We start from the raw sequence: 55,830 nt of genomic DNA on the forward strand, positions 1-55,830 counted from the left end.
TTTCAGTCGCACACGATCTAATCGTTCAGCCGATTTTCTCAGCCGCCGGCGCAGCCGGCCCGGAACAAGGACCACAGCCATGACCACCAGCGTTCTCTACTCCACCGCAGCCCGCGCCACCGGCGGCCGCGACGGCCATTCCGCCACGCTCGACGGCGCTGTCGACGTGAAGCTCAGCACCCCCAGGGAGCTCGGCGGCGCCGGCGGCGAGGGCGTGAACCCCGAGCAGCTCTTCGCCACCGGCTACGCGGCCTGCTTCATCGGCGCGATGAAATTCGCCGGCGCGCAGAGCGGCACGAAGGTGCCGGCCGACACCTCCGTGACCGCCACCGTGGGCATCGGCCCGCGCTCCGAGGGCGGGTTCGGGCTCGAGATCGCGCTCGAGATCTCGCTGCCGGGCCTTGAGGCGGGCGCCGCCCGCGCGCTGGTCGACGCCGCCCACCAGGTGTGCCCCTACTCCAACGCCACCCGCGGCAACATCGACGTGCAGCTCACCATCGCCTGAGCCCCGGCCGCCGCGCAGGCCCGCCCCGGCGGGCCTGCCGGTACCCTTCATGTGCCTCCTTGCGTGCAGTGCAGCGGGCTCCGTATGTTCGGGCGAACCCGACCCCGACCAGACTGACAAGGAACCGGACCCGTGACCTCACGCCTGAACATCATCATCGCCAGCACCCGCCCCGGCCGCGTGGGCCCCGCAGTGGGAAAATGGATCGCGGAGGTCGCCGCGGCGCACCCCGGGTTCGAAACCAGCCTCGTCGATCTCGCCGATTTCGACCTGCCGGTCTACGACGAGCCGAAGCACCCGCGTCTGCAATCCTACGAGCACGAGCACACGAAGAAATGGTCGGCCAGCGTGGCCTCGGCCGATGCCTTCGTCTTCGTGACGCCGGAGTACAATTTCGGACCGACCCCGGCGCTGCTGAACGCGCTGAACTACGTCTACTCCGAGTGGAACTACAAGCCCGCGGCCTTCGTGAGCTACGGCGGCATCTCGGGCGGCATGCGCGGCGTCGAGGCCACCAAGCCGACGCTGAACGTGCTGAAGATGGTGCCGCTCATCGAGGGCGTGCTCGTGCCGATGGTGAGCGAGATGGTGAAGGACGGCGCGTTCACCCCCGGCGACATCCAGGTGCAGAGCGCGGGCGTGATGCTCGACGAGCTCTCCCGCTGGGCCGAGGCGCTGAAACCGCTGCGGGCCTGACACCGCCCCGGGCGGCGGGCGTCCGCGCCCCCGCCCCGTCACCGCCGGGCGAGGCGCGCCGGGGCTCCGCCGCGGACCCGCCCCGCCGGCGGCACCTTTGCCGCTGCCGGCCCGCCCCGAGGGCGCCCATGCCGGCGCGGCAGCCTCACCCCGCCGGCGCCGGGCGCGGGCTCACCATCCGGCGGAGAAGTCGAGGGGCAGGTAGTCTCCCAGCCCGACGAAGAACAGGTCGATCTCCAGCGCCAGGCTCACCTCGAAATCGTTGAGCTCCGGCACGCTCCAGCGCTGCTGCTCGAGCCGGTCGAGGAACGCCCGGCGGGTCTGCTCGTCCTGCGGCCTGAGCGGCAGGGCTTCGGCCGCGCGCAGCAGCTCGATGCGCCGGTGCACCTCGCGCATGCCCGAGAAGGCTTCCATCATCAGCCGCGCGAGGCGCGGCTCCTGCCGCCAGGAGCGCCCGCCGAACACCTCCTGCACCACGCGGTTTCCCGCGCCGAGGCAATCGTAGGCCACGCAGCCGCGAAACCCCTCCTGCGCCAGCCTGTCATGGATCGTGCAGCTGTGCCCCGAGAGGTTGCGGCAGGGCTCGCCGGGGTTCTTGTCGAACGCGAAGTCCTCGCCCTTGTCGAAGGCCAGCACGAGACAGCACAGGGCCGCGCACTTGGAACAATCGGTCTGGAGATGATCGGTCTGGGGCATTCTGGCTGTGGTCTCAACGGCTCGCGGGGGGGGAAGCAGCCGGGCTGCGCTGTCGGCCGCCTTATCCCGCGGATGACCGGCCGAATGCAAGATCCGCCCGGGCCGGCGGAGGCCGCGGCCTTCTGCCGGGCCGCGGTGGCGCGCCTGCGCAGCCGCACCGCCGGGCGGGCGCGGGCCCCGCGCTCAGGCGCGGGGCGGGGCGGGAGCGGGCCCCGCGCTGAGGGGCGGGGCGGGGCGGCCGGGGGCGCGCTCCTGCGCCTCCATCGCGCGGCGGAAGGCGGCGAGGGTCTCTTCGCTCACGTGGTGCTCGAGCCCCTCGGCGTCGATGCGCGCGGTCTCCTCGCTCACGCCAAGCCAGTGCAGGAAGGCCTCCACGGTCTCGTGGCGCAGGCGGATGGCCTCGGCCAGCCGCTCCCCCGCCTCGGTGAGGAACACCCCGCGGTAGGGCCGGCGCGAGACCAGGCCCTCCTCGTCGAGCCGGGCCAGCATCTTCGCCACCGTGGGCTGCGAGACGCCCAGCCGGGCGGCGATGTCGACCTGCCGCGCCTCCTGCCGCTCGCGGATCAGCCCGGCGATCAGCTCGACGTAATCCTCCGCCAGCGCGTTGCGCCTTGCCTCGCGGGTCTGGCGGAAGCCCTCGCACTGGGCCTCGGCATCGGGAAGCGGAGCCTCCGGCAACATGTCCTGCGGACGGGCCTGTCGCATGCGCGCACCTCTCTTTCGCGTCCTTCGCGGGTCCCGGGCGGGCAATGCCATGCCCCGGCCCGCCTTCCCGCCCGGATCGGCGGGGATGTCACGTCGTGGCGCTGCAATATATAGCCTGTTGCATACCTTATATACCAGTCGTAATCCTGTGCGTAAGCCATCCCCCGGAGCCAGCATGTCCCGCACCGACCAGCCCGCCGCGCCGCACCGTTCCTGGCACCTCGCCCGGGCCACGGAGGAGGGCGCGCCCAGCCTGGCGGAGGCGAACGCCTCCGTGCGGGTGCCCGTGGGCGGCTCCTGGCTGCGCCGGCTGCTCGCCTTCATCGGGCCGGGCTACATGATTTCGGTGGGCTACATGGACCCCGGGAACTGGGCGACCGACCTCGCGGGCGGGGCACAGTTCGGCTACACGCTGCTCTCGGTGATCATGCTCTCGAACCTGATGGCGATCCTGCTGCAGGCGCTCGCCGCCCGGCTGGGCATCGCCACCGGGCGCGACCTCGCGCAGGCCTGCCGCGACACCTACCCGCCGATCATCAACATCCCGCTGTGGCTGGCCTGCGAGCTCGCCATCATCGCCTGCGACCTCGCGGAGGTGATCGGCACCGCGGTGGCGCTGCAGCTGCTCTTCAGCATCCCGCTGGTGGCCGGAGCGCTGATCACCGGGCTCGACGCCTTCCTGGTGCTCCTGCTGATGAACCGCGGCTTCCGGCGGCTCGAGGCCTTCGTGATCGCGCTGCTGGGCATCATCGCGGCCTGTTTCGCGGTGCAGCTGGTGGCGGCGGCACCGCCGGTGGCGAGCATCCTCGACGGCTTCGTGCCCTCGGCCGAGATCGTGCACAACCCGCAGATGCTCTACATCGCCATCGGCATCATCGGCGCCACGGTGATGCCGCACAATCTCTACCTGCATTCCTCCATCGTGCAGACCCGCGCCTACGAGCGCACCGAGGCGGGCAAGCGCGAGGCCATCCGCTGGGCGGTCACCGACAGCACCATCGCGCTGATGCTGGCGCTGTTCGTGAACGCCGCCATCCTCATCGTCGCCGCCGCGGCCTTCCACGGCACCGGGTACGAGTATGTCGCCGACATCGAGGACGCCCACCGGCTGCTCTCGCCGCTGCTGGGGCTGGGGATCGCCTCCACGCTGTTCGCGGTGGCGCTGCTGGCCTCGGGGGTGAACTCCACCGTCACCGCCACGCTGGCGGGGCAGATCGTGATGGAGGGCTTCCTGCGCATCCGCCTGCCGAACTGGGCGCGCAGGCTGCTCACCCGGGCGCTGGCCATCGTGCCGGTGGTGGTGGTGACCTGGATCTACGGCGACAGGGGCACGGGCGAGCTGCTGATCCTCAGCCAGGTGGTGCTGTCGATGCAGCTTCCCTTCGCCGTCATCCCGCTGGTGCGCTTCGTGACCGACCGGGAGCGCATGGGCGCCTTCGCGGTGGCCCGCTGGGTGGCGCTGCTCGCCTGGGCGGTGGCGGGCCTCATCGTGGTGCTGAACGTGAAACTGCTGTGGGACACGCTGGCGGGCTGAGCCGCCGGCGTGCCCCCGAAGTGACCCCGCGGGGGGCTGCTCCGCGCCGGCGTGCGCCTCAGAAGGTGAGGTCGGTGACCACGCCCACGTCCGGGGTGGTGCCGGTCTCGTTCGCCTTCGCGATCTCGCGGCCGAAGCGCGCGCCGCTCGCGGTGCTGGCCCAGGCGCGGCCGTGCTCGGGGCGCAGGCGCAGCAGGGTGAGGTCGGGGTCGGATTTGCCCTCCGGGTACCAGGCCTCAACCGCCGGCGACCAGAAGCGCTCCACGTGCTCGGGGGAGGAGGCCTCCTCCAGCTTGCCGTCGACACAGGCGTAATAGTCCGCGCCCTCGCCCATCAGGCACATGTGCACCCGGCCGCCGTCCTGCGACTGGCGGACGATGTCGGAGTCGCGGCTGGCGAAGAACCAGATCGCGCCCTCCTCGGGTGCGGGCATCGGGGTCATCGGCTGCATGTGATGCGTGGCGTCCGGCGTGCCGAGCATCACGGCACGGCTCTCGCCGAGCTGGCTCCAGAATCCGGCCTGCGGGTCTGCCTTGATGCGTTCGAGATCTGCCATCGGTCTTCCTCCTTTGCTCTGGCACACCAACACGGGCCGGGGGCGGCGCGTTCCCCGCCGCGGGGCGGACGCCCGATCACGGATGCGTGCGCGGCGGCGGAAAAGCCCGTCCGCACAAGCTCTTGCCGCAGTGCAGGATAAGCCTTGAACCTCGGTGGAATGCGCTGCATCTTCCCCGTGCCCACCCGCTGTTCCCCGCGCGCGTGACGACCCCGACAGAGCCACGCCCCGCCGCCCGCCCCCGGGCCCGGGGGCGTTTGCAGGCACGAAAGGCGGCCGCCGGCCCGGGCGCGCACCCATGGCCCACGGATACCGAAGCATGACCGACACCAGCCCCGCCGCCGCTGCGGCACACCCTCTCCTGCTCACCCTCGCGCTCGCGGTGGGAGGCTTCGCCATCGGCACCACCGAGTTCGCCGCCATGAGCCTGCTGCCCTTCTATGCCCGCGACTTCGGCATCGACGAGCCCGCCGCCGGCACCGCCATCAGCGCCTATGCGCTCGGCGTCTGCGTGGGGGCGCCGGTCATCGCGGTGCTGGCGGCGAAGCTCTCGCGCCGGGTGCTGCTGATCGGGCTCATGGTGCTCTTCGCGCTGGCCAACGGGCTGAGCGCGCTGGCGCCGAGCTACCCGATGCTGGTGGCGTTCCGCTTCCTCTCCGGCCTGCCGCACGGGGCGTATTTCGGCGTGGCGGCGCTGCTCGCGGCATCGCTGGTGCCACCGGGCAAGCGAGCGCAGGCGGTGGGGCGGGTGATCCTCGGGCTCACCATCGCCACCACGGTGGGGGTGCCGCTGGCCAATGCCATCGGGCAGGTGCTGGGCTGGCGCTCGGGCTTCCTGATCGTCGCGGTGCTGGCGGCGCTCACCGCCACGCTGATCGCCATCTTCGCGCCGCACGACCGGCCGCAGCAGGGGGCGAGCCCGCTGCGCGAGCTTGGCGCCCTCGGCCGCCGGCAGGTCTGGCTCACGCTCGGCATCGGGGCGGTGGGCTTCGGCGGCATGTTCACCGTCTACACCTATCTCGGCTCCACCCTCATCGAGTACACCCATGCCGCGCCGCTGGCGCTGCCGGTGATGCTGTCGCTCTTCGGGCTGGGGATGACCGTGGGCACGGTGATCTGCGCCCGCGCCGCCGACCGGGCGATGATGCCCTCCATCGCCATCACCCTCGTGGTGAACGCCGCCGCCCTGCTCACCTTCTCGGCCGTGGCCGGCTCGGTCTGGGCCATGGCGCCGGTGATCTTCGTGATCGGCTGCGGCGGCGGGCTGTCGACCATGCTGCAGGCGCGGCTGATGAGCGTGGCGGCCGACGCCCAGACCCTCGCCGCCGCCCTCAACCACTCCGCCTTCAACATCGCCAACGCGCTCGGCCCCTGGCTGGGCGGGCTCGCCATCGCCGGCGGGCTCGGCTGGCCCTCGATCGGCTGGGTGGGAGCCTGCCTCGCGCTCGGCGGGCTGGGCGTGTGGGCGGTGACGCTGGCGGACGCCCGCCGCCACCCGGCCCCGGCCTGAGGGCGCGCGCCCCCGGCCGGGCGGCGGCGGCCTGCGCGGAAATCCGCCGATGTGCTGGACATGCCGGCCCCTTGCCACACCTGAACTGGCAGAGGGCCGCGCGCCAGGCCGCGCGCCGCGCCCTCACCACTGCCAGGGGATCGCATCATGTACCGCTTCATCGTCGCCCTCCTTGTCCTGCTGCTGGGCATAGCCCTCGCGCTCGGCGGAGCCTGGCTCGCCTGGCTCGGCGGGTCGTGGTTCTACATTCCGCTGGGCGTGGTGCTGGCGCTTTCGGGCGGGCTGTTCATGGCGCGCGAGCCCTCGGCCCTCGCGCTCTACGCGCTGGCGCTGCTCGGCACGCTGGCCTGGTCGGTCGCGGAGGCGGGGTTCGACTGGTGGGCGCTGGCGCCGCGCGGCGCGCTGCTGGTGGTCTTCGGCATCCTGATGCTGGCGCCCGCGATCGCGCTGCGCCTCGCCGGGCGGGGCAGGGAGGCGCGCTCGGGCCAGGGTGCCGCGGGCGGGCTGCTCGGGCTCGCGCTGCTGATCTGCGCCGGCGTGGCCGGCTACGCCGTGAGCCGCAACCCGCATGACACCCCCGGCGCCTTCCCCGACGAGCGGATGGCCGCCGGCGCCGCCCTGCAGACCGCCGGCGTGCCGGACGGCGAATGGCACTCCTACGGGCGCACCCCCTACGGCCGGCGCTACTCGCCGCTCGACCAGATCACCCCGGCGAACGTGGCCGACCTGGAGGAGGCCTGGACCTACAACACCGGCGAGCAGCGCGACGCCGACGACCCGGTGGAGACCACCTACGAGGTCACCCCGCTGGTGGTGGGCGGCACCATGTACATCTGCACGCCCTTCGCCACCGTGATCGCGCTCGACCCCGAGACGGGCGAGGAGAAATGGCGCTTCGACCCCGAGCTGCAGCAGCCGCCGCGCCAGACCACGCAGCACATGACCTGCCGCGGCGTGTCCTATTTCGACGGCAGCCGAAACCCCGCCCCCGCCCCCGCCGCCGCTGCCGCTGCCGCTGACGGCACGGGCGAGGCCGCGGGCGAGACCGCCGGGGAAACCTCGGGCGACGCCGCCGGAGAAGCCGCCGCCGGGACCGATACCGCGCAGGACACCACCGCCCCGCTGGAGCAGAGCGGCACCGCGGTGACCACCGAGGCCGCCGGCGTGCCGCAGAACGTGGTGACCGGGAACGCCCGGCCCGGCGACCCCAACCCGCAGGTGACGCGTGACCGCCCGGGCACCCCGGGCAGCGACGCCGCCTGCGTGCGGCGGCTCTTCGTGCCCACCCCCGACGGCCGGCTGATCTCGATCAGCGCGCAGACCGGGCAGGTCTGCCCCGGCTTCGGCGGGGCGGACGGCACGGTGAACCTCTGGGCCAACATGCCCAACGTCACCCCCGGCTCGGCCTATTCCACCTCGCCCCCGGTGGTGACCGACCGCCTGGTGGTGGTGGGCGGCACGGTGAACGACAACGCCTCGGCCACCTCGCCTTCCGGCGTGATCCGCGCCTTCGACGTGCATACGGGCGAGCTGGTGTGGAACTTCGATTCGAAGAACCCCGACGCGACCGCCCCCATCGCAGACGGCGAGACCTACTCCCCGAACGCGCCGAACTCCTGGAGCGTGTCCGCCTACGACCCCGAGCTGGGGCTGATCTACGTGCCGATGGGCAACGAGAGCCCCGACCAGTTCGGCGGCAACCGCTCGGAGGAGGTGGAGCGCTTCTCCGCCTCCGTCACGGCGCTCGACGCCCGGACCGGGGAGGTGCGCTGGGTCTACCAGACCGTGCACCACGACATCTGGGACATGGACGTGCCGGCCCAGCCCGGCCTCATCGACCTCACCATCGACGGCGAGACCGTGCCGGCGCTGGTGCAGGCCACCAAGCACGGCGAGATCTTCGTGCTCAACCGCGAGACCGGCGAGCCGGTGCTGCCGGTGGAGGAGGTGCCCGCCCCGCAGGGCGCGGTGGAGGGCGATTTCACCGCCCCCACCCAGCCCGTCTCGGCCGTGAGCTTCAACCCGCCGGCGCTCACCGAGGCCGACATGTGGGGCGCCACGCCCGTCGACCAGCTCTGGTGCCGCATCCGCTTCCGCCAGCTGCGCTACGAGGGCCGCTTCACGCCGCCGAGCCGCGAGGGCTCCATCGTCTACCCCGGCAATTTCGGCACCTTCAACTGGGGCGGCGTGGCGGTGGACCCCGAGCGCCAGGTGATGTTCGCCATGCCGGTCTACCTCGCCTTCACCTCGCAGCTCATCGAGCGGCCCGACGACACCACCCGGGTGGTGACCGAGGACGGCGACCCGGTGTTCAACGAGAATTTCGGTGCCCGCTACGCCTCGCGGATGGGCGCCTTCACCTCGCCCCTCGGCCTGCCCTGCCAGCAGCCGCCCTGGGGCTACGTGGCCGGGGTCGACCTCACCACCGGCGAGACGGTCTGGCAGCATCGCAACGGCACGGTGCGCGATCTCTCGCCCCTGCCCCTGCCCTTCGAGATGGGCGTGCCCGGCATCGGCGGCCCGATCGTGACCCGGGGCGGGGTCGCCTTCCTCTCCGGCACGATGGACTATTACGTGCGCGGCTACGACCTGCAGACCGGGGAGGAACTGTGGCGCGCCCGCCTGCCGGCCGGCGGCCAGGCGACGCCCTCCACCTATCTCGGCAGCGACGGGCGGCAGTATCTCGTCGTCGTCGCCGGTGGGCACGGCTCCACCGGCACGAAGGCGGGCGACGCGATCATCGCCTACCGGCTGCCCCGCGGCAGCTGACCGCCGGCCCGCGGCCCCCTTCCCCCCGGGGGGCCGCGCGCGGCCCGAACCCCTCCCCCACCCCCGCTCTTGGAACCGCGGCCCGTTCCGGGCATGATGGCGCCGCCGCGCGCCCGGGCGTGACGGCCCGCCGCCGCGCACCCCGCGGGGGCAGCCGCCCGGCCGGCGGTGCGGGCGGGCACCGCGGCACCAGGGCGCGCATGGCGCGCCGCCGCCGCTCGCAGTTGGGCCGCAATCGGAACGGAGCCCCGGTATGATGATCTCGCGCGAGAAGAAGTTCGTGTTCGTCCACATCTACAAGACCGGGGGCACCTCGCTCACCCGCGCGCTGCTGCCCTTCGTCTCGGCCGACCTGCACCCCGGGAACCCGCGGCACGAGGGGCTGGGCTGGCAGGGCAGCTGGCATTTCCGCAACGGCCAGCACGCCAAGCTCGCCCCCGCCCTGCCGGCGCTGCGGCGCCACGGGCTGGGCGACCTCTCCGGCTACCGCATCGTGACCTTCGTGCGCGACCCCTATTCCTGGGTGCACAGCATCTGGAGGAGCTTCTACACCAGCGGGGGCAGCGAGGGCCGGGCCGCCTTCACCGCCCGCTTCCCCGGCGGCGGGCTCGACGATTTCTGCCGCTTCATCGCCGAGGAACAGGCCCGGCCGCAGACCCGGCACTGGGGCATGAAACCGCAGGTCTCCTTCTTCGAGATCCCCGGCCGCGCGCCGGATTTCATCGGCCGCTTCGAGGAATACGAGGCCGAGGTGGCCCGCCTGATGCAGTTCCTCGGCCTGCCCCCGCTCGAGGCGGTGCCGCACGAGCTCAGGCGCAGGCGCCGGACCTTCGACCTCGGCGTCTACGCCCCGGAGAGCCTCGAGATCATCAACCACGTGATGGCGCCGGACTTCCGCAGCCTCGGCTACCCGGTGACGACCGCGGCCTGACCGCGGCGCGGGCCCCGGCGGGTTGACACCACTTGTCTATACATCCAATCCTTGAGCCGCTCCGCGGGCCCCCGCGGGGGCCTGTCGCGCGCCCGGAGGATGTCCCGTTGCCCCGCCCTACCCGCTGCCTGCTTCCCGGCCGCCGCGCATGAGCGGCACCGCTGCCATCCGCGCCGCCATCGCCGCGGGCGACCAGCCGCGCGCGCTCGCCCTGCTCGGCGGCCTCATCGCGGAGGTGACCGGCATCGCCCCGCAGGCGCTCGCCATCAACGCCGACCGCTACAGCCTGAACTCGGTGAACGGCTTCTTCACCGACGGCGGCGCCCGCGCCTTCTTCTTCAAGTTCCACCAGGAAGAGGGCGAGGAGGAGGGCGTCTCCGAGTATTACAACGCGAAGGTGCTGGCCGAGGCGGGCTACCCGGTCACCCGGCCGGTGTTTGCCGAGACCCGGCCGGGCCGGCAGATCCTGGTCTACGAGCGCATGGAGGTCCCCCGCCTCTCCGACCTCTGCTCGGCCATCGAGAAGGGCGAGGCCGAGAGCGCGGAGGCCGATGTCATCGCCGCCCAGCAGGCCGCCGACAGCGCCTTCGCCGAAATCGCCCTGCGCCACCTGCATGACGACGCCCGGGCCGAGACCGCCGCCCAGCCCCTGCACCAGCTCTTCTACAACCGCCTGGTGGACCGGCCGGGAGACGTCACGCCCGGCGGCCGGGTGGCGCGGTTCTACCTCGGCGCCCAGGTGCGCTGGCACGGGCTCGAGGCGCCGTTCGACACGCTCGCCACCCTGCCCTGGCGCATCGACGGGGTGGACTACGACACGCCGCTGGCGGAGCTGTTCGCCACCGCCATCGCCCGGCTGGCGCCGGCGCGCTTCACCCCCGGCCCGGTGTTTCCCGCCCATGGCGACGCGCATAACGCGAATGTCTGGTTCCACCCCGCGGCCCCGGGGGCGCCGGCGCACCTGAGCCTGTTCGACCCCGCCTTCGCCAATGCCGCGGTCCCCGCCCTGCTGGCCGAGGTGAAGGCCACGTTCCACAACATCTTCGCCCACCCGTTCTGGCTCTACGAGCCGGACGTCTGCGCCGCCCGCACCCGCGCCACCGCGCGGCTGGAGGGCGGGCGCATCGTGGTGGAGACCGGGCACGCGCTCTCGCCCCTGCGCCGGGCCTTCCTCGCCTCCAAGGCCGAGCGCTTCTGGCGCCCGCTCCTCACCGGGCTCGCGCGCCGCGGCGCGCTGGCGGAGGACTGGGAGGCGCAGGTGCGCATGGCGCTCTTCGCCTGCCCGACGCTGGTGATGAACCTGCTGCCGGGCGAGGGCTCGTCGCACAACCCCACCAGCTCGCTCATCGGCTTCGCCCAGGCGGTGCGCGCGGCGCAGGCCCCGGCCACGCCCGGCGCCGAGGATGATTTCACCCGGTTCTTCGCCGCCGCCCGCCCCCGCTGACCCGCCCCTGCCGACCACCGGAGACGCCCCATGTCCACACCCTTCTCGCTCACCGGCCGCCTCGCCCTCGTCACCGGCGCGAGCCGCGGGCTGGGGCGGGTGATGGCGGCCGGGCTCGCGGCCGCGGGGGCCGACGTGATCGCGGTGGCGCGCGACACCGCATCGCTGGAAGAGACGGCGGCGGAGGTGGAGGCGCTCGGCCGGCGCTGCCACCGCTTCGCGGCCGATGCCGCCGCGCTGCCCAGCATCGAGGCGCTCTTCGCCGGGCTGGCGGAGGCGGGGCTTGCCCCCGACATCCTGGTCAACAACGCCGGCACCGAGCAGGTCTGCCCCTCGCTCGACGTGGACGAGGCGCTGTGGGACCGCATCCTCGACACCAACCTCAAGGGCGCCTTCTTCACCGCGCAGCGCTTCGCCCGCGCCCGCGCCGGCCGGCCGGGCGCCATCGTGAACACCGGCTCGCTCACCTCCGCCGTGGGCGTGCCCACCGCCACCGCCTACACCGCCTCCAAGAGCGGCCTGCTGGGCATGACCCGCGCACTTGCGACCGAATGGGCGCCGCTGGGCATCAGGGTGAACGCCATCGGACCGGGCTATTTCCGCACCGAGCTCACCGAGCCCTTCTACCGCGACGACGCCTGGCGCGAGGGGATGCTGCCGAAGATCCCCATGGGCCGCTTCGGCGCGCTGGAGGACGTGGCGGGCACTTGCGTGTTCCTCGCCTCCGACGCGGCGGCCTATGTCACCGGGCAGATCCTGTTCGTCGACGGCGGCTACATGGCCTCGATCTGAGCATGTCCGGCGGCACCCGATACGCGGCGGTGAAGGCGCATATCACCGCCGGCATCTCCTCCGGCCTCTACCCGCCGGGCAGCCGCCTGCCCTCCGAGCACGCGCTGGTGGAGGCGCTCTCGGTGTCGCGGATGACGGTGAACCGCGCGCTGCGCGAGCTCGCGCGCGACGGGCTGGTGACCCGCACGCAGGGCGTGGGCTCCTTCGTGGCCGAGGCGCGCGCCCTGCCCTCGCTCGCCGAGGTGCGCGACATCCGCGCCACCATCGCCGAGCGCGGCGGCCGGCACACCTGCCGCACCGTGGTGGCCGAGCGCCGCCGCGCCGGCGAGGAAGCGGCCCTGCTCGGCCTCTCGCCCGGCGAGGAGCTGCTGCACGTGCATCTCGTGCATCACGAGGACGGCGTTCCGCTGCAGATCGAGCGGCGCTTCGTGCGCGCCGATTTCGCCCCCGACCTGCTGGAGGTGGATTTCTCCGCCGAGCCGATGGCCGATTACCTGCAGCGCTTCGCCCCGGTCTCCGAGCTCGAGCACATCGTGGAGGCGCGGCTGGCCGACGCGGGCGAGCAGCGGGACCTCGGCCTCGCCCCCGGCGCGCCGGTGCTGCGCATCCGCAGGCGCACCTGGGTGGGCGAGCGCACGGTCACGCTGGGCTGGTTCTCGCAGCCGGGCGCGCGCTACCGCGTGCAGGTGCGGGTGCGCCCCGCCGATTTCACCGGCCGGGGCGGCGCATGACGCAGCGCGGCACAGACCTTGTATATACATCCGTTGACAGGCTATGGAGCCGGTGCAAAGCTCGCGCCCCGGGCAAGGGGACTTCCGCCGCACTGCGGAAGGGTGTGCGTGCTGCGGCCGCCGGGCGGCCGCGGGGCCCGGCATGCGGGCGGGCCTCACGATGAACGCGCAGAAGGGTGCATCCATGACGCCGATGGTCGAACTCGACAACGTCACCCGCCGCTTCGGCGACACGGCCGCGGTGCGCGAGGCCTCCGCGCGGCTGGAGCGCGGCGAGTTCCTCACCATCCTCGGCCCCTCCGGCTGCGGCAAGACCACGCTCCTGCGCATGATCGCGGGCTTCGACCGGCCGAGCGCGGGGCGCATCCTGATCAACGGCCAGGCGATCGACGCCGTGCCGCCCTTCCGCCGCTCCATCGGCATGGTGTTCCAGCGCCTCGCCCTCTTCCCGCACATGACCGCGGCGGAGAACGTGGCCTACCCGCTGAAGATGCGCCGCTTCGACCCCGCGGAGATCCCCGAGCGGGTGGAGCGCTACCTCGAGCTGGTGCGCCTCAAGGGCTTCGGCAGCCGCCGCCCGCACGAGATGTCCGGCGGCCAGCAGCAGCGCGTGGCCATCGCGCGCGCGCTCTCCTTCAGCCCCGACCTGCTGCTGCTCGACGAGCCGCTCTCCGCGCTCGACCGCAAGCTGCGCGAGGAGATGCAGCTCGAGTTCCGCCGCATCCAGCAGGAGCTCGGCGTCACCACCATCAACGTGACCCATGACCAGCGCGAGGCGCTGGTGATGTCGGACCGGGTGGTGGTGATGGACGCGGGCCGCATCCAGCAGGCCGACACGCCGGCGGCGGTCTACCGCCAGCCCTCGAATCGCTTCGTGGCGAGTTTCATCGGCATGACCACGGTCTTCCCCGGCATGGTGGCCGAGGCGCCGGAGGGCATCGGCGAGATCATCGTGGGCGACGTGCGCCTGCCCGCCCGCCTGCCCGCCGGCGGCCTCGCGCCCGGCACGGCGGTGGACTGCGGCTTGCGCGCCGAGCAGGTGCGCGTGGTCGCCCCCGGCGCGCCGCGGCCGGAGACCACCATCGGCGGCCTCGTCGAGCGGCGCATCTTCGAGGGCGACCGGCTGGTCTACGAGGTGCGCGTGCCGCCCCTGGGCAATCTCACGCTCATGGTCTTCGACCACGACCCCGCCACCCATGCCGAACACGAGGTCGGCGCGCGTGTCCTGCTGGGCTGGAACGCGCGCGACCTCTTCGTATTCCCGAAAGAAACCACAGAAAACGCCACCCGACAGGAAACAGGACCCGCATCATGACAGACCTCACCCGCCTCGCCCTGCCGCGCCGCCGCTTCCTGCAGGGCAGCGCCGCCGCTGCCGCCGTGCTCGCGGCCCCCGGCATCCTGCGCGCGCAGGAAAAGCCCGCCGAGCTGATCGTCCGCGCCTGGGGCGGCGCCTGGGGCGACGCGCTGAAGGAGGGCGTGGGCGACCCGTTCACCGCCGCCACCGGCATCCCCGTGCGCTACGATTTCACCGAGGACAACGAGATCAAGCCGAAGATCTGGGCCGCGGTGGACCAGGGCCGCATCCCGCCGATCCACGTGAACTGGGACACCACCACCAACGCCACCATCTCCGCCCTGCGCGGCGTCACGGTCGACCTCTCGGACCTCTCCAACCTCGAGGGCCTGCTGCCGCTCGCCAAGCCGGTGGGGCTCGACGGCTACCCGATCGTGAACACCTACGCCTATGTCTATGTCTGCGCCTATCGCCCCGAGGCCTTCCCCGACGGCGCCCCCACCTCCTGGAACGTGTTGATCGACCCGAAGTTCAGGGGCCGCATCGCGCTCTACGACGACGGCATCGGCTTCAACCCGATCTCGGTGATCGCCGGCGGCGGCACGGTGGCGGACATCCCCGGCAACATGCAGCCGGGCTGGGACTTCTACGAGAAGCTCCGCATCAACGAGCCCCTGCTGGGCGAGGATGCCGATTTCACCAACTGGTTCCAGAACGGCGAGATCGACGTGGCCTGCACCATCTCGGTGAACGCCCGCGCGGCGAAGCAGAACGGCATCGACGTGGCCTGGACCGTGCCGCAGGAGGGCTGCAAGGTCGACACCGACGGGCTGTGGATCCCGAAGGGCCTGCCGACCAACGAGGAGTACTGGGCGAAGGAATTCGTCAACTTCGCGCTGTCGCGGGAGGCGCAGGAGAAATGGTGCTCCGCCCTCGGCCTGCCGCCGGTCTTCCCCGGCATCGAGCCGCCGGCCGACCTCGCGGGAGACCCCTCCTACCCCACCACCGAGGCGGATTTCGCGAAGCTCGTGAGCATCCCCTCGCCGGTGCTGGTGGAAAACCAGCCGATCTGGTTCGAGAAGTTCAACGAGATCTTCCAGGGCTGAGCCCGCGCGCGCCGGCCGGCCCCACCCGGCCGGCCACCCCGCATCCCGGCGCCCCGGCCCCCGCGCCGGGGCCCCGACGAGGTAAGAAATGACCGCCGACGCCCCGCGCCCCCCTGCCCCCGCCCACCGCCTGCCGCTGCGCTGGCGGGTGATGGACCGCATCGAGGCCGTGGCCGCGGCGCTCTGGCCCGCAGCCTTCCGCCGGGCCACGCCCTGGGCCTTCCTCGCGCCCGCGCTCTTGCTGGTGGGCATCCTGCTGATCGGGCTGGGCTATGTCATCTCCGACAGCCTGCACGAGCTCAACCCCGCCACCTACCGGCTGCGCGAGGAATACTCGCTGGGCAATTACGCCGCCTTCCTCGACCGCCCGGTCTATCTGCTGGTGCTCTGGCGCAGCCTGCTCGCGGCGGTGCTGGTGACCGCGATCACCCTCGTCTTCGCCTTCCCCTACGCCTACGTGATGGTGCGCACCCGCTCGGGCGCGCTGCGCAAGCTGCTGCTGGTGTCGCTGTTCCTGCCCTTCTTCATCGGCCAGGTGGTGCGGGCCTACGGCTGGCTGATCATCCTGGGCAAGCAGGGGCTCATCAACCAGGCGCTGGAGGGGCTGGGCCTGCCCGCCGCCACGCTGATCTACACCTACCCCGCGGTGATCTTCGGGCTGGTGCAATACATGCTGCCCTTCGCGGTGCTGATGCTGGCCCCCGCGCTCACCGCCATCCACGAGGAGGTGGAGCTCGCCTCCGAATCCCTCGGGGCGGACTGGCTGCGCACCTTCCGCCACATCGTGATCCCGATGGCGAAGCCCGGGCTCGTCGGCGCCTCGGTGGTGGTCTTCACCCTCACCCTCACCGATTTCGCCATGCCCGAGATCCTCGGCGGCGGCACCAACGACTTCATCGCCAGCACGATATACGACATGTTCTTCCAGCTCTCGAACCCCGGCCTCGCCTCCGCCCTCGCCGCGGTGCTGGTGGCGGTGGGCAGCCTCATCGTCGCGCTGGTGTTCCGCGTGGCGGGCACCGGCACGCTGGGCCTCAGGAGCGGGTCATGAGAAGCGCGCGCGGCAAGGCCTGGGTGCTGTGGAGCATGGTCATCCTGGTGCTGGTGACGCTGGCGCTGCCCACGCTGGTGATCATCGGCGCCTCCTTCACCTCCGGCGACATCATCCGCTTCCCGCCCGAGGGCCTGTCGCTGCGCTGGTACCGCGCGCTGTGGGACCTGGGCGGCTTCCGCGCCGCCCTCGGCCGCACGGCTTACGTCTCGGCGCTCTGCACCCTGATCGCCATCCCGGTGGGCACGCTGGCGGCGCTCGCTCTGGCGCGGCGGCGGATGCGGTTTGCCCGCACCATCCAGGTGTACCTGCTGCTGCCCTTCACCATTCCGCTGGTGGTGTCGGGCATCTCGATGATGATGCTCTTCGGCGAGGCGCGGGTGCTCGGCCAGCTCTGGCCGGTGGGCGTGGCGCTGTGCCTGATCAACCTGCCCTTCATGATCTGGGCGGTTTCCTCGGCGGTGAACGCGCTCGACCCCGAGCTGGAGAATGCCGCGATGAACTGCGGCGCGCCGCCCGTCACCGTGTTCCTCACCGTCACCCTGCCGGCGGTGATGCCGGGGGTGATCACCGGGGCGCTGCTGATGTTCATCCTCGCCTTCAACGAGTTCCTCGTGAGCCTGTTCCTCACCGACAGCCGCACCGTCACCCTGCCGGTGCAGATCTACAATTCCATCCGCAATGTCATCACCCCGGATCTCGCCGCGGTGTCGGTCGTCTACATCGTGGTGGCACTCGCCGCGATCTGGGTACTGGACCGGCTCGTCGGGCTCGAGATCTTCCTCAAGTCGAAATGAGCCGCGCCATGACAGACGTCTCCTTCCACCGCCTCTCCGAGATCGACGACGCCGGCCGCCGCGCCCTGATGGGCCGGGCGGAATCCGACCTCACCCCGTTCATCGACAAGGTGCGCCCGATCATCGAGGCGGTGCGGACGCAAGGCGACATCGCCCTCGCCCGCTTCGCGCGCGAGCTTGACCGCGCTCCGGTGGAGGCGAATGCCATCGCCGCCACGAAGGCCGATTTCGACGCCGCCTTCGACGCCCTCGACCCGAAGATGATCGAGCTGCTGGAATTCGCCTGCGACAATGTCCGCCGCTTCCACGAGGCCCAGATGCCCGAGGAGATGTGGATGAAGGAGATGCACCCCGGCGTCTGGGCCGGGGACCGGGTGGTGCCGATCGACTCGGTGGCCTGCTACGTGCCGCGCGGCAAGGGCTCGTTCCCCTCCGTGGTGATGATGACCGCCATTCCGGCGGTGGTGGCGGGCGTGCCCAACCCGGTGATCATCACCCCGCCGGGGCCGGACGGGAAGGTGGACGCCGCCACGCTCGTGGCCGCGCGCATCGCGGGCGTCGAGCAGGTGTACAAGGCCGGCGGCGCGCAGGGCGTGGCCGCCGTGGCCTACGGCACCGAGACCGTGCCGCGCTGCCTCAAGATCGTCGGGCCCGGCAGCCCCTGGGTGGTGGCGGCGAAGAGCCTGCTCTCCGGCCGGCTCGACCCCGGCACGCCCGCCGGCCCCTCGGAGGCCATCGTGCTCGCCGACCACACGGCCAATGGTGCGGCCTGCGCGCTCGACCTGCTCAACGAGGCCGAGCACGGGCCGGACAGCTCGTCATGGCTGGTGACCTGCTCCGAGGAGGTGGCCGAGGCCGCCCGCGCCGCCCTGCCCGGCTACTGGGCCCGGATGGGCGAACAGCGGGTGGAGTTCTCGCAAAAGGTGCTCTGCGGCCCGCGCGGCGGCATCCTGCTGACGGACACCATGGAGGAGGCCATCTCTTGGGTGAACGACTACGCGCCCGAGCACCTGGTGGTGCATTCCGAAGACCCCTACGGCTACCTCGGCCAGCTGCGCAACGCCGGCGAGATCCTGCTGGGCGAGAACACGCCCATCGCGCTGGGGAATTTCGTGCTGGGCCCGAACGCGGTGCTGCCGACGAATTTCGCCGCCCGCACCCATTCGCCGCTCGGGGTGCATGACTATCTCAAGCGCATCTCCGTGGGCCACGTGACCCCGAAGGGCTATGCCACGCTCGCCCCCTGGGCGAAGCGCTTCGCGGAATACGAGGGGTTCGACGCGCATGCAAACGCCGTCTCGGAGCTGCGCGAGACGGCGCTGGGGCGCAAGTGAGCCCGGCGGACCGGGGGCGCGCGGCCCCCGGCCCGGCCGCTACATGATGAGCCAGAGCGAGATCACCGGCAGGAAGGTGATCAGCAGGATCCGCACGATATCCGCCACCCAGAACGGCAGCACGCCGCGGAAGATGGTGGTGAGCGGCACCTCTTTCAGCACCCCCTTCAGCACGAAGACATTCATGCCCACCGGCGGCGTGATGAGGCTGATCTCGGTCGCCACCACCACCACGATGCCGAACCAGATCACCGAGAGGTTGGGGTCGGCCAGCACGCTGTCGCCGAAATCCATCGTGTAGAGCAGCGGGTAGAACACCGGCACGGTGAGCAGGATCATCGACAGGCTCTCCAGCACGCAGCCGAGCAGGAGGTAGATCACCAGGATCACCACCATCACGGTCCAGGCGGAGTAGCCGGTGTCGTAGATGTAGTCCGACAGCGCGTCCGGCAGGCCGGCGAAGTTCACGAAGTTGGAAAACACCTCGGCGCCGATGATGACCGCGAAGATCATGGCACTCGCGCCGGCCGTCTCGATGAAGGCGGCGCGCAGGGCCGCCCAGGTGAGCCGGCGCATCGCGAAGCCGATCACCAGCGAGACGCCCGCGCCGATGCCCGCCGCCTCGATGGGGGTGAAGAACCCGCCGTAGATCCCCACCATGATGACGGCGAAGAGCACCACCACCGCGAGCACGCCCATCAGGTCCGCCCCGGTGAGGGCGATGGGCGCGCCGGTGGCTTTCGGTGCCAGCGAGGGCTTGATGAGCACGGTGACGAACACCGCCGCCACGTAGAGCGCGATGCCGAGCAGCCCGGGGATCATCCCGGCGATGAACAGCTTGCCGATGTCGCTCTCGGTGAGGATGCCGTAGAGGATCAGGATTACCGAGGGCGGGATGAGGATGCCCAGCGTGCCGCCCGCGGCGATGGCGCCGGTGGCGAGGCCGTCGTCGTAGCCGAAGCGGCGCATCGAGGGCATGGCGACCTTCGACATGGTGGCCGCCGTGGCAAGCGAGGAGCCGCTCACCGCCGAGAACCCGCCGCAGGAGAGCACGGCCGCCACCGCGAGCCCGCCGGGCAGCCGCCCGATCAGCCGGTAGGCGGCGGCATAGAGCCCCTGCGCGAAGCCCGAGCGGGCCAGCACGTTGCCCATGAAGATGAACAGCGGGATGACCGAGAGCGAGTAGTTCAGCGCCGTCTCGAACACCGTGCGCCCGAGCATGGAGAAGGCGGGGTCCCAGCCGCGCATGTAGCCGAAACCGGCCACCCCCACCGCCGACATCGCGAAGGCGATGGGCACGCGGGCGAAGATCAGGGCCAGCAGGATCGCGAAGCCCACGAGGGATTCAGTCATTCAGTCGCTCCCTTGGGGGACATCGCGCCGCAGGCCCGCGCCACGGCCGCGGCGGCCGAGAGCAGGCAGCCGAAGGCGGCAAACCAGGCCACCGGCGCCATGGGCAGGCGCAGCGCATTGGTCACCGCGCCGTCGGCCCCAAGCCGCAGCGCCTCCACCCCGAGGCGCCAAGCGAAGACCGCGAGCACGAGGGCCGCGAAGAGGTTGCCGAAGGCGGTGAGCAGCCCGGCCCCGCGCGGGCCCAGCATCATCCCCAACAGGTCCACCTCCACATGCCCGCCGTCACGGGTGCAGAGCGGCAGGGCGGCGAAGACGAGGGCGCCGAGGAGAAGCTCGGTGAGCTCGAAGGCCCCGGCGAGCGGGGTGTTGAACCAGTAGCGGCCCACCACGTCGACACAGGTGACGGCGGTGAGCGCGAGGATCAGCAGCGTGGAGGCGATGGCGAGGACCCGCATCAGGGCCCCCGCCGCGCCGCGGTCGATGAAGCTCATCCACCGACCCCGGTGAGCTCACGCATGCGCTTGAGGGCGGCGGCGCCGTCGAAGCCCTGCTCCTTGAGCGAGGCGTCCCATTCGCCCTCGTACTTGCCCGCGGCGGCCTTGATGGCGTCGACCATCTCGGGCGAGGCCTCGTAGACATCGATGCCGGCGGCGGAGATCTTCTCCTTGGCCGCGTCATCGGCGCCGTCCCACGCCTTGCCGGCCAGTTCGGCGAAGGCGAGGCCGGAGATCTTGTCGATCGCGGCCTGGTCCTCGGGGGAGATCTTCTCCCAGGCGCCCTCGTTCATCACCAGGAACCAGGTGGTGTTGTAGATGCCGCCGGGCACCCGCATGGAGGATTTCACGTAATCGGTGAGGTTGAAGGCGGTGAGCGCCTCGTAGGTGAAGGCGACACCGTCGATCACCCCGCGGGAGAGCTTCTCGTAGACCTCCGGGGAGGACATGAACAGCGTGTTGGCGCCCAGGTCGCGCAGCAGGTCGGCGATGTAGCCGCCGGGCGTGCGGATCTTGAGGCCGGAGAGATCGGCCGGCGCGGTGATCTCGGGGCCGTTGCGGTGCAGGAGGCCCGGCCCGTGCATGAAGAGGCCGAGCAGGTGCACGCCCTCGTGCTCGGAGGCGGCGTCGAGATCCTCGGTGTAGACCTGCCAGAAGGCCTTGGAGGCGGCCTCCGCGCTGTCGCCGAGGAAGGAGAACTGGCCGATGCGCGAGCGCTCGAACCGGTCATCGGTGGTGAAGCTGTGCAGGCCGTAGGTGATGTCGGCCACCCCTTCGGCCGCCATGTCGAAATGCGCCGGCGGGGCGCCGAGCGGCTTGGTGAGCACGCGGACCGAGACGCGGCCGTCGGTCACCTCCTCGACTTCCTTCGCCCAGGGGCGGATGGCGTTCACCACCAGCGGATGGCGCGGCGGCAGCCAGCTCGACAGCACCAGCTCGGTGTCGGCAAGGGCTGCGCGGCCGGAGCCGCCGAGGAGGGCGGAGGCGAGGACGGCGGCGCCGAGCGCGGCCGAGAACAGGCTCTTCATGTTGTAGCTCCCTAGATTCTTGTCGGGCGTTGAGGGCGGCCCGGCAGCCGGACGCGCCCCATGTGCAGGCAGCGGGAAAGGCTCAGCCCTTGCGGGACGCGGCCGGTGCCTCCCCGGGCGCCCCTGCCGCGACGGCAAAGGCAAGGCGGATCTCCTCGGGCGCGCCGAGGGCATTGGCGAGCACGAGCACGAGGCGCGCGTTGAGCGCGGCACTCTCCTCGTCCGAGAGGCCCTCGTGCAGGGCGATGAGCTCGGCATAGATCGCGTCGCCCTCGAGCCCGAGGTTGTAGCTGCGCGGGTCCATCATGCGACCTCCCTCCGGGCGGCGGTGCCGAGGGCGGCCTCGCGGGCCGCGGCGATGTCGGCAGCACTCGCGCCGGGGCCGGCAGACCAGCTCGCGGCCAGGTGCTGGTCCGGGCGTACGAGGAAGAGGCCCGCGCCGTAGCGGGTGGCGAGCGCCCCCTCGCAGGGCAGCGAGACCACCTCCACCGGGCAGTCCGCCGGGGCGGCGGCGCCGATGGCGAGCAGGGTGAAGCCGCCGCCGAGCCGGTTGAGCAGCCATGCGCCGCCGGGCAGCGGCGCATCCGGGCAGGGATCGCCCGGGCGCAGGGGTGCGGAGGCGGCGGCCGGGCTGCCCGTCATCAGCCCCGCAAGCGAGGCGGGGCGCGAGAGACGGCCGGAGTTGATCATCGGGCGGGCGAAGTCATTGCCGTCGGCGAGGCGCAGCAGCCCGTCGCGGAAGCGCCGCTCCATCAGGCTGCGGGGCGACATGAAGTTGGTCGAGCGCGAGGAGTTCATGATGTTCTCGTCCGTCGCGTGGATGCGCTCGGCATTGTAGGTCTCGAGCAGGGCCGGGCCGGCCTCGCCGCGCAGCACGGCGGCGAGCTTCCAGCACAGGTTGTCCACGTCCTGCACGCCGCCGTTGCCGCCGCGCGCGCCGAACGGGCTCACCACATGGGCGCTGTCGCCGGCGAAGATCACCCGGCCGTGCACGAAGCGCGCCAGCCGCGCGCAGCGGAAGGAGTAGACCGACACCCAGTCGAGCTCGAAGGGCCGCCCGCCCACCGCCTTCTCGATGCGGGGGATGACGTTTTCCGGGCGCTTCTCCACCTCGGGGTCGGCGTCCCAGCCGAGCTGGAGGTCGATGCGGTAGATGTCGTCGGGCTGCTTGTGCAGGAGCGCGGTCTGGCCGGGGTGGAACTCGGGCTCGAACCAGAACCAGCGCTCGGAGGGGAAATCCGCCTTCATCTCCACGTCGGCGATGAGGAAGCGCTCCTCGAACTCCTCGCCCTCGAGCGCGAGGCCCAGCATGTCGCGCACCGGGGAGCGCGAGCCGTCGCAGGCCACGAGGTAGCGGCCGGCGAGATCGTAGGCCCCTTCCGGCGTCTCGATGGTGGCGGTGACCCCGGTGTCGGACTGGCTGACGGCGGTGACACGGCTCTTCCAGCGCAGGTCGATGAGCTCGGGGAACTCGAGCGCCCGCTCCACCAGGTATTGCTCGACGTAGTATTGCTGGAGGTTGATGAAGGCCGGCATGCGGTGGCCGGCCTCGGGCAGCAGATCGAACGAGTACACTTCGCGGGGCCCGTGGAACAGCCGGCCCACCTGCCAGGTGACGCCCTTCTCCAGCATGCGCTGGCCCACGCCGAGCCGGTCGAAGATCTCCAGCGTCCGCTTGGCCCAGCAGATGGCGCGCGAGCCGACGGAGACCACGTTGCTGTCATCCACCACCACCGAGGCGATGCCGCGGGTGGCGAGGTCGATGGCGGCGGTGAGGCCCACGGGGCCGGCGCCCACCACGATCACGGGGGCGTCGCGGCCGGGCAGCCCGTCAAGCTCCGGCGCGCGGCGCGCCTCGAACGGGGCATAGGTGTAGCGTGCCATTGTGTTTCCTCCCGAACAGGCGGCGGGCCGGGCCCGGCCGCGTCTTGCAGGCAGGCGCCAGCCCCTTCTTCGCGGGGGCCGGCGCCGGGGTATCAGGCCGGGCTCAGCCCTGCAGGGCGGCCCACATCTGCTGGTCGCGCTCGGCGGTCCAGACGCGGGGCGTGTCGATGCCGCGGGCCTCGTCCCAGGCGCGGGCGATGTTGAAGGGGAAGCAATGCTCGTAGATCGCGTAATCGCCGAACTTGGGGTCGCAGATCTCGCGCACCTTCGCCGCCGCTTCCTTCATCGTGCCGCCGCGGGCGGCGACGATCTCCACCGCGCGGTAGATGCTCTCGACGAAATCGCGGGTGCTCTCGATCGCCTCGTTCACCATCGCCTCGCCCACAAGCGCGTCGCCGCGGCCCGGCGCGATGGCGGCGGGGGAGAAGGCCTTGATGCGGTCGAGCGTGGCGCCCCAGTCCCTGAAATGGCCGTCGCCGCAGTAGCAGGCGGACTTGTATTCCACGATGTCGCCGGTGAACATCACGCCCGCGTCCGGCACCCAGGCGACGATGTCGCCCGCGGTATGGGCGCGGCCGAGCTTCATCAGCTCCACCTTGCGCTTGCCGAGGTAGACGGTCATCCGGTCGGAGAAGGTGAGCGTGGGCCAGGTGAGGCCGGGGATGCTCTCATGCCCTTGGAACAGGCGGGGGAAGCGGCCGAACTCGCTGTCCCAGTCCTCCTGCCCGCGCTCGGCCACCATGGCGCGGCAGATGTCCGAGCCGATGATCTCGGAGGCGCCGTAGGCCGAGGCGCCCAGCACCCGCACCGCGTGGTAATGCGAGAGGGTGACGTACTTGATCGGCTTGTCGGTGACGGTGCGGATCTTCTCCACCACCATGTTGGCGAGGCGCGGGGTGGCCTGGGCGTCCATGATCATCACGCTGTCGTCGCCGATGATCACGCCGGTGTTGGGGTCGCCCTCCGCGGTGAAGGCCCAGAGATCGGGGCCGATCTCGGTGAAGCTGACGGTTTTCTCGGCCAGGTCGCCCTGGGATGCGAATGCTTTCGCCATGTTTTCCTCCTCATTGCGCCCCGGCCGGAACCGCGCCGGGGGCTGCAGCAAATCCCGGGGCCCGGGATTCGATGCATTTGCAACGACTTTGCGCCGCGGTTTTGTAACTATCAAGCGGGCCGCGGGCGACGCCCCGGCTGCACAAATGCCGGGGCAAGCCCCGGGGGCCGCTCAGTCCGCCTCGTCCTCGGGGCGGCGGATGGGGCCGCAGGTGCCGTAGCGGCGCTCGAGGGATTCCAGCCCGGAGAGCAGGCGGCCGAAGGCGCCGGCGCCCACCATCTCCTCGAGCTCGGCCTCGTAGGCGCGGGCCATGGCCATCAGCTCCTCGAACACGCGCCAGCCCTCGCGGGTGAGGGTGAGCACCTCGGAGCGGCCGTCGCTCTCGTGGCCCTCGCGGCGCAGCCAGCGGCGCTTCTCCATCGCGGCCACGGCGCGGCTGACCTTGGTCTTGTGCATGGTCGAGTCGTCGCAGATCTCGCGGGCGGTGACCGCGCCGCGGGTGCCGATGATGGCGATGGCGCGCCACTCGGGGCGGTTCATGCCGTAGCGGGCCTTGTACTCGCGCGCGAAGCGCAGGCTGATCTCCTCGGAGATCCGGTTCAGCCGGTAGGGCAGGAAATCCTCGAGGTCGAAGAGCCCGCGCGGCGCCGGGGCCGGTGCGGGCGCGCCCTCCCCGACGAGCCGCAGGCCCGAGCGGCTCACTTCGCCCCCCAGGGGCCGGGCACCGCGGGCAGGATGCGGCCCGTGCACTCGCCGAAGCCCACGCGGTAGCCCTCGCCCAGGGCGGCGCCGCGGAAGGTGAGCCGGTCACCGTCCTCGATGAAGGAGCGGGTCTCGCCGCCGGCGAGGGTGATCGGCTCCTTGCCGCCCCAGGACAGCTCGAGCAGCGAACCGAAGCTGCCCTTCTCCTCGCCCGAGATGGTGCCGGAGCCGAGCAGGTCTCCCACCCGCATGCCGCAGCCGCCCACGGCGTGATGGGCGAGCTGCTGGGCGGCGGAGTAGTAGAGGTTGCGGTAGTTGGTGCGGGTGATCACGGTCTCCTGCCCTGCGCCCTCGGGCTGCATGCCGACTTCGAGCGCGATGTCGTAGAGGCCCGGCAGGCTCTGGTCGAGATAGGGCAGCAGCGGCTTCTCGCGCGGGGGCACCGGCACGCGGAAGGGCTCGAGCGCGGCGCGGGTGACCACCCAGGGGCTGATCGAGGTGCCGAAGGCCTTGCCCTGGAAGGGGCCGAGGGGGGCGTATTCCCAGGCCTGGATGTCGCGGCTCGACCAGTCGTTGAGCATCACGTAGCCGAAGATCATCTCCTCGGCCTCGTCCACCGTGATCGGCTTTCCCATGGGCGAGGGCACGCCGACCACGGCGCCCATCTCCAGCTCGATGTCCATGCGGCGGGAGGGGCCGAAGCTCGGCACCTCCTCGTCCGGGCCCTTGCGCTGGCCGTTGGGGCGCAGGATGTCGGTGCCCGAGACCACCACGGAGGAGGCGCGGCCGTTGTAGCCGATGGGGATGTGCAGCCAGTTCGGCGGCAGGGCGTTTTCGGGGCCGCGGAACATGGTGCCCACGTTCATCGCGTGGCGCTTGGAGGCGTAGAAATCGGTGTACTCGGCCACCCGGAACGGCAGGTGCATGCGCGCGGCGGCAAGCGGCGAGAGCGCGTCCTCGACCGGGGTGGTGGCGCCTTCGGCGAAGAGCGCCTGCAGCTGGGCGCGTACCGCGGCCCAGGCGGCGGGGCCGCGCTCCATGAAGGGGTTGAGCTCGGCCGCGCCGAACACCGGGGCGCCGGCGTCGATGCGCCCGTCGGCCTCGAGCACCGCGAGATCGACGATGCGGTCTCCCAGCGCGGTGGCGGCGCGCGGCGCGGTGCCCTCGGTGGAGAAGATGCCGAAGGGCAGGTTGTTGAGCGGGAAATCGGTGTCGGGGGTATTCGCGCTCTCCACGCGGCTTTTCAGCAGGGTCATCGGATGGGGCTACTTCCTGTGGGTCTTGTTCAGGTGCCGGCCGTGCCGCGGGGGCGGCGGCCGGGAGGCCCCGGGGCAGGCCCGGGGCGCGTCGGGATCGGGCGGCGGGGGGGGTTACTTCACCCCCGGCGTGCCGTCGAACTTCTTCTCGAGGCCCGCCCAGCAGTCGATGTAATCGTCCTGCATCGGGGCCTCGTGGGCGGCGAAGCGGGTGAGGTGCTGGGGGAAGCGGGTCTCGAACATGAAGGACATGGTGTTGGTGAGCTTCACCGGCTTCTGCTCCTCGTTCGAGGCCTTCTCGAAGGCCTCCACGTCGGGGCCGTGCGGCAGCATCATGTTGTGCAGGCTCATGCCGCCGGGCACGAAGCCCTCGGGCTTGGCGTCGTAGATGCCGTGGATGTTGCCCATCAGCTCGGACATGATGTTCTTGTGATACCACGGCGGGCGGAAGGTGTTCTCCGCCGGCAGCCAGCGCTCGGGGAAGATCACGAAATCGATGTTCGCGGTGCCCTCCACGCCGGAAGGGGCGGTGAGCACGGTGAAGATCGACGGGTCCGGATGGTCGAACAGGATGGCGCCCACCGGCGAGAAGGTGCGCAGGTCGTACTTGCAGGGCGCGTAGTTGCCGTGCCAGGCGACGATGTCGAGCGGCGAATGGTCGATCGGGGTCTCGTGGAACTGGCCGCACCACTTGATGATCACGCGGCCCTCGCAGGCCCGGTCCTCGAAGGCGGCGACGGGGGTCTTGAAATCGCGCGGGTTGGCGAGGCAGTTGGCGCCGATGGGGCCGCGGCCGGGCATGTCGAACTTCATGCCGTAATTCTCGCACACGAAGCCGCGGGCGTGGCCGTCGGGCAGCTTCACGGCGAAGAGCATGCCGCGGGGCATGATGGCGATCTCCAGCGGCTCGAGCTCGATGAGGCCGAGCTCGGTCTCGATGCGCAACCGCCCCTCCTGGGGGACGATCATCAGCTCCGAGTCGGCCGAGTAGAACCACTCGTCCTCCATGTCGGCGGTGGCGAGGTAGATGTGCGCGGCCATGCCCACCTGGGTGTTCACGTCACCCGCCGTGGTCATGGTGCGCATGCCCGAGACGAAGGTGAGCGGCGCATCGGTCATCGGCACGGGGTTCCAGCGGTACTGGCCGAGGCTCTGGATGTGGTCCTCCACGCAGGGCGCGGACTTCCAGTAGGGCATCTCGATGCGCGAGAACCGGCCGACATGCTTCACCGAGGGGCGGATGCGGTAGCACCAGGTGCGCTCGTTCTGGCCGCGCGGCGCGGTGAAGGGCGTGCCGGAGAGCTGCTCGGCGTAGAGCCCGTATTCGCATTTCTGCGGCGAGTTGCGGCCCTGCGGCAGCGCGCCGGGCAGCGCTTCGGTCTCGAAATCATTGCCGAAACCGGGCATGTAGCCCTCCGTGGTGCCGGAATGGGCCTTGGCACGGGTGAGGGTTTCGAGGTCAACTTGGCGGTTCATGAGGTCTCCCCTTCTCCGGGTCGGATGCCCGTGTGTTCTGTGTCGCCGGCGGCGTTTGCGCCTGCCGGCCGAAATCTGTCGCGGCGGGTGACCCGCCGTCACCTGCGAGGCGGGCCTGCGCCCGCTTGCGTCTTATCGGAATGAAACGTATCATTGCAAATGAAATGAGTCAAACACACGACTTCGACCTCGACGAGTTCCTGCCCTACCAGCTTGCCGTGCTCGCGAGCCGCATCAGCGCGGAATACGCCGAGATCTACGGCAAGCGCTTCGGGCTGAGCCTGGCGGAATGGCGGATGCTGGCGCATCTGGCGAACGCGGAGAAAGTGTCCACGCGCGAGGTGTACCGGCGCGTGGACCTCGACAAGACGCAGGTGAGCCGGGCCGCGGCAAGGCTGGAGCTCACCGGGCTGATCGAGAAGCAGCAGAGCGCCACAGACCGCCGGCTGGTGGAGATGAGCCTCACCGCGAAGGGCCGGGAGCTGATGCAGGAGCTCACCCCCATCGCGCGCAGCTTCGAGGCGGAGTTCATCGCCCGGTTCGCCGATGGCGACGGGGCGGAATTTCGCCGGCTGGTGAAGGAGGCGCTGGCCTCGGCCCGCCCGCCGGAGTGAGCGGCTAGTCCGCCTCCCGCCCCCGTGCGAGCAGCGAAAGCCCGCCGGCCAGCGCCGGCAGGGCCGAGACCGCGAAGGCGAGCGCGTAGCTGCCGGTGAGCGCGATCACCCCGCCGATGACGAGCGGGGTGATGACGTAGCCCGCGAAGATCACGAAGGTGCCGGCGGAGGTGACCTCGGCCACCCGCCCCTCCGGCGCCGCCGCCGCGAGGCCGGCGAGGAACACGCCGTTCCACGACACCACCGCGAGCCCGGCCAGCGCCGAGACCGCCAGCACCACCCAATGCGGCGTGCCCGCGCCGATGAGGGCGACGAGCCCCATCGTGGCGGCGGAGGCGAGGGCGAGCCAGGCCAGCGTGCGGGAGGCGGAGCCGATGCGGTCGGCCAGCCAGCCCATCAGGATGCGCCCGCCGATGCCCGTGCCCTGCAGCACCGCGAAGGCGAGCCCGGCGGCGGCGAGGCTGAAGCCCGCAGCGGCCGAGAGGAACACCGGGTAGTAGCTCAGCAGCACCCCCTGCGCCACGCCGAGGCCGAGCCCGGTGACGGTGATCGCCCTGAGCCGCCCGTCTCCCAGCAGCACGCGGAACAGGCGGACGGGCGCGGTGAGCGCCTGCGCCAGCCCCTGCGGCGCGGGCGCCCGTCGCGGCGGGGCCTCCGGCGCGCCGCGCAGGAAGAGCGCGAGGCCGAGGGCCGCGGCGAAGGCCACGGCGGCGGAGGCCGAGAGCGCGGCCCCCAGCCCGCCATGCAGCAGCACGAAGGGCAGCAGCAGCCCGGCCGCGAGCCCGCCCAGCGGCACCCCCGCCTGTTTCACCGAGAACACCACCGAGCGATGCGCCTTGGGCACCGCGGTCATCAGGATCTCGCTGCCCGCCGGCGCCGAGGGGCCATAGCCCAGCCCGATCACCAGCGAGGCGGCGATGAGCAGCGGCCAGCTCGGCCAGGTGGCGGCGAGCATCGCGAGCCCGGCCACCACGCAGCCGCCCATGAGCAGGCGCATCGCCGGGGTGGCGGAAAACAGCGCCACGCCCCAGAGGAAGAAGATCATGCTGCCGAAGCTGGTGGCGGCGGCGAGCTGGCCCACCGCCTCGGGCGGCATGCCGGCGGCGGTGGTGAGCGGCAGGCCCATGAGCGGCAGCGAGCGGATCATCAGCGAGAGCACCGCCTGCGCCAGCGTCACCGCCGCGATGACCCCGATCCAGCGCGGGGCGGGGCCGGTCACATCACCCACTGGAACCCGTCCACCGTGATGTCCTGCCCGGTGATGAAGCAGGGCTCGGAAAGAGCGAGGAAGGCCACGAGCTGGGCGATGTCGGCCGGCGTGCCGGTGCGCCCCAGCGCGATGCCGGCGGCAAGCTCGGCCTCGCGCGCGCGGATCATGTCGTTGCTGCGCTCGGTCTTGATCACGCCGGGGCAGATGGCGTTCACCAGCACCGCGGGGCCCAGCTCCTTCGCCAGCGCCCGGGTCATGCCCAGCAGCCCCGCCTTCGCCGCGGCATAGGCGAACTTGCTCACCGCCGAGGTGACCCCGCCGGTATGCGCGTTGAGCGAGGACATGTTGAGGATGCGCCCGTGCCCGGCCGCCATCATCAGCGGGGCGGCGGCGTGGGAATAGTTGAACGCGCCCTTTAGGTTGATGGCGATGGTGCGGTCGAATTCCGCCTCGGTGATCTCCAGCAGCCCGCGCGCCATGGAGCGGCCGGCGTTGTTGAACAGGATGTCGAGCCTGCCCCATTCGGCATGGACGGCCGCCACCACCTGCGCCGCGCGGGCATGGTCGGAGACGTCGGCCTCGAAGGTGAGGGCGCGGGCGCCGAGCCCCTCCACCTCCGCCGCGGTGCGGGCGAGGTCTTCCGGAATGAGGTCGACCAGCGCCACGTCCACCCCGCGCCGGGCAAGCTCCAGCGCGCAGCCGCGCCCGATGCCGCGGCCGCCGCCGGTGACGATGGCCGCGCGCGGCGGGGCGGCGGGCGGCGGGGGCACGGGGCTGGCGGCGGTCATGGCAGGGCTCTCCTGATGGGCGCAGGCGGGCTCACCTCGCCGGCGAAATGGCAGGCCGCCGCGCTGCCGCCGGCGCCGCGCAGGGCGGGGTCGTCGGAGAGGCAGATGGCGGTGGCATGCGGGCAGCGGCCCTGGAAGCGGCAGCCCTTCGGCAGGCGGCTCGCGTCCGGCGGCTCGCCCTTGAGCCAGAACGTGTCGACCACCCGCGGGCCGCCGATGCGCGGGATCGCGGCGAGGAGCGACTGGGTGTAGGGGTGTTTCGGCGCGGCGAAGATCTCCTGCGTCGGCCCGATCTCGACGATGCGGCCGAGGTACATCACCGCCACGCGGTGGCACATCATCCGCACCACGGAAAGGTCGTGCGAGATGAACATGTAGGTGAGGTCGAACTCCTCGCGCAGGTCGCGGAACAGCGAGAGCACGGTCGCCTGCACCGAGACATCGAGGCCGGAGGTGGGCTCGTCGAGGATCACCACCTTCGGGTTCAGCATCAGGATGCGGGCGAGGCCGACGCGGCGCTGCTGGCCGCCGGAGATCTCGTGCGGGTAGCGCTCGAGATGGCTTTCGGGCAGGCCCACGGCGGCGAGGATGTCGCGCACCTTCCGGCCCCGCTCGGCCGCGCCGAGGCCGGTGTGGATGATCAGCGGCTCCTCCAGCGAGCGGCCGATGCGCCAGCGCGGGTCGAGCGAGGCGCCGGGGTCCTGGTAGGCGTATTGCAGCCGGGCGCGGCGGTCCTTCGCGGCGCGGGGCGAGGCACCGGCGATCTCGGCACCCTCGAAGGTGATGCCGCCGCCAGTGGGGGACTGGATGCCCATGATGGTCTTGCCGAGCGTGGACTTGCCGCAGCCGCTCTCGCCCACGAGGCCGAGGATTTCGCCGGGCATCAGCTCGAAGGAAATGCCGTCGAGCGCGCGGATGGCGCCCACCTGCCGGCCGAAGGCGCCGCGCACGGGGAAATGGCAGTGCAGGTCACGCACGCTGAGGATGGGCTCGGTCATGGGCGGGCTCCTGTCCGGGCGGAGGTGCGGGAAGCGCCCGCCGGTCCGCGGCGGGGGCCGATGACGCTCGGCACCGCGCCGGGCGGGCGGTTGGCGCCCGGCGCCATTGCGGCATGGCGAGGGTGTGCGGCCGCGCCCGGTTGGCGGAACTGCCCGCAGGGCCTGCTCAAGGCCGCTCCGGGGCGCCGGCGCGGCGCCGCGTGCAGCACAGCGCGCCCGATCTGCCCCCGTGCAGTGCCCGGGGCGGATAGGCGGCGGACAGGGCGACGCGGGGCGCTCATGCCTCGGCCTCCGCATGCACGGGGGCGGCCACGGGGTGGACGCAGCGCACGAGATGGCCGGGGCCGCGGGGCGTCTGGGCGGGCCGCGTGGCGCAGGCGGCGCTGGCGCGTTCGCAGCGCGGAGCGAAGCGGCAGCCGGGCGGGGGGGCGAGGAAATCCGGCACCTCGCCGGGAATGCCGGTCATCGCGCCGCCGCCCTCGGCATCCGGCAGGCTGGCGAGCAGCTTGTTGGTGTAGGGATGGGCGGGGGCGCGGAAGAACTCGGTCACCGGGGCGGCCTCCACGTCCTGGCCCGCGTACATCACCGTGATCGCGTCGCAGATCTCCCAGGCCGAGCCGAGGTCATGGGTGGTGAGCATCACCGCCACGCCGCGCTCGCTCGCCAGCCGGCGCAGGAGGCCGAGGATCTGGGCCTGGATGGTGACGTCGAGCGCGGTGGTGGGCTCGTCGGCGATGATGAGGTCGGGCTCGGGCAGCAGCGCCATCGCGATCATCAGGCGCTGGCGCTGGCCGCCGGAGACCTCGTGCGGGTATTTTCGCAGCAGCCGCTCGGGCTGGGGCAGCTGCACGGCCTCGAGCGTCTCGATCACCGCGGCGCGGTCGGCGGCGCGGCGGCTGCGGCCGTAGGGGGCGAGAAGCGCGGGCCAGCGCCCGCCCTCACCCCGGCGGGGAGATTTCCACTTCATCAGGTCGTCGATCTGCTCGCCGATGGTGAAGACCGGGTTGAGGCTGGAGAACGGGTCCTGCGGGATGAAGGTGATGCGCCGGCCGCGGATGGCGGCCTGTGCGGCGCCGTCGGCCAGCATGTCGGTGCCGCGAAAGCCGATGGCGCCGCCGCGCAGCTCCAGCGCCGCGCGCGGCAGCACGCCGAGGATGGCGCGGGCGAGCGTGGTCTTGCCGCAGCCGCTCTCGCCCACGAGGCCCATGATCTCGCCCGGCCGCATGGTGAGGTTCACCCCGTCGAGGATATGGGCAAAGCCCGCCTCGCCGCGAAAGCCGAGGCTGAGGTCGGAGATGGTGAGCAGCGCGTCGGTCATTTCGCCCCCCGGCGGATCTTGGGGTCGAGGATGTCGCGCAGCCCGTCGCCCAGCAGGTTGAACCCCATCACCACGAGGAAGATGGCGAAGCCGGGGGCGGCGGCATACCACCAGGCCTCGGGCAGGAACTCGCGCGCCTCGGAGATGGTGCGGCCCCATTCCGGCGTGGGCGGCGGCGCGCCGAGGCCGAGGAAGCCGAGGGCGGCGGCGGTGAGGATGGTCGCCCCCATGCCGATGGAGGTGCGCACGATGATGGCCGAGGCGATGTTGGGCAGGATGTGCAGCACCATCACGCGGAAGTCGGAGGCGCCGAGCGCCTGTGCCGCCTCGATGAACACCTGCCCCTTCATCGCCCGGGTCTCGGCATAGACCAGCCGGGCCCAGAACGGCCAGTAGGTGGCGGAGAGCGCGAGGATCACGTTTTCCACCGAGGGCCCGAGGGTCTGGGCGATGGCGATGGCGAGCACGATCTGCGGCACGGCGAGGAAGATGTCGGAGGCGCGCATCAGGAGCCCCCCGGACCAGCCGCCGTAATAGCCCGCGACGAGCCCGATCGGCACGCCGATCGCCACCGACACCCCCACCGCGATCACCGCGATGGCGATGGTGATGCGCGCGCCGAACAGGATGCGCGAGAACAGGTCGCTCCCCATCCGGTCGGTGCCGAAGAGATGCGTTGCGTCGGGGGGCAGCAGCCGCTCGGTGAGGTGGAACTCGCTCACGTCGCCCGGGAAGGGCGCGAGCACGGGTGCGAGGATGGCGACGAGCACGAGAGCCGCGATCAGCCCCGCGCCGATGGCCGCCGCACGGTCGGCGAGAAGGCGCTTCAGGCCGGTCATTTCAGCGTCCTCGGGTCGATGAAGGTGTGCAGGATGTCGACGATGAGGTTCACCACGATGAACACCACGCCGACGAGGATGGTGAAGCCCAGGATGGCCTTGTTGTCGGACTGCAGGATGGATTGCACCGCGTAGGTGCCCAGGCCCGGCCAGTCGAACACCGCCTCCACCACCACGGCGCCGGAGAACAGCACGCCGAAGATCAGCCCGATCTGGGTGACGGTGGAGATGAGCGCGTTGCGCAGCACGTATTTCCAGATGATCAGCCCGCGCGGCAGGCCCATCGCGGTCTCGTAGAGCACGAAGTTGGAGTTGATCACCTCCAGCACCCCGGCGCGGGTGAAGCGCAGGATGGTGGCGGCGGCGGGCAGCGCCAGCGTCACCGCCGGCAGCAGCAGGTGGAGGAGCGCGCCGCCGAGGCTCTCCATGTCCCATGTCAGCAGGGAATCGAGCACGAAGAAGCCGGTGATCTCGTCGGGCCCGAAGCCGGAGATGCGGCCGTTGAGCGGCGTGAGGCCCCAGCGGGTGGAGAACAGCATCTGCAGCTCCATCGCCAGCCAGAAGCTCGCGATGGCAAGGCCCGAGACCGAGAGCACCCGCAGCACCTGGTCGGTGAGCGAGTTGCGCTTTACCGCCGAGACGACGCCGAGCGGGATGCCCAGCCCGATGGCGATGATGATGGCGGCGAAGGTGAGCTCGAGCGTGGCCGGCAGCCGGTGGGCGAGGTCGTCGGCGATGGGGCGCTGGGTGTAGAGGCTGCGGCCCATGTTGCCGGTGGCAAGGTCGCGCACGTAGATGCCGAGCTGTTCCCAGAGCGGGCGGTCGAAGCCCAGCTCGGCGCGCAGCGCCTCCACCTGCTCGGTGGTGGCGTTCTCGCCGGCGATGATGCGGGCGGGGTCTGTCGGCACCACGTTGGCGATGAAGAACACCACCACGACGAGCCCCACCAGCGTGGGGATCAGCCACAGCAGCCGGGACAGGATGATCTCGATGCGGCGCATGGCGCGGCTCTCCTCTGCCTGGGCCCGCGGCCGGAAAGCCGGCCGGCCGCGGGGATGGGGAGGGGGGAAGGGATCAGTCGGCCGGGTGGGCCCACCGCATGTCCTGGGCATTGCCCACCGGGGAGAAGCGGATGCCCGCGGCCTCGGTGGAATAGGGCCCGTACCACTTGGTGTTGTAGATCCAGATGCCGGCGGCATCGTCGTAGACGATCCTCGCCGCTTCCTCGTAGAGCGTCTGGCGCTCGGCCTGGTCGGTGGAGACGAGGGCCTTCTCCAGCCGCGCGTTCACCTCCGGGTTGTCGTAGCCCGAGACGTTGCGGGTGGGGATGTAGCGCGCGCCGTAGAGCTCGCCGATCCAGTTGTTGGGGTCGGCGTAATAGGTGCTCTTCCAGTAGGGCACCATGTCGTACATCTGCTCGGGGTCCTGCATGCGCGAGTTCACCACCGGCCAGGGCGCGCTCTCGATCTCCGCCGTCACGCCGATCTTGGCCAGCGCGTTCTGCAGCAGCGAGGCGGCCTGCTCGGTCTCCGAGAAGCCGGCGAGCGTGCCGATGTGGATGGTGCGGATCGGGCCCTCCACCTTGTCGAGATATTCCTTCGCCTTCTCGAGGTCGAAGGTGTAGCCCTCCACGTCCTTCGGCGCGCCCCACATGTTGTTGGGGATGATGGTGGGGTTGCGCACCACCGAATCCTGCAGGATGGAGCCGATGAAGCCCTCGTAGTCGAAGGCGTGGGCCATCGCCTTGCGGAAGTTCACGTCATCGAAGGGCGGGCGGCGGTTGTTCATCGCGAAATGGAACACGCGCATGGATTCCTGCTCGATGATCTGCACGTTGTCCGAGTCCCGCAGCCGGGCGATCTGGTCGGGGGCGAGATAGCCGTCGAGCCCCTGGTAGTCGCCGCGCATCAGGCCCTGCACGCGGGTGTTGGTCTCCAGCACGGTGCGGAACTCGATCTCGTCGTAGTAGCTCTCGCCCCAGCCGGCGAAATGGTCCTCGAAGCGCTCGCCGATGAAGCCCACGGCGGGGTCGTAGCGGTCGAGCATGTAGGAGCCGGAGCCGGCGACATGGTCGGTGAGCCAGGCCTGGCCCCAGTCGCCGTCCACCTCGTTCTCCTTCACCAGGTCGGAATTCATCACGTAGATGTCCGACACGATGGAGCCGAAGATGGCCGAGGGGGTCTTGAGGGTGAATTCCACCGTGGTGTCGTCGAGCGCCTTGGTGGCGCCGGGGTCGAGCACGGGGAGGAACAGCGTGCTCGCGCCGCGCTTGAGCGCCAGCATGCGCTCGACCGACCACACCACGTCCTCGGCGGTCATCAGGCTGCCGTCGTGGAAGGGCACGTCGTCGCGCAAGGAGAAGGTCCACACCAGCCCGTCGTCGGAGACGGTGTGGGAGGTGGCGAGCCAGGGGATGAGCTGGGGCGGGTTGTCCACCCAGCGGTAGAGCCCGTCGTAGAAGTTGAGCCGGGTGGCCACCCGCGCCACGTCACCCACCACATGGGGGTCGAGCGTGTCGTAGGCGGAGTTGTTGGCATGGACGTAGCGATCGGCGGCCGCGGGGCCGGCGGCGCCGGTGAAGGCGAGTGCCGCGGCCACGAGGGCCAGGGGAAGTCCTCTCATCGTGCAGTACCTCTCTGTTGGTGGTGCGGACCCCGGGTTTTCCCGGGTGTCATTGGCGCCGTTCGGGCCGGCGCGGCCCTCGTCTTGCTCAGTCGGCGTGCGCCTTCGCGTGCCTCACGATATCGGCATGGGTGGCGAACCAGGCGCCGCCCTTGGCGCGGATGTGCTCCACCAGCGCCTCCAGGATCCAGATGCGCGAGCGGTAGCCGGTGACATGCGGGTGCATGGTGAGCTGGAACAGCCCGCCCTCCGCCCAGGCGGCGTCGAACTCGCGGCGGAAGATGTCGAACACCGCCTCGGGCGGCGTGTAGGGCCGCAGGGCGGCGAAGCGGGCCATGTTGAAATAGACCGCGTCATCGCGGATCCACTCCACCGGCAGCTCCACCACGCCGGTGTTCTCGCCGGCCAGATGCAGCTCGTAGCAGTCCACGTCGGCCATCAGCGAGCTGTCGTAGAGGAGCCCCATGTCGCGGGTGATGGCGAGGGTGGCGTCGGAGAAATCCCAGGACGGCGTGCGGATGCCCACCGGCCGCGCGCCGGTGATCTTCTCCAGCGCATCGGCCGAGCGCATCTGCAGGTCGCGCTCCACCGGCTCGGGCAGCACCGAGTTGCGCTCGTGGATCCAGCCGTGGATGCCCACCTCGTGGCCCTCGGCCACGAAGGCGCGGGCCTCCTCGGGGTAGAGCATCGCCACCACGGCGGGCACGTAGAAGCTCGCCGGAATGTCGTGGCGGCGCAGCAGGTCCATGATGCGCGGCACGCCCTGGCGGTTGCCGTACTGGCCCTGGCTGAGCCGGCCGATGGACTGCGCGCCGTCGCGCAGCTCGTTGGTCTCGTGGTCGACGTCGAAGGAGAGGGCGACGGCACAGCGCGCGCCGCCCGGCCAGCTCTCGGGGCGCAGGGCGCGGCCGGCGCGCACGTGGTTCACCCGGCCGCGCCAGGTGTCCTCGCTCCATTCCCAGGGGTTGGTCTCGGTGCTCATCTCGTGCCTCACGGAAAGGGGTTGCCGGTGACGGGCAGAACCTGCCCGGTGATCCAGGACGCCTGCGCCGAGGCGAGGAAGAGCACCGCGTGCGCGATGTCCTCCGGCTCGCCCTGCCGGCGCATGGCGATGCCCGCGACCATGCGGGCCTGGCCCTCCGGCCCGTAGGACTGCCATTGCCGCTCGTAATCCGGGCTGGTGCGCAGGAAGCCCGGCGCGACCGAGTTTACCGTGATGCCGAAGCGCCCCAGCTCATGCGCGAGCTGCCGGGTGAGGCCCACCAGCCCGTGCTTGGCCGAGCAATAGGCCTGGATGCCGGTGAGGCTGGGCCGCAGCCCCGCGCCCGAGGAAATGGTGACGATGCGCCCTGCCCCCTTGGCCTTCATCCCCGGGATCACCGCCTGCGCGGCGTGCAGGGCGGAGAGCACGTTGCCCTCGTAGATCTGCATCCAGTCGGCGTCGCCCACCTCCTCGATCGGCTTCGGCGCCTGCCCGCGCACCCCGCCCGCGGCATGCACCAGCACGTCCGCCCCGAGGGGGGAGAGGGCGGCGGCGGTGGCCGCACCGTCCGCGAGGTCGAGGGGGATGCGCTCCACGTCTTCGGGCAGGGTGGCGAGGGTGTCGCCGTCGATGTCCACGGCCACCACGCGGGCGCCGGCGTCGCGAAACCCCTGCACGATGCCCTGGCCGATGCCGCGGGCGGCGCCGGTGACGAGCACGGTCTTTCCTGTGAAATCGATGCGCATCACTCCGCCGCCTCCGCGAAATAGGGGGCGAGCTGGGGCAGCTTCGCGATGGCCCCGGCAAGGGCGGCCTCCACGTCCGAGCCGTCGCCGCGCCGGGCCTCGGCGGGCATGGCGGCCACGGCGTCGAACACCGAGCGTTTCACGAAGGGCCGCCAGTGCACCGGCACCCGGGCGAGCACGGCCGAGAGGGCGGCGTAATTCGCGTCCGTCCACACCGCCTCGAAGGCGATGCGGCTGGCGTTGAGGCCCGAGTGCGGCGCCTCGCCCGCCCGGGCGGCGCGCAGGGCCTCGGTGGCGGGGATGTCCACCGCGCCGTCTGTCAGCACCACGCCGTAGTCGCGCTCCGCCGCCTCCGGGCTCACCTTGTGGCGGGCCACGTCGCGGGCGACGGCATGGGGGTCGCGCGCCAGCGGGCTGCCCCAGCCCGCGCCGCCGCCGGAGGTGAGGTTGATCACGTCGCCGGGGCCAAGGTGCACCACGTCGGTGTTGCCGAGGTCCTCGCGCCCGCCGCCGGCGGGAAACCGGGTGAAATGCGAGGTCTGGCCGGCCATGCCGCCCTGCACCCCCCAGGCCGCGAAGATCGAGCGGTCGCGGTTGCGCGCGGTCACCACCGTGTCGGGGGAGAACACCCGCACCTCGAGCTCGGTCGCGAGCCCGCCGCGGAAGGTGCCGGGGCCGCCGCTGTCGGGCACCAGCCCGTAGCGCAGGAACTTCACCGGCGCCTCGGTCTCGTTGATCTCCACCGGCGTGTTCTTGAGGAAGGAGGAATTGGCGCCCGAGCCGTCGGTGCCGTCGCCCTTCGCCGAGCCGCCGGCGCCCCCGGTCACCGGGTCGATGGAGGCCATGGTGAGGCGGCCGGTGCGGTTGTCGAAGCTCTTCACGTTCACGATGCCGCCGCCCCCGGCGGGGCCGGCGGGCAGCCTGTCGGGGGCCGCGGCCTGGAAGGCGCCCATGATCACGCCCTGCAGCCGCCCGGTGGTGAGCGAGCGCATGCCCACGGCGGCGGGGGCCGCGGGGTTGAGCACCGAGCCCTCGGGCACCACGCAGCGCGCCGCGCGCAGGATGCCGCCGTTGAGCGGGATGGTGGGATCGAGCGTGTAGAGGCAGTAGTTGTAGCCCACCATCAGCAGGATGTGGCGCGGGTTGCCGCCCGTGGGCATGTTGAGCGAGGAGTTGAGCTGGGGGTCGGAGCCGGTGAAATCCATCACCGCCTCGTCGCCCGCGATGGTGAGCGTGAGCTCGAGGCGCACCGGCACGCCGCCGGGCCCGTCCTCGTCGAGATAGTCGACGAAATGGTAGCGCCCGTCGGCAAGCCGCGAGATCACGTCACGTGCGCGGGCCTCGCCGATGTCGAGCAGGTCCTCGATGCCGGCGCGCACGGTCTCCACGCCGAACTTGGCGATCATCTCGTGCACCTTGCGCTCGCCGGTGTTCACGGCGGCGATCTGGGCCTTCAGGTCGCCCCAGTTCTGCTCGGGCATGCGCACGTTGAGCATCATCGTGTCGATGAGCTGCCGGTTCAGCACCCCGCGCGAGACGAGCTTTGTGGGGCGGAAGCGCACCCCCTCCTGGTGCACCTCGGTGTTGGCGCGCGAGAGCGAGGCCGGCACCGCGCCGCCCATGTCGGTGTTGTGGATATGGCCCACGGCGAAGGCGACGATCTCGCCCTCCCAGAAGATCGGCTTCCAGATGTGCAGGTCGGGCGTATGGGTGCAGACGAACCCCGAGTAGGGGTCGTTGGTCACGCAGATGTCGCCCTCCTCGTAATCGTCTATCATGTTGATCGCGCCCGAGTAATCGAGCCCGATGAACCATGTGGCGCCAAGGTCGCGGGGGCTGGCGAAGGTCATGCCCGAGGGGGTGGCGAGGCCGGTGGTGAAATCCTCCGTTTCCTTCACGAAGGTCGAATGCGCGGTGCGGAACAGGGTGTAGGCCATGCTCTCGGCCACGGCCTGGGCGTGGTTCTCCAGGATGCGGAGCTTGAGGGGGTCAATGCGCATCGGCGCCTCCCTGGGTGAGCAGCATGTTGCCATGGGCGTCGACGGTGCCGGCAAAGCCCGCCGGCACCACGGTGGTGGTGTCGTCCTGCGCCACCACGCAAGGGCCCGCGAACCGCGCGCCGGGGGTGAGCGCCTCGCGCCGGTAGAGCGGCACCTCGCACGCCGCGCCGTCGAGATGCACGGGGAGGTGGCCGGCGGGCGCGGCCTCGTGCGGGGCCGGCTCGGCGCGGGGCAGCACCGGGCGGGGCGAGGCCGCACTCACCACCATGTTCACCGCGATCACCTGGATGGGCGCGGTCTCGTCGGCATGGCCGTAGAGGCGCAGGTGCTCGGCATCGAAGGCGCCGCGCAGGGTGGCGATGTCACCGGCCGCCAGGGCCTCCGCCGCCAGCTCCACCTCGATCTCGAAGGACTGGCCCTTGTAGCGCATCTCCGCCGAGGCGGTGAGCAGCGCCGCCCCCGCATGGCCCTGCTCCTGCTCCATCCAGTGGCGGGCGCGGGCGCTCAGGGCCGCCACGCTCTCGCGCAGGGCGGGCAGGGTTTCGGGGCCGAGCTCGTAATAGGCGGTGGCGGTGAAATCGTTGCGGATGTCGGCGGTGAGCCCGCCGAGCGCCGAGAGCACGCCGGGCGTGCGCGGCACCAGAACGCGCTTCATGCCCAGCTCGCGCGCGAGGAAACAGGCCATCATCGGCCCGCCGCCGCCGAAGGCGAGCAGGGTGAACTCGGCAAGGTCGATGCCCCGGCGGGAGGCGAGCTTGCTCACCTCGCGGAACATGCCCGAGACCGCGATGCCGATGATGCCCTCGGCGGTCTCGGCCAGGCTGCGGCCCAGGGCGGCGGCGAGCGGGGCGATGGCGGCCTCGGCCGCGCCACGGTCGATGCTCACCATGCCGTAGCCGAGCGCGCCGAGGTCGACGAGGCCGAGGGCCACGAAAGCATCCGTTATGGTGGGCTCGGTGCCGCCGCGCCCGTAGGCGGCCGGCCCGGGGGTGGAGCCGGCGCTCTCCGGGCCCACGGCGAGCAGGCCCGCCGCGTCGATCCGCGCGATGGAGCCGCCGCCCTCCCCGATGGAAGTCACCGAGACCGTGGGCACGAAGATCGGGAAATCCCCCACCATCTCGGCGGCGCCGAAGCCGGGCGCCCCACCCTCGATCACCGCCACGTCGGCGCTGGTGCCGCCGATGTCGAGCGAGAGCACGTTGGCCTCGCCCGCCGCGCGGGCCACGAAGGCCGCCCCCATCACCCCCGCCGCGGTGCCCGAGAGCAGCATCTCCACGCAGGCGGTGCGGCCCAGCTCGGCCGACATCACCCCGCCGTTCGACTTGGTGATCATCGGCTCGGGGCCGACGCCGATGCCGCCGAGCGCCCCCTTCAGCGCGCCGATATAGTCCGACACGCGGGGCTGCACGTAGCCGTGGATCACGGCGGTGGAGCTGCGCTCGTACTCGCGGATGATCGGGCGGATGCGGTGGGAGCAGAACACGTGCAGCTCGGGCGCGAGCTCGGCGATCAGCTCCGCCGCCTCCGCCTCATGCGCGGGGTTGCGGTAGGAGTGGAGGAAGGAGATCACGATGCCCTCCGCCCCCAGCGCGCGGGCGCGGGCCACGCCCTCGGCGAGGCTCTCGCGGCTCAGGGGCACATCCACCGTGCCGTCGGCCAGCATGCGCTCGGCGATGCCGATCACCCGGTCACGGGTGACCAGCGGCTCGGGGCGGGAGGAGAGCAGGTCATAGGGGTCCGGCATCTTCAGGCGCGCGAGTTCCAGCACGTCGGTGAAGTTCTCGGTGGCGAACAGGCACAGCCGGATGCCCTTGCGCATGATGATGGAGTTGATGCCCACCGTGGTGCCGTGGGTGAAGTAGGTGATGTCGGACGGCGCGATGCCGAAGCGTTCGTGCAGGGCGCCGAGCCCGTCGATCACCTCCTGCCCCGGGGTGGCGGGGGTGGAGAGCACCTTCACCGTCTCGATGCGGCCGCTCGCCTCGTCGAAGGCGCAGAAATCCGCGAAGGTTCCCCCGATGTCGACACCCACACGATAGCCCATGCTGTCCTATCCTTCCTCGCTTGCGGGGTTGTGGCCGAGCCGCCGGCTGAGCCGGGCGGCGCCCTCGAGCACCGCCGCGAGCAGGCCCTCGCGCGCCGCGGCGTAGCGCTGGCTCACGGTGGCGATGTCGAGCACCGCCACCACGCGGCCCGAGCCGTCACGCACCGGGGCGGCGATGCCGCAGCCGCCGGGGGCGTATTCTTCCTCGATCGAGCCGTAGCCGCGCGCGCGGATGCCGGCGAGCACCGCGCGGATCTGCGCCTCGGTGGTGAGCGAGCGGCCGGTGTGCGGCGCAAGCTCGGTGCGGGCGAAATAGGCGTCGACCCGGGCCGGTTCCTCGAAGGCCAGCAGCACCCGGCCCATCACCGTGGCATAGCCCGGCGAGGGCGCCTCGTGGTCGACGTCGTAGCGGATGTGCTGCGGGCTCACCGCCTTGCAGATCACCTTCGCGTCGCCCTGCCCGGTGCGCACGGCGAGGAACACGGTCTCGCCGGTGGCGTCGCGCGCATCGAGCAGGATGGGCATGCCCACCGCCTTGAGGCGCGATTCGAAGCCGCCCACCCAGCCGAAACCGTCGCGGAAGGCGGTGACCACCTGGTAGCGGTCCGCGCTGTCCTTCACCACGTAGCCGCGGTCGATCAGCGTGCCGAGCAGCCCGTGGGCGCTGCTCTTCGGAAAGCCCAGGTCGCGCACGATCTCGTGCAGCGCGACAGCCCGCTCCCCGGCGGAGAGATACTCCAGCAGGTCCAGCACCCTGTCGGCGGATTTGACGCGCTTATCGTTCATGTATGTGAACACCGTTCATGACTGGAAACAGGCTGCATTTGAATCATTGCCGGGTCAAGTATTTCCTCCGGAAATATCTCGCAGATGCGAAAAGGCCCGCGCTCCTGTCCGGATCGCGGGCCCTTGCGGCGGGTGGCGGGGGAATGGAGGCTCAGGCGCCCTTTTCGTCGAGCCAGGCGCGGATGAGCGCACGGTGGCGCTCGCGGCCGAAGCTGGCGAAATGCCCGCCGTGGACCACCCGCACCGGGATCTCCAGCAGGTGCTTCATCGAGGCCACGTAATCGGCGGCGTTGGCGTGGTAGGTGTCCTCGTAGAGCGGGCCGTCGTAGAGGATGTCGCCGGAGAAGAGCACGCCGCTCACCGCCTCCCAGAGGGCGATGCCGCCGGGGGAATGGCCGGGGGTGTGGATCACCTCGAAATGCCGGTCGCCGAGGTCGATCACGTCGCCGTCCGCCAGCAGGCGGGTGGCGGGGGCGGATTTCACCGCGTAGGCGGTGGAGGCGTAAGGCGCGGGTGGCAGGCGGGTGAAGATCTCGTCGCGCACCGCGGTGTCGGCCAGGGTGGCGGCGCGGGTGGGGTCGGCGAGGATGTCGGCCTCGGCGGCGTGCACCAGCCGGCAGTTGAACTCGTGATGGCAGCCGATATGGTCGTAATGCGTGTGGCTCGCCACCGCGTCGAGCGGGCGTTCCGTCACCAGCGGCACCCATTCGCTGAGCGAAACCACGCCCATGCCGCTGTCCACCAGCATGTCGCGCTCGCGCCCGCGCACGTGCCAGATGTTGCAGCGGTAATACTCGGTGATGTGCGGCTCGCAGATGTAGGTGATGTCGTCGGCCAGTTTCGTGAGGGCGTACCAGTCTTCCGGGCGGGCGTGGTCCATGCGGGTCAGTCTCCTGCTGCGGGAAGGGCGACGAGGGCCTCGGGGGCGGCCCGGAGGGCGATGCTGTCGCCCTCCCGGGCGGTGGAATTCTGCGGCAGGGCGACGATGAGCGGGCCCGTGGCGCCGGAGACCACCGCCCGGGTGTGGGCGCCGAGGAAGGCCAGCCGCTCGATGCGCCCCTGCCCCAGCGGGATGCCGCCGGGCCCGGGGCCGAGGTGCTCGGGCCGGATGCAGAGCGTCACCCGCGTCCCCGGCGCGGGGGCGGGGCCGATGAAGGCCGCTTCGGGCAGGGTGAGGGGCCCCGCGGGGCCGGAGAGCGCCAGCGCCCCCTGCCCCGCCGGCCCCTCCACCCTTGCGGAGAGGAAGTTGCACTCGCCCATGAACCCGGCGGAGAACAGGCTGCGCGGGCGCAGGTAGATCTCGGCCGGGGTGGCGAAATCCTCGACTTTTCCAGCATTCATCACCACGATCCGGTCGGCGATGGCCATCGCCTCCTCCTGGTCGTGTGTGACATGGATGAAGGTGGTGCCGACGCGCTTCTGGATCGCCTTCAGCTCCTCCTGCATCTGCCGGCGCAACCCGAGGTCAAGGGCGCCGAGCGGCTCGTCGAGCAACAGCACGTCGGGGTCGACCGCGAGCGCGCGGGCGAGGGCCACGCGCTGGCGCTGGCCGCCGGAAAGCTCGTGCGGGCGGCGCTTTGCCGAAGTCGCGAGGCCGACCATCTCCAGGCACTCCATCGCGCGGGCATCGCGGGCGCGGCGGGGCTGGCCGCGCATGCGCAGGCCGAAGCCCACGTTGTCGATGAGGCTCATGTGCGGGAAGAGCGCGTAGTCCTGGAACATCGTGGTGGTGGGGCGCTTCGCCGGCGGCAGGCCGTCCATGTCGCGCCCGCCGATGAACACCTGGCCCGCCGAGGGCGAGACGAAGCCGCCGAGGATGGAGAGCAGCGTGGTCTTGCCACAGCCCGAGGGCCCGAGCAGCACGATGAACTCGCCGGCGGCGATCTCGAGCGAGACATCGGCCAGCGCCGCGGCCTCGCCGTAGAAGCGGCTCACGCCGCGGACGGAGACGGGGGCGGTCATCGGCGGCCTGCCTTTCGGAACACGGTCGCCTCCAGCACCAGCAGCAGGGCGACGGAGACGAGGAAGACGAGGCTGCCGATGGCGTTGGTCCTGGGGCTGAGGCCGGAGCGCAGCAGGCTCCAGATCTCCACCGGCAGGGTGACATCGAAGCGCGACAGCAGGAAGGCGATGATGAACTCGTCCCAGCTGAAGGTGACGGAGAGGAAGAAGGCCGCGAGCAGGGCCGGCATCAGCATCGGCGCGGTGACCAGCCACATCACCTTCCACTCCGGCGCGCCAAGGTCGCGCGCGGCGCGCTCCATGCTCACCTGGTGGCCGCCCATCGAGGCATAGATGATGGCAAAGCACAGCGGCAGGTTGATCACCACATGCCCTGCCCCGACGCTCCAGAGCGAGAGCGGCAGGCCGGCGGCGTTGAGGGTGGAGAGCAGGCCGAGCGCGATGATGAGATAGCTCACCGTCATCGGCGCGATGAGCACCCCGCGCAGCAGCGCCGAGCCCGGCAGGCGGTATCGCGCAAGGCCGCAGGCGGCGAGAAAGCCCAGCAGTACCGAGAGCGCGGAGGAGCCGAGCGCCACGAGGAAGGAATTTCCCAGCGCCGCCATCAGCCGGCTGTCGGAGAGCACCTCGCCGTACCAGCGCAGGGTCGGCCCCTGGAAGGGCGGCACCGGCAGCCGGCCGTCCTGGAAGGAGAACAGCACCAGCACCACCACGGGCAGGAAGATGAAGGCGTAGAGCAGCGCGAGGTAGAGCCAGGGCAGCGCCCGCAGGAGGGCGCGCATCACGTGCGCTCCATCTTCATCCAGCGCGCCACGGCGATGTAGACGAGGGTGACCACCGCCATCAGCACCAGCGAAAGCGCTGCCGCCATGGGGAAATCGGCCCGCCGGCCGAGCTGCAGCATGATCACCTGCGGCAGCACCAGCTCGTTGTTGCCGCCGAGGATCTGCGGGGTGATGTAATCGCCGATGCAGAGCACGAAGGTGAGGAAGGCGCCCACCATGATGCCCGGCCGGGTGAGCGGCAGGATGACATGGCGGAAGGTCTGCCAGCCGTTGGCGCCGAGGTCGGCCGCCGCACGGCGCAGGTTGGGCGCGAGCTGCACAAGGTTGGCGTAGATGGTGAGCGTGAGCAGCATGACGAAGAAATGCACGAAGCCGGTGACGGTGGCAAAGCGCGTGCTCGCCATCTCCAGCGGCTCGGAGACGAGGCCGAGCGAGAGCAGCGTGTCATTCACCACGCCATTCCGCGACAGCAGCAGCACCCAGGCGTAGGAGCGCACCACGTAGGAGGTCCAGAACGGCAGCACCGCGAGGATGAGCGCCGTGCGCTGCCAGCGGGCGGGCACCCGCTCGGCGATGATCCAGGCGAGCGGATAGGCGAGCAGCACCGAGATCACCACCACCAGCGCGGTGATCTCCAGCGACACGACGAGGCCGCGCAGCAGGAAGCTCTTCTCCACGAAATCGACGTAGTTCTGCAGGCTCCAGGCCAGCACGATCTCGCGGCCCTCGCGGCGGGCGAAGCTGGTCACCACCATCACCGCGAAGGGCAGGAGGAAGAACAGCCCGGTCCAGCCGAGGGCCGGCAGAACCAGCCCCCAGGCGCGCCGGCGCTCGCGCTGCTCGATGCGCCCGCTCATGCCCGGCTCACTGCTGGAGCATCTCGGTCCAGGCGTCCTGCATCTCGATGTCGAGATCCTCGTCCGCCACCGGGTAGAGCTGGGTGTTGGCGAGATAGGCGGGCTGGTCGTCCCAGCGCAGGATCTGCTTCTGCTCAGGCGTGAGCACCTCGCCCGCCTTCGCGTTTGCCGGCATGCCCCAGTAGCAGGAAGAGGTGGCGAGGCGGGCCTGCCCCTCCGGGCTGAGGATGTATTTCACGAACTCGACCGCGAGCTCGGGGTTGGCCGCGTCCCTCATCACCGCGATGGACTGCGCCCAGCGAAGCGCGCCCTGCTCGGGCACCACCCAGTCCAGGTCCGGGTTTTCCTGCGCGAGCACGGCCGTGACCCACTCACCGCCGCCCACGAGGATGTCGACCTCGCCGGTGGCAAGGGCGGTCTGCGAGGAGACCACCTCGCCCACCGAGCGCGCCACCTTCTTCATCGCGAAGAGCTTTTCGCGGATGGCCGGGATGTCCCCGGAGGAGAGCTCGGCGGTGGGGATGCCGAGGCCGAGCGCCACAAGCCCTTCGATGGGCACGTAATAATCGTAGATGGCGATGCGGCCGGCGTATTTCTCGGACCACATCATGGTGAGGTCCTTCATGTCCTCCGGGTCCACCTTCGCCTTGTTGTAGGAGATGGTGTTGTAGCCGAATTTCTCGGTGGCGGCGTAGAAGGTGCCGTCGACGGCGTTGCTCTCCTCCATCACCACCTCGGGGAAGAGATCGGCCATCGGCAGGGCGTCGTCGGGCAGCGGGGCCAGCAGGTCGAGCCCGACGAGGCGCGGCACGTCCACGCCGTCGACCACCATCACGTCCCAGTCGCCGGGGCGGGACTGGTCGAGGATGGCGAGGGCGGCGCCGGTGCCCTCGTATTCCTTCACGTTCACCTTCACGTCATGCGCCTGCTCGAAGGGCTCGAGCAGCGCGGGGTCGGCATGGTCGCACCAGATCAGGGCGTTGAGCTCACCCTCGGCGAGGGCCGGGCCGGCAAGGGCTGTGGCGACGAGAGCGGCGGCAACGCGGGCGGGCGCGCGGGAGAGGCGGGGCATGGCGGATACTCCTTGCTGGACGGGGTGCAGGCTCTTCGCGGCCTGCCTCGGGCATCAGACTGGCTTGCGAACTTTTTCCAGTCAATGCTAACTTTGAAACCCATTCAGTTTTTCGACGGAGCATGCATGGCCGGCCTGAGAGAGAAGCAGAAGGCCGACAGGCGGCGGCGCATCCTGCAGGCGGCGGGGGAGCTGTTCCGCAGCGCGGGCTATGACCACGCCCGGATAGAGGACATCGCCGAGCGCGCGGGCGTCTCTGTCGGCACGTTCTACAACTACTTCGGAAACAAGGGAGATATCCTGCTCGAGACCGTCTCGATGGAGGTGGAGGAGGTGCTGGAGGCCGGCAATGCGCTGGTGGCCGAGCCGCCGGGCGCGGTGCCGGAGGCGATCCTCGCGCTCATCCTGAGCTACTACGAGCACTCGCTCACCTACCTGAGCAAGGAGATGTGGCGCACGGCTATGGCGGTGTCGATCCGCGCGCCGGAGACGCCCTTCGGCCAGCATTACACAGCGCTCGACCGCAGGCTCTCCACCCAGGTCTGCGCGATGATCGCGGGGCTTCAGGCGCGCGGGCTGGTGCGGGCCGAGCTCGACCCGCAGGCGGTGGGGGAGCTGCTGTTCAACAACCTCAACATGATGTTCATCGAGTTCACCAAGGACGAGGCGATGAGCATGGCGGCGCTGACGGCGGCGGTGGAGCGGCAGGTGCGCCCGCTCGCGGCGATGATCTCCGCGCCCCCGGCCGGCTGAGCGGGGGGACGCGGCGAGGCCCCGGGGCAGGCCCGGGGCACGGCAGCGCGGGCTGGCTTCAGAGCGCGCCGGCTTCCACCGCCACGGCGGCGGAGGCCACGATGGCGCCGTAGCGCACCGCGGTCTGGATGGTCTCGGAGGTGACACCGGCCTTGCGCAGCACGTCCTCATGGGCGTCGATGCACATGCCGCAGCCGTTCATGGCCGAGACGGCGAGCGACCAGAGCTCGAAATCGACCTTGTCCGCGCCGGGGTTGGCGAGGATGTTCATGCGCAGCTTGGCCGGCATGGTCTTGTATTCCTTGTTCGAGGCCAGGTGCACGAAACGGTAGTAGACGTTGTTCATGCCCATGATGGCGGCGGCGGCCTTCGCGGCGTCGATGGTGGCGGCATCCACCTTGCCCTCGGCCTCGGCCAGCAGCGCCTTTGCCACGGTCGCGTTGCGCGAGGCGACGCCGCAGGCCACCATCAGCCCGTATTTCTGCGCCGGGGTCAGGGTTTCGTCGTTCCCCATCGAGGAGAGGTTGAGGCGAACGTCCTTGGCGAAGGCGGGGATCTCGCCCTTCAGGGCATCGATGGTCATGTCGGTCGGTCCTGTGGCTTGGCGGCGCGGCGGCCGCGGAATGCGGTATCGGCAGCGAAAAGGCGGGCCCGCGAGCCCGCCTTCCGTGTCATGTCAGAGCTGATCGCGCGATCAGGCGGCGAGGGTGTTGCCGCCGACTTCGCGGTTGCAGGGGCACAGCTCGTCGGTCTGCAGCGCGTCGAGCACACGCAGGGTGTCCTTCGGGGCGCGGCCGACGTTGAGGTTGTTCGCGTAGACGTGCTGGATGGTGTTGTCCTGGTCCACGATGAAGGTGTAGCGGTAGGCCACGCCCTCGGGCGAGCGGATGCCCAGGCCGTCGACCAGCGCGCCGGTGGTGTCGGCGAAGGACCACATCGGCAGCTTGTCGAGGTCGGGGTGCGAGCGGCGCCAGGCCAGCTTGCAGAACTCGTTGTCGGTGGAGCCGCCCATGACCACGCAGTCACGGTCCTCGAACTCCTCGTTCAGGCGCGCGAACTCGGCGATCTCGGTGGGGCAGACGAAGGTGAAGTCCTTCGGGTAGAAGAAGATGACCTTCCACTTGCCCTCGAAGCTCTTCTCGGTGATTTCCTCGAAGGCGGAGACGCCGTTTTCCTCGTGGTTGTTGAAGCCGGGCTTCACACCCATCACGGTGAATTCGGGGAGCTTTTCGCCAATTCCGAGCATGTTGATATTCCTTGCAAATCCAGGGGTTCAGGGGAGGCCGGCCTTTCCCGCGGGACCCCGGTGAGTCTGCCGACCTTGGGAATTTAATAAGAGGGTCGAATGCTTAGGTCAAACCGATTATACCAAAGTGGAGCTTCGGTTTAATCGATGGGATTGGTCCGCCATGCTGAACGTGAACCTGCGCCACCTGCACTACCTCGTGACCCTCGCCGAGACGGGGAATTTCGGCGCCGCGGCGGCGCGCGCGGGCATCACGCAATCCACGCTCAGCGCCGCCATCCGGGGCCTGGAGGAGGAGCTGGGCGCGCCGCTGGTCGACCGCACGGGGCGGCGCATGCAGCTGCTGCCCTACGGCGAGACGGTGGTGGAGCGGGCGCGCGACATCATCGCCCAGGTGGGCGAGCTGCCCGAATATGCCGCCGCCTCGGCCCGCCCGCTCACCACCCGGCTGCGGCTGGGGATGATCCCTTCCGTAGCGCCCTTCGTGCTGCCCAAGCTGCTGCGCTCGCTCAGGGCCGCGCACCCGGATCTCCCGCTCAGCGTGCGCGAGGGGCTCACCCAGTCGCTGCTCTCCGAGATCCGCGCCGGGCGGCTCGACGCGGCCTTCATCGCCCACATGCCCTCGGTGGAGGAGTTCGACTACGCGCGCGTGGCGGATGACCCGTTCCTCGTCGCCCTGCCCCCGGGGCACCGGCTGGCGGCGCGGGCGAAGCTCTCGCTCGCCGATCTCGCCTCCGAGCGGCTGCTGCTGCTCGACCAGGGCCATTGCCTGCGCGAGCACGTGCTCACCGCCCTCGGCCGCGACGGGCTGGTGGACGAGCACGACGTGCGCGCGGCCTCGATCATGACCCTCGTCCAGCTCGTCGATTTCGGCACCGGCATCACCCTGCTGCCGCGCATCGCGGTGGACGCGGGCGCCATCGCCGGCACCGGCATCACCCTCGTGCGCTACGACAGCCCGAGCGCGGCGCGCGGCCTCGTGGTGGCCTGGCGGGCGCGCAGCTACCGGCGGCCGGACTACCTCGCCCTCGCCGAGCACATCCGCCGCCATTGCCTGCCCGGCAGCGAAGCGAAGTTAACAAAGGGTTAAGTGGCGACGTGGCGGAGACAATGCCACTCCAGTTCCCGCATTCGTTTCCGCTGCATCTGCGAAATACTCCGCGCACCCGCACAGCATGCGCCGCAACAATGCGCCGGATTTTCTTTTGTATTCAACCCTGAATACCCTTGTGCAGTACTTTATGCCAACGTGGGTTGTATCGAATCCGGTCATGCGCCTACGATTTCTGCACGCCGGCTTCCTGCGGGTGTTGTTTACGTGTTCTGCAGGTGGCCCGCGCGTGTGAATGCTTGTGCGTAACCTGTGAGGAGCGATCTTATGGCTCACGAACCCGACGGCGTCATCGATTTTGGCGCCACCCCGGACTCGACCTTCACCGTCGGCTCCGGAAACCAGGCCATCGACGGGCTGCTCAGCGGCTCGAAATGGACCGACCCTTCCCTCACCTACAGTTTCCCGGACAGTTTCACCCTCGACTACCCGCTGCTCTACCCGAACTCGGTGGCGCACACGCTCACCTACTCGCCGTTCAGCGCCACCCAGGCGGCGGCGGCGGAGAGCTGGCTGTCGATGTATGCCGCCGTCTCGGGCCTCGGCTTCGCCGAGCTCGACGGCAGCGGGAACAGCGATGACGGCGAGGCGACGCTGAAGTTCGGAAACTCGGACGACCCCGGCAAAGCCTATACCTACGGCCCGGCGGGCGATGCGAAGGCCGGGGACATGTTCTTCGACCCGAACGGCACCAGCCCGCAGCCCGGCGACGAGGACTGGCATTCCATCGGCTCCGAGCTCGGCCACGCCCTCGGCCTCAAGGACGCCGACGGCGCGGGCGGCATCGCCGGCGCCGTGCCCGCGGGCCGCGACGCGATGGAATACACCATCATGTCGGAGCGCTCCTTCGTCGGCGCCCCGCTCGGCCTTACCAACGCGCCCGACAGCTACGCCCAGTCGCTGATGATGCTCGACATCCGCGCCATCCAGCAGGCCTACGGCGCCGATTTCAGCCACAACGCCGGGAACACCACCTACAGCTTCTCCGAGACCACCGGCGAGATGTTCGTGGACGGCATCGGCCAGGGCGCGCCCGCGGGCAACGTCATCTTCCGCACCGTCTGGGACGGCGATGGCTACGACACCTACGACTTCTCGAACTACAGCACCGGCATGGACATCAACCTCTCCGCCGGCGGGCACGTGGATGTCGACAGTGCCGGCACCTTCCAGGCCGCGGACCTCGGCGCGGGGCAGTTCGCCTCCGGCCAGGTCTACAACGCCCTGCTCTTCAACGGCGATCAGCGCTCGCTCATCGAGGCGGCGATCGGCGGGAGCGGCGATGACACCCTCTCGGGCAACAACGCCGACAACGACCTCCGCGGCGGGGCGGGCGCCGACACGCTTTCGGGCTTCCGCGGCGAGGACCGGCTCTTTGGCGGTGATGACGACGACGTGCTGCGCGGCCAGGGCCGCGACGACCGGCTGCACGGCGGCGGCGGCGACGACATGCTCTACGGCGGCGCCGCCTTCGACAGTCTCTACGGCGGCTGGGGCGAGGACACGCTCATGGGCGGCAAGCGCGGCGACCTGCTCGTCGGCGGCGGCCGGGCCGACATGCTCTACGGCCAGGGCGGCAACGACGTGTTCATCGCCGGCCATGGCAACGACATGATGTTCGGCGGCCAGGGCAAGGACCTCTACGATGCCTCCGGCCATGACGGCGCGTCCTCCGGTGTCACGGTGGACCTCCACGCCGGCACCGCCACCGGGCCGGACGGCTGGACCGACACGCTCGACAGCTTCGAATCGGTCATCGGCACCGCCCAGGCCGACATGGTGACCGGCAGCGGCCGGCAGAATGTCATCCGCACCGGCGGCGGCGACGACATGGTGATGGCCGGCACCGGCGACGACACGCTGTTCGGCGGCGCCGGCAACGACACGCTCGACGGCGAACTGGGCGACGACGTGATCGGCGGCGGCAACGGTTCGGACACGCTCTTCGGCAGCGCCGGCAACGACCGGCTCACCGGCGGCGGCGGGAATGACCTGCTCGACGGCGGCATCGGCGATGACGTCTTCGTGTTCACCGAGGGCTTCGGGGTCGACACCATCACCTCCGGCGGGTTCGAAACCGGACCGGCGGGGGGCGATGTGCTCGATTTCAGCGCCATGGGAATCGGCGCCGGCATGCTCTCGATTTCGGACACGGCGCAGGGGGTGCAGATCACCGTCGCCCCGACGGGAGACGTGCTGTTCATCGAGGACGTCACGTCAGCACAGCTTGACCTGAGCGACGACTTCCTGTTCTAGGCCGCTGTCCGCATTTCCGGACCACGACTGGCCTGACTGCTTTGATCGGATGAGCCCCCCGGCCCGGCCCGGTTCCGGACGGGGGGCCCACGCCTTTCCTCTTCCCGTCGGATGGAACGCTGCGCGCCGCCCGCCCGTTAAGCCGGCGAGACACCGCGCAACGAGGAAAGGACCCCCGGCCTGATGACAGACAGCACATCCGACACGCAAAGCGACAGCGGCGAGCCCCATTCCCTCACCGAGGTGCTCGACACCTTCGCCGATGCGGGCGAGGGGGACCAGGTGCGCGTCGACGACATGCTGGGCAGCGTGGCCGACCGATCGCTGGGCGTGCTTCTGGCGCTGTTCGGGCTCGTCGCGCTCATACCGGTGATCGGCAGCATTCCCGGCGCCTCCATCGCACTGGGCACGCTGGTGCTGCTCGCGATCGCGAATTCCCTGCTGGGGCGCGGCGCGCTCCGGGTGCCCGGGTTCATCGGCCGCCGCGAGGTGCAGCGCGACAAGCTCGAGGCCGGGGTGGAGCGCGCGCGCCCCTGGGTGCGCAAGGTGGACGCGGTGCTGAGCCAGCGGCTGGAGCTGCTCGCCGTCTCGCGGCCCGCGCGGGTGGTGATCGCGCTCTGCGCGGCGGCGCTGGCGGTGGCGATGTACCCGCTTGCGGTGGTTCCCTTCGGCGTCACGGCCCCGGCGGCCGGGCTGCTCGCCTTCGGCCTCGCGCTCATGGCGCGCGACGGGTTCTTCGCCCTCGCGGGCTACGCGCTCGCCGCCGTCACGCTGTGGATGGGCCTCACCCTGGTCTGAACCGGGGCAAGGCCCCGCCCGGCCCTATTGCGGGCAGGCGGCGCCCGCGTCGACCCAGGCCCGGGTGAGGGCGCCGAACTGCGCCTGCGTGCCCGGCACGGGCGTGCGCCCCGCCCCCGGCTCCCAGCCCCAGCCGACCAGCTCGTCCTCGGCGTTGTGGGTCACCAGCTCGTCGAGCGACATGCCCCCGTTGCGCTCGGGATCCTTGATGGCGGCGCAGATCTCGGCCACCGAGAGCCCGATCCAGCCCATGCTGATCGGCGCGAGGTGCCAGGCCGGGTTACCGGGGATGGAGCCGGGCCCGTTCACGAAGGCCACGTTCTCCTCGCCGTGGCAGGTGTTGCAGCGCATGCCGGGGGCGCCGAAACCGTCTTCGGTGCGCATCACTGGCGGGCTGTGCACCGCCATGTCGTCGCCCTGGCGGGGCGTGTCGTCGCGCGGGTGGCAGTTCATGCAGCGCGGATGGGTGAGCACGCGTCCCATCTCCTCGAAGATCGCCGCCGCCCGGGCGCCGTCATCGGTGATGGAGGCGAAAGCGTCGGGCGCCTTCAGTGCTTCCTGGGCCATGAGGGGCGCGCAGAGGAGGGCGAGAAGCCCCGCCGCGGCCGCGCCGCCGCGGATCAGAATGCTGGTCATGTCTTCCGCCTTTCCTCAGACGCCGCGCAGGGGCTCGAAGGGCAGCCGGCGCGGCATGTCGCCGGTCAGCGCCCGCCAGGCATTGCCCACCGCCGGGGCCACCGGCGGCACGCCCGGCTCGCCCACGCCGGTGGGGGGCTCGGCGCTCTCGATGATCGAGACCTCCACATGCGGCATCTCGGAGATGCGCAGCATGCGGTAGGTGTCGAAATTGCCCTGCACCACCTCGCCGCCCTCGGCCAGGGTGATGGCGTTGAACATCGCGGTGCCGAGGCCGAAGCCGATGCCGCCCTCCATCTGGGCGCGGATCACGTCCGGGTTCACCGCCACGCCGCAATCGACCGCGCACCACACGCGCTCCACCTTCGGGAAGCCGCCGCGCTCCGACACTTCCGCCACCATGGCGACATAGGTGTTGAAGCTCTCGTGCACCGCCACGCCGCGGCGCAGCCCCTCGCCCCCGGAGGTGCCCGACCAGCCGGCCATGTCGGCGGCGCGCTCGAGCACGCCGCGGTCGCGCCCCGCGCTGTCCTTCGTCATCAGCGCCAGCCGGCCCTCCACGGGGTCCTTGCCGCCGATCTCGAGCAGCTCGTCGAGGAAGGTCTCCGTGGCATAGCCGGTGTGGGTGTGGCCCACCGAGCGCCACCACAGCGGCGGCACCTTGCTCTCCATCCGCGCCCAGGACACGCGCGAGGCCGGCCAGGCGTAGGGCATCTTCGTCGAGCCCTCGTAGGAGGTGGGGTCCAGCCCGTCCTCCATCATCGCCTCGAAGGGCGTGCCCGCGATGATCGACTGGTTGGCGACGGTGTTCTCCCAGCCGGTGATGTCGCCGTTCGCGTCCAGCGCGCCGCGCAGCCGGTGCACCGTGAGCGGGCGATACCAGCCGCCGCGCAGGTCGTTCTCGCGGGTCCAGACCAGCTTGTAGGCGCCGTCGCCGCCGGCCTTCGCGATGGTGGCGAGCTCGGAGGCGAACTGCGAGGAGGCCTGGGCCCGGCGGCCGAAGCTGCCACCCGCCAGCATGGTGTGGATGGTGACCGCTGCGGGGTCGAGCCCGAGCACGCCGGCCACGGTCTGGTGGTCGATGGTCTGCATCTGCGAGCCCATCCACAGCTCGGCCCCGCCCTCCTTCAGCTCCAGCACCCCGTCGAGCGGCTCCATCGGCGCATGGGCGAGATAGGGGAACACGTATTCCGCCTCGTGCGTGGTGGCGGCGGCGGCGAAGGCGGCGTCCACGTCGCCCACCGCCTCGGCCACCTTCGCGGGGGCGCGGGCGGCCTCGGTCCACTCGCGCACCATCTGCTCGGTGGAGCGGGTCTCGGCGGCGCTGTCGTCCCACTCGGCGCTCAGCGCGGCGCGGCCCCGGAAGGCGGCGAAGGTGTTGCGGGCATAGACGGCAAGGCCGCTGGGCAGCTCCTCCACCCGCTCCACCCCGTCGATGGCGAGCGCGGCCGAGGTGTCCGCCGAGCGCAGGGTGGCGCCGAATTTCGGCGGGTGCAGCATGGCGACGGTGAGCATGCCGTCACGGTAGACATCGAGGCTGAAGCGGGCCGTGCCGTCCGACTTGCCGGCCGAGTCGAGCCGCGGCACGCTGGTGCCGATCAGGGTGAAGGCGGAGGGGTCCTTCACCGCCGGGTCCTCGGGCATGGCGCTGTCGCGCGCGGCCTCGGCGAGGGCGCCGAAGCCGGAGCTGTTGCCCGAGGGCTCGT

The 55,830-nt window shown here is 71.0% G+C and carries 52 protein-coding genes (1 of these 52 only partly in view); 19 read left to right on the forward strand and 33 right to left on the reverse strand.

The window, feature by feature from the left end; all coding sequences use genetic code 11:
• Positions 1-79 precede the first annotated feature (79 nt).
• Positions 80-505 (forward strand): organic hydroperoxide resistance protein, encoded by a 426-nt coding sequence (locus D3P35_RS05815; protein ID WP_118133533.1) that lies wholly within the window; start codon positions 80-82, stop codon positions 503-505.
• A gap of 132 nt (positions 506-637) precedes the next feature.
• Positions 638-1,201, forward strand: coding sequence for an NADPH-dependent FMN reductase (locus D3P35_RS05820; RefSeq protein WP_118133534.1), 564 nt, complete (start codon positions 638-640; stop codon positions 1,199-1,201).
• A gap of 171 nt (positions 1,202-1,372) precedes the next feature.
• Here the strand turns inward: D3P35_RS05820 and D3P35_RS05825 are convergent, their stop codons facing one another.
• Positions 1,373-1,897, reverse strand: coding sequence for a hypothetical protein (locus D3P35_RS05825; RefSeq protein ID WP_118133535.1), 525 nt, complete (start codon positions 1,895-1,897; stop codon positions 1,373-1,375).
• A gap of 183 nt (positions 1,898-2,080) precedes the next feature.
• On the reverse strand, positions 2,081-2,602 hold the full coding sequence (gene mntR, locus D3P35_RS05830; protein WP_118133536.1) for a manganese-binding transcriptional regulator MntR: 522 nt from the start codon (positions 2,600-2,602) through the stop codon (positions 2,081-2,083).
• Between the two features lie 175 nt (positions 2,603-2,777).
• On the opposite strand from mntR, the gene D3P35_RS05835 reads away from it, so the two are divergent.
• Positions 2,778-4,136 (forward strand): Nramp family divalent metal transporter, encoded by a 1,359-nt coding sequence (locus D3P35_RS05835; RefSeq protein ID WP_118133537.1) that lies wholly within the window; start codon positions 2,778-2,780, stop codon positions 4,134-4,136.
• A gap of 58 nt (positions 4,137-4,194) precedes the next feature.
• On the opposite strand, the gene D3P35_RS26060 is transcribed toward D3P35_RS05835, so the two are convergent.
• The gene (locus tag D3P35_RS26060; protein WP_157982047.1) at positions 4,195-4,692 is read right to left on the reverse strand and encodes a pyridoxamine 5'-phosphate oxidase family protein; all 498 of its coding nucleotides are present in this window, start codon (positions 4,690-4,692) and stop codon (positions 4,195-4,197) included.
• Between the two features lie 319 nt (positions 4,693-5,011).
• On the opposite strand from D3P35_RS26060, the gene D3P35_RS05845 reads away from it, so the two are divergent.
• From D3P35_RS05845 to hisD, 11 genes are all read left to right on the forward strand, one after another.
• Positions 5,012-6,202, forward strand: a complete 1,191-nt coding sequence (locus tag D3P35_RS05845) for an MFS transporter (RefSeq protein WP_198670480.1) — start codon at positions 5,012-5,014, stop codon at positions 6,200-6,202.
• A gap of 147 nt (positions 6,203-6,349) precedes the next feature.
• A complete protein-coding gene (locus D3P35_RS05850; RefSeq protein WP_118133539.1) occupies positions 6,350-8,971 on the forward strand; it encodes a PQQ-binding-like beta-propeller repeat protein in 2,622 nt (873 codons plus the stop codon).
• A 253-nt stretch (positions 8,972-9,224) separates the two neighbouring features.
• Positions 9,225-9,902, forward strand: a complete 678-nt coding sequence (locus tag D3P35_RS05855; RefSeq protein WP_118133540.1) for a sulfotransferase family 2 domain-containing protein — start codon at positions 9,225-9,227, stop codon at positions 9,900-9,902.
• A 148-nt stretch (positions 9,903-10,050) separates the two neighbouring features.
• Positions 10,051-11,346: a hypothetical protein gene (locus tag D3P35_RS05860; RefSeq protein ID WP_118133541.1), complete on the forward strand. Its 1,296-nt coding sequence runs from the start codon at positions 10,051-10,053 to the stop codon at positions 11,344-11,346.
• Positions 11,347-11,376: 30 nt separating this feature from the next.
• The gene (locus tag D3P35_RS05865; RefSeq protein ID WP_118133542.1) at positions 11,377-12,138 is read left to right on the forward strand and encodes an SDR family NAD(P)-dependent oxidoreductase; all 762 of its coding nucleotides are present in this window, start codon (positions 11,377-11,379) and stop codon (positions 12,136-12,138) included.
• A gap of 2 nt (positions 12,139-12,140) precedes the next feature.
• Positions 12,141-12,869, forward strand: coding sequence for a UTRA domain-containing protein (locus D3P35_RS05870; protein ID WP_118133543.1), 729 nt, complete (start codon positions 12,141-12,143; stop codon positions 12,867-12,869).
• A 184-nt stretch (positions 12,870-13,053) separates the two neighbouring features.
• Positions 13,054-14,184 carry an ABC transporter ATP-binding protein gene (locus tag D3P35_RS05875; protein ID WP_232830397.1) on the forward strand — a complete coding sequence of 377 codons (1,131 nt, stop codon included), beginning with the start codon at positions 13,054-13,056 and terminating at the stop codon, positions 14,182-14,184.
• Positions 14,181-15,272: a PotD/PotF family extracellular solute-binding protein gene (locus D3P35_RS05880; RefSeq protein WP_118133544.1), complete on the forward strand. Its 1,092-nt coding sequence runs from the start codon at positions 14,181-14,183 to the stop codon at positions 15,270-15,272. Before D3P35_RS05875 ends, D3P35_RS05880 begins: the two co-directional genes overlap by 4 nt.
• An 88-nt stretch (positions 15,273-15,360) precedes the next feature.
• Positions 15,361-16,323 (forward strand): ABC transporter permease, encoded by a 963-nt coding sequence (locus D3P35_RS05885; protein WP_118133545.1) that lies wholly within the window; start codon positions 15,361-15,363, stop codon positions 16,321-16,323.
• Positions 16,320-17,120 (forward strand): ABC transporter permease, encoded by an 801-nt coding sequence (locus tag D3P35_RS05890; RefSeq protein WP_118133546.1) that lies wholly within the window; start codon positions 16,320-16,322, stop codon positions 17,118-17,120. Before D3P35_RS05885 ends, D3P35_RS05890 begins: the two co-directional genes overlap by 4 nt.
• A gap of 8 nt (positions 17,121-17,128) precedes the next feature.
• Positions 17,129-18,454 (forward strand): histidinol dehydrogenase, encoded by a 1,326-nt coding sequence (hisD, locus tag D3P35_RS05895; protein WP_118133547.1) that lies wholly within the window; start codon positions 17,129-17,131, stop codon positions 18,452-18,454.
• A 39-nt stretch (positions 18,455-18,493) separates the two neighbouring features.
• Here hisD and D3P35_RS05900 read toward each other — a convergent pair whose 3' ends face one another.
• The 9 genes from D3P35_RS05900 to hmgA all read right to left on the reverse strand — a co-directional run bounded on the left by D3P35_RS05900 (position 18,494) and on the right by hmgA (position 27,701).
• Positions 18,494-19,807, reverse strand: a complete 1,314-nt coding sequence (locus tag D3P35_RS05900; protein WP_118133548.1) for a TRAP transporter large permease — start codon at positions 19,805-19,807, stop codon at positions 18,494-18,496.
• The gene (locus D3P35_RS05905) at positions 19,804-20,298 is read right to left on the reverse strand and encodes a TRAP transporter small permease (RefSeq protein WP_232830398.1); all 495 of its coding nucleotides are present in this window, start codon (positions 20,296-20,298) and stop codon (positions 19,804-19,806) included. Before D3P35_RS05905 ends, D3P35_RS05900 begins: the two co-directional genes overlap by 4 nt.
• Positions 20,295-21,329, reverse strand: coding sequence for a TRAP transporter substrate-binding protein (locus tag D3P35_RS05910; protein WP_118133549.1), 1,035 nt, complete (start codon positions 21,327-21,329; stop codon positions 20,295-20,297). The genes D3P35_RS05905 and D3P35_RS05910 overlap by 4 nt, the downstream gene beginning before the upstream one ends.
• Positions 21,330-21,411: 82 nt before the next feature.
• Positions 21,412-21,636, reverse strand: a complete 225-nt coding sequence (locus D3P35_RS05915; protein ID WP_118133550.1) for a DUF2783 domain-containing protein — start codon at positions 21,634-21,636, stop codon at positions 21,412-21,414.
• Positions 21,633-23,213, reverse strand: coding sequence for an FAD-dependent oxidoreductase (locus tag D3P35_RS05920; RefSeq protein ID WP_118133551.1), 1,581 nt, complete (start codon positions 23,211-23,213; stop codon positions 21,633-21,635). The genes D3P35_RS05915 and D3P35_RS05920 overlap by 4 nt, the downstream gene beginning before the upstream one ends.
• Before the next feature lie 103 nt (positions 23,214-23,316).
• Entirely contained in the window at positions 23,317-24,267 is a 951-nt protein-coding gene (locus D3P35_RS05925) for an MBL fold metallo-hydrolase (RefSeq protein WP_118133552.1), read from the reverse strand.
• A gap of 171 nt (positions 24,268-24,438) precedes the next feature.
• A complete protein-coding gene (locus D3P35_RS05930) occupies positions 24,439-24,969 on the reverse strand; it encodes a MarR family winged helix-turn-helix transcriptional regulator (protein ID WP_198670482.1) in 531 nt (176 codons plus the stop codon).
• On the reverse strand, positions 24,966-26,225 hold the full coding sequence (gene fahA / locus D3P35_RS05935; protein WP_118133553.1) for a fumarylacetoacetase: 1,260 nt from the start codon (positions 26,223-26,225) through the stop codon (positions 24,966-24,968). The genes D3P35_RS05930 and fahA overlap by 4 nt, the downstream gene beginning before the upstream one ends.
• A 114-nt stretch (positions 26,226-26,339) precedes the next feature.
• A complete protein-coding gene (hmgA, locus tag D3P35_RS05940; protein WP_118133554.1) occupies positions 26,340-27,701 on the reverse strand; it encodes a homogentisate 1,2-dioxygenase in 1,362 nt (453 codons plus the stop codon).
• Positions 27,702-27,865: 164 nt separating this feature from the next.
• On the opposite strand from hmgA, the gene D3P35_RS05945 reads away from it, so the two are divergent.
• A complete protein-coding gene (locus tag D3P35_RS05945) occupies positions 27,866-28,315 on the forward strand; it encodes a MarR family winged helix-turn-helix transcriptional regulator (RefSeq protein WP_118133555.1) in 450 nt (149 codons plus the stop codon).
• Between the two features lie 4 nt (positions 28,316-28,319).
• Here D3P35_RS05945 and D3P35_RS05950 read toward each other — a convergent pair whose 3' ends face one another.
• From D3P35_RS05950 to D3P35_RS06030, 17 genes are all read right to left on the reverse strand, one after another.
• Positions 28,320-29,543 carry an MFS transporter gene (locus D3P35_RS05950; protein ID WP_157982048.1) on the reverse strand — a complete coding sequence of 408 codons (1,224 nt, stop codon included), beginning with the start codon at positions 29,541-29,543 and terminating at the stop codon, positions 28,320-28,322.
• Positions 29,531-30,313, reverse strand: coding sequence for an SDR family NAD(P)-dependent oxidoreductase (locus D3P35_RS05955; protein ID WP_118133557.1), 783 nt, complete (start codon positions 30,311-30,313; stop codon positions 29,531-29,533). The genes D3P35_RS05950 and D3P35_RS05955 overlap by 13 nt, the downstream gene beginning before the upstream one ends.
• Positions 30,310-31,311, reverse strand: coding sequence for an ABC transporter ATP-binding protein (locus tag D3P35_RS05960; RefSeq protein WP_118133558.1), 1,002 nt, complete (start codon positions 31,309-31,311; stop codon positions 30,310-30,312). The genes D3P35_RS05955 and D3P35_RS05960 overlap by 4 nt, the downstream gene beginning before the upstream one ends.
• 277 nt (positions 31,312-31,588) lie before the next feature.
• Positions 31,589-32,629: an ABC transporter ATP-binding protein gene (locus tag D3P35_RS05965; protein WP_118133559.1), complete on the reverse strand. Its 1,041-nt coding sequence runs from the start codon at positions 32,627-32,629 to the stop codon at positions 31,589-31,591.
• Positions 32,626-33,468: an ABC transporter permease gene (locus tag D3P35_RS05970; RefSeq protein ID WP_118133560.1), complete on the reverse strand. Its 843-nt coding sequence runs from the start codon at positions 33,466-33,468 to the stop codon at positions 32,626-32,628. The genes D3P35_RS05965 and D3P35_RS05970 overlap by 4 nt, the downstream gene beginning before the upstream one ends.
• On the reverse strand, positions 33,465-34,469 hold the full coding sequence (locus tag D3P35_RS05975; RefSeq protein ID WP_118133561.1) for an ABC transporter permease: 1,005 nt from the start codon (positions 34,467-34,469) through the stop codon (positions 33,465-33,467). The genes D3P35_RS05970 and D3P35_RS05975 overlap by 4 nt, the downstream gene beginning before the upstream one ends.
• 73 nt (positions 34,470-34,542) lie before the next feature.
• On the reverse strand, positions 34,543-36,090 hold the full coding sequence (locus tag D3P35_RS05980; protein WP_118133562.1) for an ABC transporter substrate-binding protein: 1,548 nt from the start codon (positions 36,088-36,090) through the stop codon (positions 34,543-34,545).
• Between the two features lie 88 nt (positions 36,091-36,178).
• Complete coding sequence (locus D3P35_RS05985) at positions 36,179-37,072, reverse strand: polysaccharide deacetylase (protein WP_118133563.1); 894 nt, start codon at positions 37,070-37,072, stop codon at positions 36,179-36,181.
• Between the two features lie 8 nt (positions 37,073-37,080).
• The gene (locus D3P35_RS05990) at positions 37,081-37,818 is read right to left on the reverse strand and encodes an SDR family NAD(P)-dependent oxidoreductase (protein WP_118133564.1); all 738 of its coding nucleotides are present in this window, start codon (positions 37,816-37,818) and stop codon (positions 37,081-37,083) included.
• On the reverse strand, positions 37,818-39,818 hold the full coding sequence (locus D3P35_RS05995) for a hydantoinase B/oxoprolinase family protein (protein ID WP_118133565.1): 2,001 nt from the start codon (positions 39,816-39,818) through the stop codon (positions 37,818-37,820). The genes D3P35_RS05990 and D3P35_RS05995 overlap by 1 nt, the downstream gene beginning before the upstream one ends.
• Positions 39,808-41,862: a hydantoinase/oxoprolinase family protein gene (locus D3P35_RS06000; RefSeq protein ID WP_118133566.1), complete on the reverse strand. Its 2,055-nt coding sequence runs from the start codon at positions 41,860-41,862 to the stop codon at positions 39,808-39,810. Before D3P35_RS06000 ends, D3P35_RS05995 begins: the two co-directional genes overlap by 11 nt.
• A 6-nt stretch (positions 41,863-41,868) precedes the next feature.
• Positions 41,869-42,648, reverse strand: a complete 780-nt coding sequence (locus tag D3P35_RS06005) for an IclR family transcriptional regulator (RefSeq protein WP_118133567.1) — start codon at positions 42,646-42,648, stop codon at positions 41,869-41,871.
• Between the two features lie 151 nt (positions 42,649-42,799).
• Positions 42,800-43,528: an MBL fold metallo-hydrolase gene (locus D3P35_RS06010; RefSeq protein WP_118133568.1), complete on the reverse strand. Its 729-nt coding sequence runs from the start codon at positions 43,526-43,528 to the stop codon at positions 42,800-42,802.
• 5 nt (positions 43,529-43,533) lie between these two features.
• Positions 43,534-44,610 (reverse strand): ABC transporter ATP-binding protein, encoded by a 1,077-nt coding sequence (locus D3P35_RS26970; protein WP_118133569.1) that lies wholly within the window; start codon positions 44,608-44,610, stop codon positions 43,534-43,536.
• Complete coding sequence (locus D3P35_RS06020; protein ID WP_118133570.1) at positions 44,607-45,392, reverse strand: ABC transporter permease; 786 nt, start codon at positions 45,390-45,392, stop codon at positions 44,607-44,609. Before D3P35_RS06020 ends, D3P35_RS26970 begins: the two co-directional genes overlap by 4 nt.
• Entirely contained in the window at positions 45,392-46,252 is an 861-nt protein-coding gene (locus D3P35_RS06025; RefSeq protein WP_118133571.1) for an ABC transporter permease, read from the reverse strand. Before D3P35_RS06025 ends, D3P35_RS06020 begins: the two co-directional genes overlap by 1 nt.
• Before the next feature lie 7 nt (positions 46,253-46,259).
• Positions 46,260-47,324 carry an extracellular solute-binding protein gene (locus D3P35_RS06030; RefSeq protein WP_118133572.1) on the reverse strand — a complete coding sequence of 355 codons (1,065 nt, stop codon included), beginning with the start codon at positions 47,322-47,324 and terminating at the stop codon, positions 46,260-46,262.
• A 126-nt stretch (positions 47,325-47,450) separates the two neighbouring features.
• Here D3P35_RS06030 and D3P35_RS06035 point away from each other — a divergent pair, with 126 nt between their 5' ends.
• Complete coding sequence (locus tag D3P35_RS06035) at positions 47,451-48,077, forward strand: TetR/AcrR family transcriptional regulator (RefSeq protein WP_118133573.1); 627 nt, start codon at positions 47,451-47,453, stop codon at positions 48,075-48,077.
• A gap of 58 nt (positions 48,078-48,135) precedes the next feature.
• On the opposite strand, the gene D3P35_RS06040 is transcribed toward D3P35_RS06035, so the two are convergent.
• Both D3P35_RS06040 and D3P35_RS06045 read right to left on the reverse strand, forming a co-directional pair.
• The gene (locus D3P35_RS06040; protein WP_118133574.1) at positions 48,136-48,660 is read right to left on the reverse strand and encodes a carboxymuconolactone decarboxylase family protein; all 525 of its coding nucleotides are present in this window, start codon (positions 48,658-48,660) and stop codon (positions 48,136-48,138) included.
• Between the two features lie 111 nt (positions 48,661-48,771).
• A complete protein-coding gene (locus D3P35_RS06045; RefSeq protein ID WP_118133575.1) occupies positions 48,772-49,323 on the reverse strand; it encodes a peroxiredoxin in 552 nt (183 codons plus the stop codon).
• 163 nt (positions 49,324-49,486) lie between these two features.
• On the opposite strand from D3P35_RS06045, the gene D3P35_RS06050 reads away from it, so the two are divergent.
• The 3 genes from D3P35_RS06050 to D3P35_RS06060 all read left to right on the forward strand — a co-directional run bounded on the left by D3P35_RS06050 (position 49,487) and on the right by D3P35_RS06060 (position 53,488).
• Positions 49,487-50,413 carry a hydrogen peroxide-inducible genes activator gene (locus tag D3P35_RS06050; RefSeq protein ID WP_118133576.1) on the forward strand — a complete coding sequence of 309 codons (927 nt, stop codon included), beginning with the start codon at positions 49,487-49,489 and terminating at the stop codon, positions 50,411-50,413.
• 288 nt (positions 50,414-50,701) lie between these two features.
• The gene (locus tag D3P35_RS06055; protein ID WP_118133577.1) at positions 50,702-52,690 is read left to right on the forward strand and encodes a M10 family metallopeptidase C-terminal domain-containing protein; all 1,989 of its coding nucleotides are present in this window, start codon (positions 50,702-50,704) and stop codon (positions 52,688-52,690) included.
• Positions 52,691-52,873: 183 nt separating this feature from the next.
• Entirely contained in the window at positions 52,874-53,488 is a 615-nt protein-coding gene (locus tag D3P35_RS06060) for an exopolysaccharide biosynthesis protein (RefSeq protein WP_118133578.1), read from the forward strand.
• Positions 53,489-53,512: 24 nt separating this feature from the next.
• Here D3P35_RS06060 and D3P35_RS06065 read toward each other — a convergent pair whose 3' ends face one another.
• Positions 53,513-54,109 (reverse strand): Isoquinoline 1-oxidoreductase subunit, encoded by a 597-nt coding sequence (locus D3P35_RS06065; RefSeq protein ID WP_370030376.1) that lies wholly within the window; start codon positions 54,107-54,109, stop codon positions 53,513-53,515.
• 30 nt (positions 54,110-54,139) lie between these two features.
• A protein-coding gene (locus D3P35_RS06070) for a xanthine dehydrogenase family protein molybdopterin-binding subunit (RefSeq protein WP_118133580.1) crosses the window boundary here: on the reverse strand, positions 54,140-55,830 show its 3' portion. The gene runs 484 nt beyond the window's last position; only the last 1,691 of its 2,175 coding nucleotides appear in the window; its start codon lies beyond the right edge, outside the window; its stop codon occupies positions 54,140-54,142.

Origin of the sequence: Oceanicella sp. SM1341 (assembly GCF_003448965.1) — a bacterium.
GTDB lineage: Bacteria > Pseudomonadota > Alphaproteobacteria > Rhodobacterales > Rhodobacteraceae > Paroceanicella.

Coding starts and splice junctions, on each gene's coding strand:
- D3P35_RS05815 (WP_118133533.1), top strand. CDS start 80: ATGACCACCAGCGTTCTCTACTCCACCGCAGCCCGCGCCACCGGCGGC.
- D3P35_RS05825 (WP_118133535.1), bottom strand. CDS start 1,897: ATGCCCCAGACCGATCATCTCCAGACCGATTGTTCCAAGTGCGCGGCC.
- mntR (WP_118133536.1), bottom strand. CDS start 2,602: ATGCGACAGGCCCGTCCGCAGGACATGTTGCCGGAGGCTCCGCTTCCC.
- D3P35_RS05835 (WP_118133537.1), top strand. CDS start 2,778: ATGTCCCGCACCGACCAGCCCGCCGCGCCGCACCGTTCCTGGCACCTC.
- D3P35_RS26060 (WP_157982047.1), bottom strand. CDS start 4,692: ATGGCAGATCTCGAACGCATCAAGGCAGACCCGCAGGCCGGATTCTGG.
- D3P35_RS05845 (WP_198670480.1), top strand. CDS start 5,012: ATGACCGACACCAGCCCCGCCGCCGCTGCGGCACACCCTCTCCTGCTC.
- D3P35_RS05850 (WP_118133539.1), top strand. CDS start 6,350: ATGTACCGCTTCATCGTCGCCCTCCTTGTCCTGCTGCTGGGCATAGCC.
- D3P35_RS05855 (WP_118133540.1), top strand. CDS start 9,225: ATGATGATCTCGCGCGAGAAGAAGTTCGTGTTCGTCCACATCTACAAG.
- D3P35_RS05860 (WP_118133541.1), top strand. CDS start 10,051: ATGAGCGGCACCGCTGCCATCCGCGCCGCCATCGCCGCGGGCGACCAG.
- D3P35_RS05865 (WP_118133542.1), top strand. CDS start 11,377: ATGTCCACACCCTTCTCGCTCACCGGCCGCCTCGCCCTCGTCACCGGC.
- D3P35_RS05870 (WP_118133543.1), top strand. CDS start 12,141: ATGTCCGGCGGCACCCGATACGCGGCGGTGAAGGCGCATATCACCGCC.
- D3P35_RS05875 (WP_232830397.1), top strand. CDS start 13,054: ATGACGCCGATGGTCGAACTCGACAACGTCACCCGCCGCTTCGGCGAC.
- D3P35_RS05880 (WP_118133544.1), top strand. CDS start 14,181: ATGACAGACCTCACCCGCCTCGCCCTGCCGCGCCGCCGCTTCCTGCAG.
- D3P35_RS05885 (WP_118133545.1), top strand. CDS start 15,361: ATGACCGCCGACGCCCCGCGCCCCCCTGCCCCCGCCCACCGCCTGCCG.
- D3P35_RS05890 (WP_118133546.1), top strand. CDS start 16,320: ATGAGAAGCGCGCGCGGCAAGGCCTGGGTGCTGTGGAGCATGGTCATC.
- hisD (WP_118133547.1), top strand. CDS start 17,129: ATGACAGACGTCTCCTTCCACCGCCTCTCCGAGATCGACGACGCCGGC.
- D3P35_RS05900 (WP_118133548.1), bottom strand. CDS start 19,807: ATGACTGAATCCCTCGTGGGCTTCGCGATCCTGCTGGCCCTGATCTTC.
- D3P35_RS05905 (WP_232830398.1), bottom strand. CDS start 20,298: ATGAGCTTCATCGACCGCGGCGCGGCGGGGGCCCTGATGCGGGTCCTC.
- D3P35_RS05910 (WP_118133549.1), bottom strand. CDS start 21,329: ATGAAGAGCCTGTTCTCGGCCGCGCTCGGCGCCGCCGTCCTCGCCTCC.
- D3P35_RS05915 (WP_118133550.1), bottom strand. CDS start 21,636: ATGATGGACCCGCGCAGCTACAACCTCGGGCTCGAGGGCGACGCGATC.
- D3P35_RS05920 (WP_118133551.1), bottom strand. CDS start 23,213: ATGGCACGCTACACCTATGCCCCGTTCGAGGCGCGCCGCGCGCCGGAG.
- D3P35_RS05925 (WP_118133552.1), bottom strand. CDS start 24,267: ATGGCGAAAGCATTCGCATCCCAGGGCGACCTGGCCGAGAAAACCGTC.
- fahA (WP_118133553.1), bottom strand. CDS start 26,225: ATGACCCTGCTGAAAAGCCGCGTGGAGAGCGCGAATACCCCCGACACC.
- hmgA (WP_118133554.1), bottom strand. CDS start 27,701: ATGAACCGCCAAGTTGACCTCGAAACCCTCACCCGTGCCAAGGCCCAT.
- D3P35_RS05945 (WP_118133555.1), top strand. CDS start 27,866: ATGAGTCAAACACACGACTTCGACCTCGACGAGTTCCTGCCCTACCAG.
- D3P35_RS05955 (WP_118133557.1), bottom strand. CDS start 30,313: ATGACCGCCGCCAGCCCCGTGCCCCCGCCGCCCGCCGCCCCGCCGCGC.
- D3P35_RS05960 (WP_118133558.1), bottom strand. CDS start 31,311: ATGACCGAGCCCATCCTCAGCGTGCGTGACCTGCACTGCCATTTCCCC.
- D3P35_RS05965 (WP_118133559.1), bottom strand. CDS start 32,629: ATGACCGACGCGCTGCTCACCATCTCCGACCTCAGCCTCGGCTTTCGC.
- D3P35_RS05970 (WP_118133560.1), bottom strand. CDS start 33,468: ATGACCGGCCTGAAGCGCCTTCTCGCCGACCGTGCGGCGGCCATCGGC.
- D3P35_RS05975 (WP_118133561.1), bottom strand. CDS start 34,469: ATGCGCCGCATCGAGATCATCCTGTCCCGGCTGCTGTGGCTGATCCCC.
- D3P35_RS05980 (WP_118133562.1), bottom strand. CDS start 36,090: ATGAGAGGACTTCCCCTGGCCCTCGTGGCCGCGGCACTCGCCTTCACC.
- D3P35_RS05985 (WP_118133563.1), bottom strand. CDS start 37,072: ATGAGCACCGAGACCAACCCCTGGGAATGGAGCGAGGACACCTGGCGC.
- D3P35_RS05990 (WP_118133564.1), bottom strand. CDS start 37,818: ATGCGCATCGATTTCACAGGAAAGACCGTGCTCGTCACCGGCGCCGCC.
- D3P35_RS05995 (WP_118133565.1), bottom strand. CDS start 39,818: ATGCGCATTGACCCCCTCAAGCTCCGCATCCTGGAGAACCACGCCCAG.
- D3P35_RS06000 (WP_118133566.1), bottom strand. CDS start 41,862: ATGGGCTATCGTGTGGGTGTCGACATCGGGGGAACCTTCGCGGATTTC.
- D3P35_RS06005 (WP_118133567.1), bottom strand. CDS start 42,648: ATGAACGATAAGCGCGTCAAATCCGCCGACAGGGTGCTGGACCTGCTG.
- D3P35_RS06010 (WP_118133568.1), bottom strand. CDS start 43,528: ATGGACCACGCCCGCCCGGAAGACTGGTACGCCCTCACGAAACTGGCC.
- D3P35_RS26970 (WP_118133569.1), bottom strand. CDS start 44,610: ATGACCGCCCCCGTCTCCGTCCGCGGCGTGAGCCGCTTCTACGGCGAG.
- D3P35_RS06020 (WP_118133570.1), bottom strand. CDS start 45,392: ATGCGCGCCCTCCTGCGGGCGCTGCCCTGGCTCTACCTCGCGCTGCTC.
- D3P35_RS06025 (WP_118133571.1), bottom strand. CDS start 46,252: ATGAGCGGGCGCATCGAGCAGCGCGAGCGCCGGCGCGCCTGGGGGCTG.
- D3P35_RS06030 (WP_118133572.1), bottom strand. CDS start 47,324: ATGCCCCGCCTCTCCCGCGCGCCCGCCCGCGTTGCCGCCGCTCTCGTC.
- D3P35_RS06035 (WP_118133573.1), top strand. CDS start 47,451: ATGGCCGGCCTGAGAGAGAAGCAGAAGGCCGACAGGCGGCGGCGCATC.
- D3P35_RS06040 (WP_118133574.1), bottom strand. CDS start 48,660: ATGACCATCGATGCCCTGAAGGGCGAGATCCCCGCCTTCGCCAAGGAC.
- D3P35_RS06045 (WP_118133575.1), bottom strand. CDS start 49,323: ATGCTCGGAATTGGCGAAAAGCTCCCCGAATTCACCGTGATGGGTGTG.
- D3P35_RS06050 (WP_118133576.1), top strand. CDS start 49,487: ATGCTGAACGTGAACCTGCGCCACCTGCACTACCTCGTGACCCTCGCC.
- D3P35_RS06055 (WP_118133577.1), top strand. CDS start 50,702: ATGGCTCACGAACCCGACGGCGTCATCGATTTTGGCGCCACCCCGGAC.
- D3P35_RS06060 (WP_118133578.1), top strand. CDS start 52,874: ATGACAGACAGCACATCCGACACGCAAAGCGACAGCGGCGAGCCCCAT.